The sequence below is a fragment of the Blautia sp. 2227st1_G12_2227SCRN_220401 genome (assembly GCF_039062885.1).
Lineage (GTDB): Bacteria > Bacillota > Clostridia > Lachnospirales > Lachnospiraceae > Blautia_A > Blautia_A fusiformis.
This window is the reverse complement of record NZ_JBCLNI010000031.1, coordinates 1-44,481: the sequence shown is the minus strand read 5'-3', so window position 1 is coordinate 44,481 and position 44,481 is coordinate 1. Positions and strand designations below refer to the sequence as shown.

The window sequence follows — 44,481 nt, the reverse complement described above, 5'->3', positions numbered from 1 at the left end:
CTGCTGAGAAAGGCGTTCTACCATCTCCCGGATTTCTTCTCTGGTTCCCTGTACTTCCATTTCCACACGATCATCCCAGAGATTCCGTACCCAGCCGGTCAGTCCCATGGACTGTGCAATATAATAGGAGCGGTAACGAAAGCCTACTCCCTGTACTCTTCCTGAAAAATAAAAATGTTTCCGAATCTTTTCCATCTGGCACCTCATATTTTCTGTCTTAACTATTCTGTCTCTGTATCTCCACCCGAAATTCTCCCGCATCCGCCGCAGGAATATCATAACCAGATTATATAATATTTCTTTATAAATTGTAAAGTTATATCCTTCTATCTATTGGAAACTATAATCATCTGCGTTATAATGGTTTTTATCAGAATAAAAAGAAATTTACTTTCTTTTGCAGAAAATATTTTCAACAAAATTTAACATCAGGAGGTAATGATCATGAATGAAAGCATCAAAAACCTGTTAGAGCGCAGAAGCATCCGCGCCTACAAAAAAGAGCTTGTTCCGAAAGAAACTCTGGATACGATCCTGGAAGCGGGAGAATATTCCCCCAGCGGCATGGGACAGCAGAGCACTCTTATGGTAGTGACACAAGATCCGGAGCTGGTTGCAAGGCTTTCCAAAATGAACGCAGCTGTTATGGGCAGCACCTCAGATCCGTTCTACGGCGCCCCAACTGTGATCATTGTCTTTTCCGACAGCAAAATGGGCACCTGTGTGGAAAACGGAAGTCTTGTGATGGGAAATCTCATGAATGCCGCACATGCTCTCGGCGTGGACTCCTGCTGGATTCACCGTGCAAGAGAAGTTTTTGACTCCGAGGAAGGAAAAGAGCTGAAGAAGCAGTGGGGTGTTCCAGAGGAATATATCGGCGTAGGCCACTGTGTTCTTGGATACCGTGACTGTGAGTATCCAACAGCCAAACCGCGTAAGGATGGTTTTGTGATCCGTGTGTGATCGGCTTGCAGAATAAAATTTCCACTGCCAAAAACTTTTAATGAATGTAAATAAAGATCTGACAGATTCCTGCATGATACGCATCGCTACGTATCTGAGAATACACCGAGAAACAGCCCTCCGGTATCATAAATACCAGAAGCTTTTCTCTTCTTCTCCGGCAGTGATCTGTCAGATTTTTTTCTCTTATTTCAGTGCTTTATCCTTATATCTGGAAATCTCCTCCAGATATTTTTTCCCAAGGGCACTGATGTTAACACCCTTTCTGGCAACATAACCGATTGTCATGATCTCATCGGAATCCAGCTTCACAGCACAGTAATCGGAACCATTAAGATCCTCACAGATAATACCGGAGCATAAGGTATATCCATTCAGTCCTACCATCAGGTTCAGCATAGTAGCCCTGTCATCGGCTTTGATCAGCCGTTTGTATTCATAGGTGCTCAAAACCTCCTCAGCAAAATAAAAAGAGTTATTTCCTCCCTGTTCAAAGGACAGACACGGATATTCCTTCAGTTCTTCCAGCGTGATCTTCTCACGCTTCGCCAGAGGATGCCCCTTCCACATATAAACGTAAATCCGACAGTTGAGAAGTTCGTGAAACTCCAGACCATACTCGTGAAACATTTTTGTAAGTACCTTACGGTTAAAATCATTTACGTAGAGGATCCCGATCTCACTCTTGAAATTACGGACATCCTCGATGACCTGATGCGTCTTGGTCTCGTGGACCGCAAATTCGTACTCATCCATGCCGAATTGCTTTACCAGCTCCACAAAAGCATTAACTGCAAAGGTATAATGCTGCATGGAAACACTGAATTTTTTGCGTGACTGTTCCTTGGAAATATATTTGGCTTCCATCAATTCGTACTGTTCCACCACCTGCCTTGCATACCCCAGAAATTCTTCGCCTGCAGGCGTTACGGCGATTCCTCGGTTCGTTCTTCGGAAGATCTCAACACCGGTTTCTGCTTCCAGCTCCCGGATTGCCGTGGAAAGACTGGGCTGAGAAATATAAAGGCTTTTTGCTGCCTCGTTCATAGATCCGGCTTTTGCAATTGCTATGGTATATCTGAGCTGTGCCAGAGTCATCTTTCTGCCTCCCCGTTTCTTGTTCCGGCTTTCTGTTCCTCTTCAGGCAGATCCGGCAACAAGCATCCTTTATCTTTTTATTTAAGGTAGTTCTTATCTACATATCCTTCTTTTCCAAGCTTCGGAACATATACATACCAGTAAGTACTGTCTTTCTTCTCAATGACTTCTACCGTATCTCCGTTATTCAGCTGGGCGATCTCATTGTCCTTGTCATACGCCTTTGTACTGCGCAGAGCCAGATAGCCGCTTTCCACTTTAACAGTCATGGATGGAGTTGTTGTACCTGAGCCTCCGGTAAGATAGTTCCTGTCAACATAACCGGTCTTATCCAGCTGCGGAACATATACATACCAATACTGATCGTTGCTGGTGTCCTTCACCTGAACCGTGTCACCGGTATTCAGCTGTCCGATCTCATTGCTTTCATTATAGGCTGCCTTGTTGCGAAGGGCAAGATAACCAGTTTCTACTTTAACTGTCCACAGACCACTGTTGTAAATATACCGGTTATCCACATATCCGGATTTATCAAGCCCCGGAGCATATACGTACCAGTAAGTAGAATCACTGCTGTCCTTTACAAGAACGACATCTCCGGTATTCAGACGTCCGATCTCGTTACTGTCATTGTAAGCTGCGGTACTTCGAAGAGCCAGATAGCCTTTTTTTACCTTTACTGTCCAGGAATCGTTGGAAGCTGTGGCGTTCTCTGCTATCTGGATATAGTTTTTGTCCAGATATCCGGATTTATCCAGTCTTGGCACGTATGCATACCAGTAGGTAGCGTCCTTCCGATTTGTAACTTCCACAAGATCTCCTGTATTCAGCTGTCCGATCTCATTGCCTTTGTCAAAAGCCTTCTCACTCCGGAGAGCCAGGTATCCATCTGTGACTTTGACTTTAAAAGTGGTTCCTGCTGCGGCCTTTGCCTCCCGGATCGTCGCCGGAAAAGCGGCTGCCAGTATAAGTGTCAGAAGTACCAGCCTTTTTACTGCCTTTATATTGGACAGAAGAGTTCTTTTTCTCATATTATACGCCTCCTTTTCTTTTTTGGATCTTTCTCTGATCTGCGGCTCTCTCTGTTTTTTATTTACTGAGCAGACCGCACCGGAATTTATGGTAGTATTATATCATATTTTCAGCTGATAGCTGTAAGAATCATATCTCTTATTGCAGTCCAAAATGTTCTTTTCCGTAATGCAGGTATTGACACTTTTAATTAGTAGTGTTATATTACATGTAGAACAAGATAAAAGTAATGCCCCCGGGATTTTTCCCGGGGAATTTTATACGCATACGTTCAATATATGACAGTCCGGGAGATCTGTTCTCTGAGAGGACAGATCGATCATCCGGGACGCTGCAGACTATAATATAAGGGAAGGTGAATACCATGGCAGTAAAAAGAGATTATTACGATGTTCTGGGCATTGACCGGAACGCAGATGAAAAAACAATAAAAAAAGCCTATCGTAAACTGGCCAAAAAATATCATCCGGATACAAACGCCGGTAATGCAGATGCCGCAGATAAATTTAAAGAAGTAAACGAAGCCTACGATGTCTTAAGTGATCCAAAGAAGAAAAAAATGTATGATCAGTTTGGTCATGCCGCATTTGAAGCAGGAGCTGATCCTGGAGCCGGCGCAGGTGCCGGTGGATTCGGCGGATTCCAGGGTGGCGGCAATGGCAGCTATCAGGAATTTCATTTTAACGGTGAAAATATGGACGATATTTTTGGTGATATCTTCGGAAATATGTTCCACGGCAGTCACGGCGAAAGCCGCGGTTTCGGCAGCAATGGCACATATGAGCATTTCACCGGTAACGGTGGCGGCTTTCACAGTGGATTTGGCGGAAGTGGCTTTCACAGTGGCAACGGCTTCGGCGGATTCCATCAACAGGATTTTCCACAAAAAGGCTCTGATGTGAAGGCCAGCATCAACGTTACCTTTGATGAGGCAGCTTTTGGTGCAGATAAAAGGATCTCTCTGTCCGGTCCGGACGGAAGCTCCGGTGCACCGCAGACACTTCAGATTCATATTCCGGCAGGTATTGATACCGGCAAGAGTATCCGTCTGAAAGGAAAAGGCATGCCCGGAACCGGCGGCGGTGAGCCTGGTGACCTTCTTCTGAAGGTTACCGTAGGAACACGTCCTGGCTATGAACGAAAGGGATCGGATGTTTATACCACCATTTCTATTCCTTACACAACCGCTGTTTTCGGCGGTGAAGCCACCGTTCCCACCCTTTACGGAAATGTTATCTGTAAGATCAGGGAAGGTATGCAGTCCGGTTCTAAGATCCGCCTGAGAGGAAAAGGCATTGTTTCCATGAAGAACCCTTCCGTCCGCGGTGATCAGTATGTAACCATTCAGATCCAAGTTCCTCAGAATCTGAATTATTCCGCAAAAGAGAAACTCCATGAATATGCAAAGGCCTGTGGACTGGAACGGAGTAATGCCACCGGATCACATGTAGCATAAAAGTTAAAATAAAAGAGTATCACAAAGCTCATCACTATCAATGAGTTCCTGTGATACTCTTTTTTGATTTTAAAGTAAGATCTGATATAGCTTATGACAGCGTCATATCTCCATCTTTCACCCATCCGAGCTTACGTACAAACATATTGATCAACGGGCAGAGAACTGCCGGGAGAATAAAAGAGATCAGAAAAAGTCCTGCCCAGTCCATAGCTGTAACAGCTGTCTTGGTTCCTTCTGCAATATCATTCATCCATCCTGTATACACACCGATCTGACCTACAAAACCGCAGGTACCCATTCCTGAGGATACAGCAGTTCCGTTCATCTGAAGCCTGAACAAGCAGGTTGCAATAGGTCCTGTGATAGCAGATGTTACGATCGGAGCAATCCAGATCCTTGGATTTCTGACAATATTACCCATCTGGAGCATGGAAGTTCCAATTCCCTGAGAGACAAGACCACCCCATTTGTTTTCCCTGAAGGACATGACCGCAAAACCTACCATCTGCGCACAGCAGCCCGCTACTGCAGCGCCGCCTGCCAGTCCGGTAAGTCCCAGAGCCGCGCAGATCGCAGCAGAAGAGATTGGCAACGTCAGTGCGATTCCAACAAATACAGAAACCAGGATTCCCATAAAGAATGGCTGCAGATCTGTTGCCCACATGATCACGCTTCCTACCTTCATAGCAGCTTTTCCAAGGGCCGGTGCCCACCATGCGGAAAGACCTACGCCCACACCGATGGTTACAAGAGGCGTTACAAGGATATCGATCTTTGTTTCCTTTGAAACAGCCTTACCGATCTCAGCTGCAACAATGGCAACAAACAGTACAGCCAGAGGACCGCCTGCTCCGCCAAGTGCGTTGGAGGCAAATCCAACGGTGATCAGCGAAAACAATACCAGCGGCGGGCAATGCAAGGCGTAACCGATAGCTACTGCCATGGCAGGGCCGCTCATGGCAGATGCCAGAGAACCTACTGTGTACTGGGTATCATTGACTGTGGCAACTGCCATAGTCAGAAACGGAATGTGAAACTGTGTGCCAATGGTGTTGATGATCGTACCGATCAGCAGGGAACAGAAAAGTCCCTGTGCCATAGCTCCCAGTGCATCGATACCATATCTCTTCAGAGAGATCTCGATATCCTTTCGTTTTAGAAATGCTTTGAATTTTTCCATTTTTAAACTCTCTCCTTACCCTGATCCGCTTCCTGCCGGATCAGTTCCTTTATTTGCAAAAAGCCTCGCTTACTTTCTCAAGTTCCGCGCGGATGGAAATATGCTGCGGACATACTTCCTCACACTGTCCGCATTTTACACATTCATCTGCACGCTTTCTTCCATGACTGACTACCAGCCAGTCTTCCTGATGCGCTGCGGCGGCTTTATTCCCGTACAATGTCAGATAATTCATTGCTGTAAAAGAACCGGAAATTCCGATTTCCATCGGACAGACCTTTGCACAGTAGTTACAGGTTGTACATGGGATCAGAGGAATTTTGCTCATAGCCTCTCTTGCCTTATCAAGAGTCTCCTTCTCACTGTCAGTAAGGCCATTGAAATCCTTCATAAAGGAAAGGTTATCCTCCATCTGTGCAACATTGCTCATTCCGGAAAGTACGGTGATCACGCCTTCCAGATTTGCCGCAAAACGGATCGCCCAGGATGCTGTGGATGCTTCCGGCTCTGCTTCCTTCAGAAGCTTTTCCACTGCTTCCGGCGGAGTTGCAAGCATGCCGCCTTTTACAGGTTCCATGATAATGACCGGTTTTCCATGTTTTCTGGCTACCTCGTAGCAGGCTCTTGACTGGATCACCGGATTTTCCCAGTCTGCGTAATTGATCTGCAGCTGTACAAATTCCATTTCCGGATGTGCAGTGAGAAGTGCATCCAGCTCCTCCGGTGTGGAGTGGAACGAAAATCCTGCATGTCTGATCAGACCGGCTTCCTTCTGTTCACGGATCCAGTCCCATAAACCGTACTCATCAAAATATTTTGTTCTGTGCTCTCCAAGATTGTGAAGAAGATAAAAGTCGAAATATCCTGCCTTTGTTCTCTCCAGAGATGTTTTAAACTGTGCAAGAGCTTCATCTCTTGTCTTACAGTTGATCCAGGCTGCCATCTTGGTGGCTAGCTGATATTTTTCTCTCGGATAACGCTCTACCAGCGCTTCGCGGATAGCATCTTCGCTTCCTGCATAAGCCCATGCTGTATCAAAATATGTAAATCCGGCTTCCATAAATTTGTCCACCATGACTTTGGTCTGCTCCACATCGATCACACCTTCTGATTTCTGCGGAAGTCTCATAAGGCCAAAACCAAGTTTTTTGATTTCTTCACCTAAATATGCCATATCTTTCTCCCTTCTTATTACATACCGGAAAATTCCTCATATCATCTGATATATCACCGGATAAGCAATATTTCTGACACAGATATCTCCCGGACTGTTATATTTTTGCCGCAGAAAAACTGCGTTTCTCCTATTATAACGATATTTTTCCTGGTGGTAAACCTTTTTCTTTTACAAGTGTCAAGACAATGCCTGCATTACGTCTGAATTTTTGCAGAAAACAGAAAAACAGCTGCCACACGTTTATCGCACGGCAACTGTCTTTTGTCCTATCAGTTCATCTTTGTTCTTTACACCTCAGATCAAATATTTTAAACTGATATTACTTATAATAACCATATATCGAAAGGCAGAAAACTCTCATGAAAAACAAGCAGGTCATGAACCGCCAGACTTCATCAAAAGAACTTCATCTTATTTCCTGCGGCTGGGAAAAATGTACACCGGAACAGTCCTACGGCCCTGGTGTCCGGCGATATTACACCATCCATTTTGTGCTGAGCGGACAGGGATATTTCTATATGAACAACCGGAAATATACCTTGAAAGCCGGACAGTGCTTTTTCATTCCTCCTGTGACCAGCTCTCTCTACAAAGCAGAGCCTTCTGATCCCTGGACTTATATCTGGATCTGTTTCAATGGAGAAAATGCTCCCATACTTTGTGAACACTGTCATCTTACTGAAGAAACTCCGGTCCAGCAGCTAAATTCGGTTCTTCCCTATCAGGAAACCATTCTTGAAATGATGACTCACCCGCAACTGACGCCCTCCAGTGAAGCCTATATCCAGAGTGGTCTTTACCGGATTATCGCCATGCTGGAGGAAGAATTTCATGCTTCCTACACCACCATGGAATCCAACGATAATTTTTACATCACACAGGCTGTTGATTACATCAAAAAAAGTCCGCTACAGAATATCACTGTGACAGATGTTGCTGACTATCTCCATATCAGCCGCAGCCACCTTTACGGACTTTTTAAAAAACATCTTGGAACCACACCCCAAGCATTCCTGACTTCAGCCAAGATCATCAACGCCCGGGAGCTTCTGACCATCACGGATATCCCTGTCTCCAGCGTGGCGTTCTCCTGCGGATATCAAAATCCATTTGCCTTTTCCCGTGCCTTCAAAAAAGAAACCGGCATGACGCCACGGGAATACCGGGAAAAATATCATCATGCCGAGGATCTTCTGGATTGCTGAACCACTTTTCCTGATTTACGGAACAACTACCTTGGCATTATAGTACTCCACCGTAGCATCCATGGTCGGACCTTCGTTGTCAAACCAGTCATAAGTGATAGTTTCGCCGTTTTCTCCCCATGCCTCCGGGCAGTCGATTTCTTCCCAGTCAAGCGGAACAAAATGCTCTTCCTGTTCTGATGCACGCAGCATGATCTGATGCAGCTCCTCAAATTCCTCCGGATTCAAAACTCCAGGTTTTGCGGATACAAACAGTGGTGTACCGCTCTTTGCAAGAACGTCTGCCCACTGACGATTTTTCTCCCATGGGATCATTCCGAAAATACCGACACAGTCTGCATCAATATGGTAAAACGTATTGTGCTGCGGAAGACGGAATGCCAGCGTATTTACGCCCATTCGTCTGGTACGCTCCCAGATACGTCCGCTGGTATCGTCACCGGTCCGGTTCAGATGCATCAGGCCTGCGCCGAGATGTCCGATAGTATTGCAGCCGATGATCACTGCGTTGTTGCTCCGGGAAGCATCATAAATCTCCTGATAAAGCATTTTTACGATTTCTGCGCTGGTTTTGGTCTGATCATAAAAATGCCATTTCTCCATGGAATTGTCTCTTAAATTCGCCTCAAATCCCCATTTTCCAAAGAGATCAAAGGTAGAAAAATCATGCTTGATCAGCGTGTATCCCCAATCACAGATCCTCTCGATATCTTTACGGATATATTCCAGTGCATCCGGGTGGGACGGATCGAGACAGTCATTATAGGAAATCCTCCACTCATTCGGGATATTCTCATCTTCATTAAGAAGCAGACGGACCCAGATACCCGGGCGGACACCTTTTTTCTCCAGCTTGTCTGCAAGACCTTTCATATCCGGAAATCTGGCATTGCCTTTTGTCCAGGGTCCACCGTTGTATTCATCCAGGCGGTGATGCTCCTGCCAGCAATCATCAATGACCATGAACGGAGGATTTTTTACACCTTCGGTCAGTTTCAGGATATAATCGGTATCACTTAAGATCTCCTCTTCGGAGCTGTCACCGTAAGCATAGTACCAGTTATTGCTTCCATATACCGGAAACTCTGGGAAGATCGGATCTGTACACATTTTTTCACAGAATTTATGTGCAGTTTCAAAAGTATCTGCTCCTTCTGCTTCCATGCAGACGATCTGTGCGGCACACAGCTTTCTTCCTTTCAGCTGTACTCCTGTATTTCCGCAGCGAACATCCAGAAACAAAGTAATTCCTTTGGTATCCACCTGCCAGCAGCACATAGCAGAAGGACGGACCTTTACGCCAAAGCAGAGAACCTTCTCAGAAAGCTTCGCCAGAAAATACCATGGCAGATAACGGTTTCCGCTCATTCCATGCCATTCCGCATCACCATAGGTACGTTCCCAGGCATCTCCCAGAAATCTGGCTGATTTCGGGATCTTATAGTTCCATCTCAGCTTCACACATCTCACTGCATCCTCGGATGTGACAAATATATCCTCATGTTCACCTGCGTCCTGAAATTCCACAGTAGTTGCACCGGCAGCTACTGTCGTCTGCCCTCCCTGGCACACAAGTCTCTCCTCTTCTGTTTCCACTGTTACATAATCCGGTACCCCAAGCTTAAAATCTGCATATTTTTTCTGCATTATTCTCTCCTCCTGTACTTTTTCATTTACATTTTGCTTTACCTGCATACTCATGAACACTGTCTTTCTATCGTCTGTTCAACTCAGAAGAATGTACGAAAAATTTTTTTAATACATTTTGTCTATATGCCTTATTATATTGATTTTTTTGGTTTTTTCTATGCTTTAAAGTTATTATAACATTGCAGAATGTTCAATCTGCATAAGATTTTCAGTCCTTGTCCGATTCGCTTTTTAATATAAGAACATAAGGGGCTAAAGGTGGAAATTAGTTTTTCATTTTACTTAACACAAATTCTTCACATTTTTTAGCACTCACCTCTTGACTTTGCTAGCAACAAGTGTTATATTACATATAGAACAAAGAAGGAGATAAAAAAGAACTTCCAGATGTTCAGAATAAAACCAAACGATCACCACTGCGGAATAACCCGAAGTGGTAACTATATACCGGCAACAGTTGGATTTCTTGATCCACCGGAACGGCTTTTCAATTTGAAAGGAGAAATGACTTATGATGTTCCCGAGTGTATTTGGAGAAAACTTATTTGATGACTGGATGGATGATTTTGGATTCAGAGATAATTTCTTTAGCGGAAAGAACCCTCTTTATGGCAAACATGCAAAAAATATCATGAAAACTGATGTACGTGAAACAGATAAAGGCTATGAGCTGGATGTAGATCTTCCAGGATTTAAGAAAGATGAAGTACAGGTACAGCTGAAGGATGGTTATCTTACCATCTCCGCTGCCAAGGGTCTTGACAAAGACGAGGAAGACAAGAAAGGCAATTATATCCGCCGTGAACGTTATGCCGGCAGCACAAGCAGAAGCTTCTATGTTGGTAATGGTGTAAAAAACGAAGATGTCCATGCAAAATTTGAGAACGGTGTTCTGAGACTTTCTATTCCGAAAAAAGCAGCTGAAGAGATTGAAGCTGATAAATATGTATCTATTGAAGGCTGACATTGACTCACTCTCACAGGGGGAGGATCCATAGGGATTCTCCTCCTCTTTTTTATACTCAATAATACATATGACACTCTCTTTCCAATTTACTACGTACTCACAAGTACTTTCACTCTATAGTAATGATCCTTTTGTCAAAGTTTTCATGATATTGGATATTTTTTAACAAATATGCTTGATTTTTTGAATATTTTTTATATATTTTGCATTATATTATTTCATTTTTTTGAAATTAATGGTATAATATGCACAGCTAATCGGATATTTGCAATCCGCATTCGGTTAAATAAATCTGTTTCGTAATCCTTCAGGATAATTCTCCTGAACAACCACGTAAAACATGATCACGACAGGAGGTTTTTATTATGGATCAGGACAACATCATAAAAATTTATGCACGCAATGACAACCGCATACAGCTTAAAATGATTCCGGGACACTTCGTAACATCCCAGTCCCATATCACACACTACCTGGATCTCACTACTATGAAATCCAGATGCGCTGAAGCACAGCGTATTGCATCCGCTCTCGCAGCAAATTACGAAGCATCCATTCCGGTAGACACCATCGTCTGCATGGACGGACTTGAAGTGATCGGTGCTTATCTCGCCGAAGAACTGACCAAAGCCGGCGTCCTTTCCATGAACGCACACCAGACCATCTACGTCATCACCCCTGAGTTCAACAGCACCGGGCAGATGATCTTCCGCGACAACTATGAACCAATGATCAATGGAAAAAACATCCTCATCCTAAATGGTTCCATCACCACCGGATCCACATTGAACCGAGCTATCGAAAGCGTTCTGTACTATGGCGGTAAGATCCGCGGCGTGGCAGCCATCTACAGCAGTGTAGACAGTGTAGCCACACTCCCTGTCCACTCTATCTTTCAGGCCAGAGACATCCCGGACTATCACTCCTACCGCTCTGACAACTGCCCACTGTGCAAAAACCGCCAGAAAATCGATGCTATTGTCAGCAGTTACGGATATTCTGTATTATAAGATTCAGATCAATCAACGAATCCCCCATGGATAGCAAAACCAGTGGGGGATTCTCTTTATCTTTTCTTATTATAATTGATATTCTCTGTACATGGCTTCACGCATTTCTTTATCCGTAACAACCTTCTGAATCTCATTACCACGCTCATCAAGTATAAGCCTGTTGATCAGAACACTAAGTCGTTCTTCCCCCTGGGCCATTCCCTGAGCTATTCCCTGAGCCATTCCCTGGGCCATTCCCTGAGCCATTCCCTGAGCCATTCCCTGTTCTCGCCCCAGTGCTTCAGCCTGTTCCTTAGCTTCCGCCATCAGTCTTGCCCTTTTCTCAGATTCCAGTTCCAGAACATGTCCACCCATAATCTCACCTATTCCTTTCCGGACTTTCTCCTCATTTCTGAAAATATGATCAGATATCCGAGTTATCAGTCCAATCAGATCACTGAACAGTTCAGACCTTCCAGATTCAGTGATCTCTACCTCCAGTTTACTCCGGATCACTTCATATTCATTCAGTAATTCCTGAAAAAGTTGTGGATTCTCACTCATCTCATGCCCTCTTTTTTCATATCGCATGATATAAAAAGGAAGCAGCATAAGAAGACTCTTTTCAAATATCTTATCTTTTGTATAATTCTCTACTTTAATGGCAGGCACTCTGTACAAATGACATCCCCCATCCGGAAAAACCACATCCACTTCCAGAAAATCCGGCGTATTCCTACTATTTCTCAGATACAACACACAAGAACGTGGAAACTCCATCCGATACCTCCGTCCCTGCTTTCTGGCAAACTCAACAGCAGTTGCAAAATCATACTCTATCATCCGTACAGCCATTGTCGTGTCATCCGTACTCTGGCATTCTATATGATAAATCCTGTTTCCGATCAACAGCCGCGAATCCGTAATAATCTCACCATCCACCCGCTGATACTCGTTACGCAGCTGCACAATCTCCATATCAGCCGGGTATGATGTATGAAAAACATCATTGATCAAAGGCACGACCAGAAACGTCATTTTCTCCATCATAGTACGAAAAACATCATCAAAAATCGTATTATCTCTCAAACAATACTCCTTCTGGTATATACAATTATACCATCAACCAAACACTTCAGAAACCCTGTATACAGTTTTTATAAATATTTTTGAAAAAACGCTTCAGACATTGAAGCAAAAAGAAACCAAATAAATGGATAGATCTTATAAGATATACAAATCATACCACACATCCCACCACAACACCACAAAAACCCATCTCCAAATTTCGACACCACCTTCCAGCGTCCAGCAACGCACCGACATTCACAACCTCCCTCCAAACCACAAAGAATCTCAAGCTTCCAAACTACAGGCGTCCAGCAACGCGCCGACGCTCACAACCTCCCTGACAAACACATAGAATCTCAAGCTTCCAAACTACAAGCGTCCAGCAACGCGCCGACGCTCACAACCTCCCGGCAAACACATAGAATCTCAAGCTTCCAAACTACAGGCGTCCAGCAACGCGCCGACGCTCACAACCTCCCGGCAAACACATAGAATCTCAAGCTTCCAAACTACAGGCGTCCAGCAACGCGCCGACGCTCACAACCTCCCCTCCAAACCACAAGGAAACTCAGCCTTTCCTCCCAGCCATCCAGCGCAGCGCTGATGGCTCATCCAACTCCCGTCAGACCACTCTATCCCTCCCACCATGACCGCACAGTGTGAGGTTTGCAGCAGAAGTCCGGGTGCTTTGGAGTGAGCCTTGGTCCATACTTAGCGTCTGAGGTGGTTCACGGAGAGGTACCCGGCGGCCACAAGCCGTAGGGTAAGGCCCATCTGTCTGAGCCAGGTACGCATCAGCGTACATGGCGAGTTATGGGCCGGCCGCTCCGTGAGGCACCTCAGACGCTTAGTATGACCAGGCGAAACGACGGCACCCGGACTTCTGCTGCAAATCTCACACGTCCGTCCGCGTCATCTTGCCCCCACCAAACACCTGTGCTATAATCAAACTAATTAAAAAACCGAGGTAAACCACACATGAACAAAAAAGAAATCGCAGAAATAAAAAAACAATTCACCCCTGACCGCTGCTCCATCACCCGCATCTGCGGCTGCTACGTAGACGGTGAAAAAAACAAAAAAACCGAACTCAAAGAAGCCTTCTTATCCTTATCAGAGGAAGAAACCTTCAAATACTTCGACATCTTCCGAAAAACCCTCACCGGCACCATCGGAAAAAACCTCATCAACATGGAATTTCCCCTGGATCAGGAAGCTGAAGGCGGAACCCAAAACTTCCTCATGAAACTCCGCAAAAGCAAACTCACCGACGACACCCTCACCGAAGCCTTCTACGACAGAATCATAGAAAACTACGACTACGGTGAAAACTACTACATCATCCTCATCCACGCAGTCTACGACATCCCCGGCAAATCCTCCGACGGTGCCGAAATGTTCGACGCTTCCGATGAGATCTACGATCACATCCTCTGCAGTATCTGCCCGGTCAAGCTCTCCAAAGCAGGCCTGCATTACAATGCAGAGACAAACAATATTGAAGACCGTATCCGGGACTGGCTGGTAGAAATGCCTGACTGGGGCTTCCTTTTCCCACAGTTCAACGACCGCAGTACCGATATCCACGGACTTCTCTACTACACCAAAAACGCCGAAAATCTCCGCTCCACCATGATGGAAGAAGTCTTCGGCTGCACCACACCACTATCTGCCGGAACCCAGCGTGACTCCTTCAATGCTCTGGTGGAAGAAACCCTTGGTGATGACTGTGCCTACGACACAGTCCTTGAGATCCACGAAAAGCTCAACGATCTCATCGAATCCCAGAAGGACGAACCGGAACCTGTTGTCCTCACCAAATCCGAAGTCAAACGTCTCTTCGAAGAATGCGGCGTAGAAGACGAAAAGCTCCAGAACTTCGATGAACAGTATGAGCTTGCCGCAGGAGAAAAATCAGCTCTGGTAGCATCCAACATCACCAACACCCGGAAATTCGAGATCAAAACCCCTGACGTGGTGATCCACGTAGCACCGGACCGGGCAGAACTGGTAGAAACCCGCATCATCGATGGTCGAAAATGCCTTGTGATCCCCATGGAAAGTGAAATAGAACTCAACGGCATCCGTGTCAGCACATTGAACTCTGTTGAAGATACATCAGCAGAACCGCTTCCTGTTAATGATATTACTGACATTGATAACAGTAACACCGAAGAAGAAATCCCATTTTAAAGGAGACCTTATGAACGATAAAAAAATCCTGTTCTTCGACATAGACGGCACACTGCTTACGCCTCACCCTTTCAAGGTTCCGGAGAGCACCAGCCGCGCCCTCACAAAAGCCCATGAAAACGGTCATCTTCTTTTCATCAACACCGGCCGCACCAAAGTAATGATGCCCTCTGCACTCTCAGAGCTTCATTTCGATGGCTATATATACGGCTGTGGAACCCACATTTACATGGACAACAAATTGCTTTTTTTCCGTACAGTCCCAAATCTTCTGTGCAAGGAAACCGTAGACCTTCTCCGCAAATGCAAGATCGAGGCAATTTTTGAATCCAACACTGAGATCCTGTATGATGGCGCATCTCCGGCCCAGTCCGAATTCGGAGTCAAAATGCGAAAAGAAATTCCAATGGTCGACATCACGAAATTCAATCGGGAGGATGCCTGCACTTACTCTTATGACAAATTCCTGGTACATATGCTGCCGGATTCCGATGTCGAAAAATTCCGCAGCTTCTGTAATGATCATTACACCTATTTTGATCACGGAAACGGAATCTGGGAAGTCACACAAAAGGGTACCAGCAAAGCCACAGGCATGGAATTTCTCCTGGACCGCCTTTCCATCCCCAAGGAAGACTGCTATGCATTCGGAGACAGTCCCAACGACCTTCCCATGCTGAAAGCTGCCGGAGTCAGCGTTGCTATGGGAAATGCTTACGGAGGCATCGAAGAGCACTGCACATACCAGACAGACTCAGTGGACAAGGACGGGATCCTTCACGCACTAGAGCATCTCAATCTGATCTGATGATCCGTAAAGCAGGCATGAGCATTACAAAAACGAGCCGTGTACGATAAACCCGTACACGGCTCGTTGTCTTTTCTCTTATCATTCCATTGTAAACATTGTATCTTATTTCTCAGCTTCCGGTGTAGCAGCTGCCTCAGATTCTGTACTGTCTGCAGTCTCCTCATCAGCCTTTGCAGAATCTCCCTCTGTCTCCGGTGTCTCGGTCACATCGGTCTGCTCCTCAGCTGCCGGTGTCTCAGTTGCCTCAGCCGCTGCAGAATCTGCTGTCGGTGTCTCAGTTACATCCGGGTCCGGTGTCGGAGTTGAAGTCTGGATCGTAAAGCTGTGATTATCTGTGATCTTGATCTTCTTGATCAGTTTTTTCTCTTCTTTGATATCAGCTTTCTTCTTCCAGCCATCTGTTGTATCATTATAGAAATCATCCTTCTTGGTGTTTGTCAGAGACTCTTTCTTACTCTCCGTTGCAGTTTTATCATTCTTGGAATCCAGTCTCACAACATACCATACGGAATCTGTCTTTATGATCTCCTCGTTCAGTGCACCCTCGTCCAGCTTTCTTAAAGCGGTACGAACCTCATCCGGATAAGTAGTTCCGTTGGCAGCACTGTCATCACCTTCCTCATAGGTAGGGCATGTTCCGGTTGTTGCGGTCATATCCTCGGAGATCTCATCTCCAAGAGTATTGAAATCTGCAGCCGGATCCTCTTTAACCTTGTCATAAAACTTCTGAAGATTCTCTTTATTCTTCTTGATATCATCATCGGAAAGATCATCTCCGCTGACCTTTGCACTTGCATAGCTGAAGGACATCTGCTGATATTCTTTCTCATCCAGCTTCACGTCCGCTTTGGCTTCAATGGCATCCTTCATCTTCACATCGTATGTTTCAAGCTCGAGGAAAGTCTTTACCATATCTTCATCAACCGCAAGCTCTGCAATTGTCTCATCAGAATTGGCAGCCATGAAGTTCTTGGCAGCTTCCTCAAGAGCCTTCTGCTCATCATCTGTGATTTCAACATCATACTCGGAAGCGTGTTCTTTCTCCAGACACATCTTTTCAACAGTTTCAACAGAAGTTGTTACCGCATTTTCACCGTAAGTCTCATCGGAATCATCCATTTTGGTACTCCAGATAGACATATCGCTTCCGCCGCCAAGATACATCTTGTACATTGCCTCAGCCTGTGCCTGCTGCATACGTGCTGCCAGACTTACAACGCCAAACGGGATTTCCTGCTTATTGACTGTCACTGCGATCTTTGTACCATCGAGTTTTTTATTTCCGCAGCCTGCCATCATTCCTGCCGCTGTAACGCAGACAAGAGCAGTAACTGCCGCTTTCTTTACTGAATTTCTCATTTCATCCTCCATCTATCCGTCCATAAGAATCACGGTCCGGCTCTTATTCCATAATACTTGATTATAAACGTTTTCACCTTTAAGAGCAAGGAATTTCACGAACTTACACGACATTTCACAAATTATCCACAAGTCTTTCCGGGAAAATATCCGGTATCCACAAACCGGATGTTTTTTCCCGTGGATAACCCTAAGCTTAGCTGATTCTTCCCTTTACTCCAGTGGCTCTGCCAGTTTTGCCAGCTCCCCCGCAAACTTCATCAGCTCTTCGATCAGCCTTCCCTGTGGTGTCAGGATAAATTTCGGCTCATGATCAGCCTTAAACTGCAAACCTCTCCGGTACTGCGCCATAATAGCTGGAATACCTGCGGGATCCAGCTTGGCCTTTTCATAGAGCGTGATCCGGACATCTTTTCCAAGCTGCTTGATCTCCGTCACATATCCCTGATGGGCAAGAGCCTTCAGCCTTGCAATGGCAAGAAGATTCAACACAGCTTTTGTCGGCTCACCAAAACGGTCGATCAGCTCCTCCAGCATGTCATCATACTCCTGCTGGCTTTCAATACCGGCAATACGCTTATAAATATCCAGCTTCTGGAACTCGTTGCCGATATAGGAATCCGGGATAAATGCATCAATGTTGAGATCAATGGTCGTCTCAAAATCATCCATAGTCCGGATTCCCTTTGCCTCCTTGACAGCCTCACTGAGCATCTTACAGTAAAGGTCATAACCAACTGCGTTCATATGCCCATGCTGCTGCGCACCGAGAAGATTTCCTGCTCCACGAAGCTCCAGATCCTTCATAGCTATCTTAAAACCGCTTCCAAGGTCTGAATACTCCCGCATGGCGCTGAGCCGTTTCTCCGCGGTCTCCTGGAGCATCTTGTTTTTGGTATACATCAGGAATGCATAAGCAGTCCTGTTGGAACGTCCTACACGCCCACGGAGCTGATAAAGCTGGGAAAGGCCATATCTGTCCGAATCATGGATGATCATGGTGTTTACGTTGGAAATATCCAGTCCTGTCTCAATAATAGTGGTGGAAACCAGTACATCCACATCTCCATTGATAAAATCATACATTACCTGCTCCAGTTCCCTCTGACTCATCTGTCCATGTGCAAAATCCACTCTGGCCTCCGGCACAAGTCTGGATATCCGAAGGGCTACTTCGGCAATGTCATTGACTCGATTATATACGTAATACACCTGTCCACCCCGGCGAAGCTCCCTGCGGATGGCTTCCCGAACAGTCTCCTCATCGTACTCCATAACGTATGTCTGGATCGGCACACGATCCATCGGCGGCTCTTCCAGAACGCTCATATCACGGATACCGATGAGACTCATATGAAGAGTCCTCGGAATCGGCGTTGCCGTCAGCGTCAGTACATCCACATCTTTTTTCATCTGCTTGATCTTCTCCTTGTGAGTAACACCGAAGCGCTGCTCCTCATCAATGATCAGAAGTCCAAGATTTTTAAATTCCACATCTTTTGAAAGAACTCTGTGGGTGCCGATCACAATATCTACCTGCCCCTTTTTGATCCCTTCGATGGTCTTTTTCTGCTGGGCAGATGTCCGGAAACGGCAGAGAAGCTCCACCTTCACCGGAAATTCTTTCATACGCTGTACAAAGGTATTGTAATGCTGCTGGGCAAGAATGGTAGTAGGGACCAGATAAACCACCTGCCGGCTTTCCTGTACTGCCTTAAACGCAGCTCTTAAAGCCACCTCCGTCTTTCCGTAACCAACGTCACCACACACAAGACGGTCCATGATCCTGGTGCTTTCCATATCTCTCTTGGTATCCTCAATGGCTGCCAGCTGATCCTCTGTCTCCTCATAAGGAAACATCTCCTCAAATTCCTTTTGCCATACGGTATCCGGTCCGCAGACATACCCCTCTTTCTCCTGGCGGACTGCATAAAGCTCAACCAGCTCTTTTGCGATATTTTTTACTGCACCCTTAACACGGCTCTTGGTCTTATTCCACTCCTGACCGCCAAGCTTGTTCAGCTTGGGCGTTTTTGCGTTTTCGGAGGATCCTGAATATTTCTGCAAAGCATCCAGCTGGGTTGCCAGGATATAGAGATTACTGCCGCCCCGGTATTCGATCTTGATGTAATCCTTCACAACACGATCAACCTCTACCTTTTCGATTCCACGGTAAATACCCAGTCCGTGCTTTTCATGAACAACAAGATCACCAATGGAAAGCTCTGCAAAATCCTGGATCCTGTTTCCGCTGTACTTTTTCTTTTTTTTGCGCTTTTTCTGCTCTTTGCCGAAAATATCGGTTTCCGTCATCACTGCAAATTTGATCAGCGGATACTGGAAGCCACGTCTTGCGTGACCATAGACCACCATGATCTCCCCGGGACTGATGATACGATCCATGTCCTGGCTGTAAAAAGCATTCAGTCCTTCCTCTGAAAGATCCTTTGCCAGACGCTCCGCCCTGGTCCTGGAACCGGAGAGCAATGCGATCCGGTATCCCTGACTCTTATACTGAAGGAGATCCTTTACCAGAAGTTCAAAGCTGCTGTTATAAGAATCTACAGACTTCACCGTAAGATCAAATTCCTCATTGATCTTCCATCCGGAACGTCTGGGAGAAAGTGCGGATACAGCCACACAATTCCGTCTGTTCAGCTTCTTCTGCAGTTCCTGAAAGCCACATAGCCACTGCTCCGGAAGATTTGCCTCGCCTTTTTCCTCTCTGTGCATACGACTCTGACGGTACTCTTCCTCCACACCCTCGCCGTTTTCTGCCAGGTGGTTCAGTTCATCCAGAAATACCAGTGTTTTTTCTTCCGGAAAATACTCCAGAAAGGATACCATATCTTCTCCGTCCATCTTTTCTGCGGCCGGATAAATCGTAATTTCATCTACATTTTCCAGAGATCTCTGACTTTCCGCATCAAAGCTCCGGATAGAATCCACCTCATCATCCCACAGTTCAATACGCCAGGGATTATCCTCTGTCAGCGAATAGATATCAATGATTCCTCCACGCACAGAAAACTGCCCCGGAAGCTCTACCTGACCAGTGCGTTCATACCCCAGCTCTACCAGCTCTTCCTTCAGCTGATCCAGATCGATCACACTGTCACTTTTAAAATGAAGAAGTCTGCTTCTGATCTTTTCCAGCGGCATCAGGAAATCCATACATCCGTCGATGCTGGTAACAACGGTCACTTCTTCCTGTTCCAGAAGTGCCCGGATCACACGCATCCGCTGCCGGATCAGAAGATTTCCGTGAATATCTGCCTGAAAAAACAGAAGATCCTTTGCCGGATAAAAATATACATTTTTGTCATAGAAGCGGTAATCCTCATAGATTTCCTTTGCGTTGCGCTCATCATCCGCAAGGATCAGATGATATGGAAAAAGCCCGGAAAGTCCATACATCAGATGGACCTTCTGGGACTCCATGCATCCGGAAACATTGAGAATTCCGCAGTTTGCGCCACAGCGCTTTTTTATTCCTTCAAACTCTGCAAGACCCTGCAGAGGATGCAAAAATGCTTCCATACAAACCTCAATTCTTAGGCTTTTTCCTGTTATATTTATTCATCGCCGCATCTACGCCCTCGGACAGGATCATCTCCACAGCCTCTGCCGCATCATTGATCCCTTCATCCACAAGCTTGCGGTCACTGTCCGAAAAATGACCCAGCACAAAATCTGCCAGATCCCAGTCTTTCGGTTTTGCACCGACACCAACACGGATGCGGATAAATTTTTCAGTTCCAAGGCGGCGGATAATATCCTTGATCCCGTTATGTCCGCCTGCACTGCCTTTTTTGCGGATACGAAGCTGCCCAGGCTCCAGATCGATATCATCGTAGATCACGATCAGCTCTGTCTCCGGATCGATCTTGAAATAGCCGGACATCTCCTGGATCGGACCGCCGCTTAAATTCATATAGGAAAGCGGTTTCATCAGAATAGCTTTTTCACCGCCGATGATACCTTTTCCATACATGGCATTAAATTTTACGCCGCCCTGCGGGATATTATGCTTCTCCACAAGACAGTCAACGGTGTCAAAGCCCATATTGTGGCGTGTAGCCTCATACTGCTTTCCCGGATTTCCCAAACCTGCAATTAAATACATAAAAACTCCTCAGCTGTAATCTACCTGTTTCAATGTCAGGCCTTCTTATGCCTTAAGGCATACAAATGCTCTGATTGTATCAGTTGAAATATACCATCTCATCAGCAAGTGGCTCACAAACTTCTACATGCTCTGCGTAAAGTACGATTCCCTCTCCCTGATATTCCATTCTCTTCTCAAACGCAACCTTCGCAGTAACATCCACCCACTGGCCTTCTGCGATCTTCGGAGCAAAAGCGCTCTTGCAGATGTAACCAAGGAATGTGGTATCATCTGCACAGCATGTCATGGCTGTTCTTCCGGGAACAAAGAATTTGCTTCCCATTCCACGCGGCTTCAGGGCACGTGCTTTAAAGTGAACGGTTTTTCCGACATAACGGTCCGGATGATCCATGGAATCCACAAACCAGATACCATAATCCTCCGGAAGGATATCGATCACCGGCGCATCAATATCAAATGGCATCTCATCCTCAAAAAGATCACCAAGCTCACCCTCTTCATCCTCAAAGATGATCTCCGCACGCTGGTTCACCACCTTGATGCTTCTTCTGTAAGAAGGAAGCGGATCGTTCTCCTGGCAGCGGTTAAAGATAACCATATCCGCATTGCGGACCATGTCCATAAAAAGGGACTTCATATTCGCCATATAGACCTGGAATGTACTTGCATCCACACAGGTGATATGCTGCTCCACGCCCCAGCCTTCCGGTTTTTCCATTTCTTCGAATTTACTTACCAGCCACATGCCATTATACTCAATGATCACCCGCTCCGGCTGATGCAGGATCTCCATTGCCGCAAGTCGTTCCGGTGTAAGCTCTTCCTCGCTGTCAATGCTCTCCACAACAGTATTGCACTGTTTCAGTGCTTCCTCATCATATTCTTCCTCACCCTCTTCGCAAAGGATCAGCAGTGTTTTTCCATCGATCTGAAAGTAATCCTGCTGCAGGGTAAAGCTCAGGAAAGAGGTCTTGCCGCTTTCCAGAAAACCTGTGATCAGATAAACGGGTACTCTGGTCTCTTCCATAAATCCATCCTATCAGATACTGTACGATTTAATGTACAGTATCTGTTTCCTTTCTGTAACAATCTATATCTGTATTCCGCTTTGGCTTTGCGTCAAAACGGACATTTATTTTATCATATGCTTTATGCGATCCCGAAAAGCTCCTCCAGTGCATGCTCGTCAAGCTTAGAACCGATCACGCACAGACGGCCTGTATATTCCGGTGCACCCTCACGGATCTCAGTTTCTTCCGGAACCATATCAAAATAGATCCATGTTCCGTCTTCTGCCGGAAGCATTCCCTTTGCACGGAGGATGATACCGTATTTATCAGACTCGGAAAGTGCCTCAAGGATCTTCTCAAGTCCCTCACGTGTATATTTTTTAATAGTCTCACGGCCCCAGCTTGTGAAGACCTCATCTGCATGATGATGGTGGTGGTCATGTCCACAGCCACACTCTCCGTCGTGGTGATGGTGATGCTCATGCTCTTCATGATCATGGCCGCAGCCGCACTCTCCGTCGTGGTGATGGTGATGCTCATGCTCTTCATGATCATGGCCACAGCCGCACTCTCCGTCATGGTGATGATGCTCATGCTCTTCATGATCATGGCCACAGCCGCACTCTCCGTCGTGGTGATGGTGATGCTCATGCTCTTCATGATCATGGCCGCAGCCACACTCTCCGTCGTGGTGATGATGATGCTCATGCTCCTCCTCAAGCATCTCCTGCTCCAGGGATACCGGATGCTCCATAACCTCTACCAGTTTCTTACCGTCAAGATTCTCGATCGGAGTTGTAATGATAGCAGCATCCTTATTCAGGCTGCGGAGAAGCTCCAGGGACTCCTGAACCTTTTTCTCACTTGCAATATCGGTACGGCTCATGATGATAGCACCTGCATACTGGATCTGATTATCAAAGAACTCACCGAAGTTCTTCATATACATTTTGCATTTTTTTGCATCAACAACAGTTGTATAGCTGTTCAGTTTAATGTCAACCTCGTCCTGAACACCCTGTACAGCCTTGATAACATCAGAAAGCTTACCAACTCCTGACGGCTCGATCAGGATCCTGTCCGGATCATATTTGGTAACAACCTCTTTCAGAGAGGTTCCGAAATCTCCTACCAGAGAGCAGCAGATACATCCGGAGTTCATCTCACGGATCTGGATCCCTGCCTCTTTCAGAAATCCGCCGTCAATACCGATCTCACCGAACTCGTTCTCGATCAGAACTACCTGCTCACCCTGAAATCCGTCCTTCAGAAGCTTTTTGATCAGAGTTGTTTTTCCGGCGCCAAGGAAACCGGAGATAATATCAATTTTAACCATTTTGTATACACTCCTTTTAACGTAGTTTGACCAGGAAGTATTATACCCCCTGGTTGTATCCTGTTATGCTCATGATGACAGAGAAAAAAATACCTGTTTCTGTATCTGCTGTCATTATATCCATTTTACAAAACAGACATTCCTATTCTGCTTTATATTCAGATTAATAGAGGGATGTGAAAAGCTCACATCCCTGAAAATCGTTCTTCCTATCAGCCGTTGATCATAAAGCTCATAAGCTTGTCGATATCCTCTTTCTCTGCTGCAACGATCTCAAGCTCCGGGATCTCACCAGCGGAAAAGATGTTTGCAAGAGATACATACTGGGAAAGCTTGGATTTCAGGTTCAGTCTGTCTCCCTCTCCTGTTACAAGCTCTACTCTACCCTTGCAGCTGTCAATTACCTCAAAAAATTTATCAATATCTGTAATATGTGTTACTTTCATTTTAAAAATCTCCTTTCTTATTAAAGGGCTGTTCTTAACTCTTTCCGTTAGATTATACCCCAGTGTTTTTAAAAAAGCAATCCCTGCCGGGCAAAAACACTTCACAGATATTCTCTACGGATCTATATATATTTCGTCATATTTCTTCAATTTCAACGGTACAGTCTTTTCTTCCCTTGTTCCATTTCATGAGATAAACCTTAAATCCCAGAGAATCTCTGGCAATGGTAAACGGTTCTTCCCTGAGTACTTCGGATCCCATACCCTGCTCGTTCAGCTCTGCCTGCTTTGTCCTGGCTTTTTCTGTAAGAACTCTAAGTTCTTCATCGGCTTCTTTTCCAAAAGAACGATTCCCATATCCGGATGAAGCTTCCCGCAGCTTTTCAGAAAGGCACATCGTTACCTGGATGTGTTTTGTACGGTGAAGCATTCCTGCCAGTTTCCGTGCTACCCATTTAAACGGAAGTTTCCGGTAAATTTCAAGCCACCTGACAAAGGTACGGTCTCCTGCCTGCCTTGCGATCTCTCCCATTACCTCAAATGCCTTTTCCGAGGGAATCCACGGATTTTCCCTGGGAACAATATACTTTTCCGGAACAGCAGGATAACAGCAGTAATTCAATGGCGGAAATTCCACCAGTGCAGAAAGCTTCTCCTCCAGAGCGTTGCAGCTGTCCCCGCCTATATAATCATATTTGTCGCGGAGGATCGCCAGCCGATATTCCAGCTGCCGTAAGTATTCATACCCTTCTACCCAGAAATGACCGATCCGGCTATAATCGTAGAGATATTTTTCCAGAGACAGGGTTTCAAAAAACAAAGTCACCACCGAATCATCCTGGTGGACCACAAGGATGTATTCTCTACCCTGCCGGCTTAAATCTGCCAGGATCTCGCCCTCGTAATCCGGTTTGTATACACCTGTCATACGGGCATTTCCAAAAACAAGAAAGCTTTCTACCGCATCATTCATAAGATACACAAGACGGATTTCGCCGTTTTTTACATAAGAATCCACTCTGTACATATTGTCATCGGACTTTTCCGCAATTGCTTCCGAAAAAGCACTTTCTGAAGCTGCTTTCTGATCCTGCGGATCTTTCTCATCATTCACTGCCACTAGTTCAAACTGATCTTCTCCAAGCAGCTCTGCTAGCTTCTGAAAGGTATCTGGCAGCTCTTCAAAGGCCTTCTCTGAGACATATCTCTCCGGTGCTGTTTTTCCTGCAGTATTATTTCCAGTATCCATCAATTACCTCTTTATTCAGTTTCTCCCCAATAACGATCATGATCTCCTGTCCCAGCTTTGCCGGCCGGATGCAGATCTCATGGCGGGTAGCATTCAGCTCCAGCCACTGTCCATCTTCTTTTCTGAGAAATCCTTTTACGCGAAAAACATCTCCGCAGGATGGATCATTCAGGATCCTTTCTGCAGTTTCATGAAGTTCCTCCTCGCTTTTATGAACGTTCATAAAAAACAGAGAATCAAATCCGCCGCCTTCCGCATAGGATTCCTTCACGTAATCCTCTGCCACATACCCGCAATCCAGGATCTTTTCCAGGTCTGCGTCCGTAAGATCATTCCAGTTTCCGGTGAGGATCTCACTGTCCAGACAGCGCCTGCACTGGATCTGGCCAAGTGCACGGTTGAGATGCTCTTTTGTGCTGCTGATCTCTTCCACCGTGGCTTCCTGGCTCCTGCTCAGTAATACACAGCCTGCATCTGCCACCTCGGAAGCCAGCAGATAATCCGCTTCCGCAGAAAGATCCTCTGACAGCTTCGCATCCACAATGGCGATCACATTTCCGATCTCATACCATTTATCCAACGGTTCCTCATGGAGGGCGTCAAAGAACTCATCCACATCAAAGATTCCGGATGGTTCTACGATGACACGGTCGTAACCGCACATTCCCATGGCGATCAGCTTTGTCTTAAATCGCCGTCTGTGACAGTCCGCATCACAGCCCCCGGAAACCATCTCCAGCTCACAGTTGTCTCCCATCAGATCCTGAAGCAGCATCATATCCACATTCACTGCCCCGAAATCATTTTCCAGGATCCCGATGTTCATGCCTTTTTTCAGAAGATAGGAGGCATATTTTTTTATAAATGTTGTCTTTCCGGATCCGAGAAATCCGGTTATCAGATCGATCTTTATCATATTTCTTCCTTTACCTTATCAACTCTCCGGAGCATACAGTAAAATAAATGCAAATATATGCTTTACTTATGTTCCGGTCATATTTCAATAATCTCCTGCCCAACAAATGCCGGACTGCTATCAGTATATAATCTTTTTTCCGCAAAGAAAAGAGGCGGTCCTGAAAAATCCTCTCAGAACTGCCTCTTTCCGGCTATTTTATCTTTTTATAAACATATATGAAGATTACTTTGTAAACAGATCTACCAGATCCTGACCATCATTATAGCCCTGTTTTTTCAGTTCCTGAACAAACCAGTCATCTACACCGTCTACTGCTTTCTTAAAGGAATCGATATCCATGTCCTTTTTCTCTGTGAAGGTCACACCGTTTTTGTCTGCCCAGCGTGCTTTGATCTCATCATCACTGGAACGGTTGATGTAACGCTCATACTCAACAGCTTTCTGACCACACTCGTCAACAACAGCCTGCTGCTCCGGTGTCAGCGCATCATAAATATCCTGGTTGATGCAGAAGAACAGGCAGTCATAGATTGCATCCCACATGGAGCAATATGGCTGTACCTCCTGTACACTGGCTGCATCGATGGCGGGCAACGGATTCTCCTCGCCCTCTACCGTATTCTGCTGAAGTGCTGTGTAGGTCTCGGACCAGTTCATATTTGTAGCATCTGCCCCCCATCTCTTATAACACTCCATAAGAAGATTAGAGCCGGCTACACGAACCTTCAGATTCTTCATATCATCTACAGATTTTACCTCATGCTTGCTGTTTGTCAACTCACGAAATCCGTTCTCTGCAATACCCATGCAGTGAAGTCCGTAGCCGTTAAGGATCTCCTTCAGCTTGTCTCCGGCCTCTCCGTCAAACTTCGCATCTGCATCATCATAGGAATCATAGATGAACGGCAGGGATACCACATTGAAGCGTGGATCAAATGCAGAATAGATCAGATTGGAATGCATGGAGATCTGTACCGGGTCTCCGTTCATCAATGCCTGGATTCCCTCGGACTGATTTCCGTTTGTCAGCTGATCCGCTGCGTAAATGTTAACCTTGACCTTTCCTCCGGTAGCCTTTTCCATGAGTTCACCGAACTTACGTCCTCCATCAGCCCAGGTACTTGTCTCCGTTGTGGAGCATGCAAAGTTCCAGGTTGTCTCAGGCCAGTTCAGATCACTGTAATCCTCCACGGTATCTACCGAATCCTCTGTAAACAGATCTACAAGATCCTGTGCATCGTCATAGCCTGCACTCTTAAGCTCCTTTACAAACCAGTCGTCGATTCCGTCTACTGCTTTCTTGAAGGAATCGATATCCATATCCTCTTTCTTTGTAAAGTTCACACCGTTGCTCTTCTCCCAGCGGCTCATGATCTCCTCGTCACCGGAACGGTTGATATAACGCTCATACTCAACAGCCTTCTGGCCTGCCTCATCAACAACCTGCTGCTGTTCCGGTGTCAGGCTGTCATAGATATCCTGGTTGATACAGAAGAACAGACAATCATAGATTGCATCCCACATGGAGCAGTACGGCTGTACCTCCTGTACACTGGCTGCGTCGATCGCAGGCAACGGGTTCTCCTCACCCTCTACCGTATTCTGCTGAAGTGCTGTGTAGGTCTCAGACCAGTTCATATTTGTGGCATCTGCCCCCCATCTCTTATAGCATTCCATAAGAAGGTTGGAACCGGCCACACGAACCTTCAGGTTCTTCATGTCGTCTACTGTTTTTACTTCATGCTTGCTGTTTGTCAGCTCACGGAAACCATTCTCTGCGATTCCCATACAATGAAGTCCGTACTCACCAAGGATCTCTTTCAGCTTTTCTCCGGCCTCACCGTCAAATTTTGCATCCGCGTCATCGTAGGAATCATAGATAAACGGCAGGGATACTACATTGAATCTCGGGTCAAATGCAGAATAGATCAGATTGGAATGCATGGAGATCTGTACCGGATCTCCGTTCATCAGTGCCTGGATTCCCTCGGACTGATTTCCGTTTGTCAGCTGATCTGCTGCGTAAATATTAACCTTGACTTTTCCGCCGGTTGCTTTTTCCATAAGCTCACCAAACTTACGTCCTCCATCAGCCCAGGTACTTGTTTCAGTTGTAGAGCATGCGAAGTTCCATGTCATCTCCGGCCAGTCAAGATCACTGTAATCCGCGATGGTATTAAAGGAATCACTTCCGTCTCCGGAATCCTTGGAGCTCTGGCTTTCTGTGTCAGAAGACTGGTCTCCTGTATAGGAGCCCTCTTTTGCAAGAGCCTTCGGAAGAGCTGTGGAAACAGCCGGAATATAAGTGATGATCAAAAGAACTGCAACGGATGCAGCGATCATCGGCATAACTGCTCTGGAGATCTGCTGAAGAGTAACCTCCAGACCTTTTTTGATCTTGATACTAATGGCAACGAAAAGATTTACACCTACCGGAGGTGTTACCTGTCCGATCGCAAGGTTAACTGTTGCCATAACACCGAATGCTACCACATCATAGCCCAGAGCCTTACATACCGGAAGCATGATCGGTACAAAAATGTACATTGCAGAGTTTGCATCAATGAAGCATCCTGCGATCAGGAAAATGATGTTTACGATCAGAAGGAAGGTAAACTGATTATGTGCAATGCCGGCAAGAAGCTCAGATGCCGCATTTGCAATACCAAACTTGGTACATACAAAAGAGAACAGGGAAGCACTCGCTACGATCAGCATGATTCCACCGGTTGTCTTTGCAGAATCCACAAGAATGTCAAACAGATCTTTGAGCTTAACCTCACGGTAGATCACCATACCAACAAACAGACCGTAAACAACAGATACGGCTGCAGCCTCAGTTGGTGTAAAGATACCGCCGTAAATTCCCCCGAGGATGATAACCGGCATCAGGAATCCCCAGAATGCATCTTTAAATGTATCCCAGCGCTCTTTTGCGGAAGCTTTTTCACGGGATGGCTGAATGTTATGTTTCTTTGCCTCGATCATAACGATGATCACAAGAGCAACACCCATCAGAAGTCCCGGAACGATACCAGCCATAAACATATCTGCAATAGATACCCCTGTGATAGAAGCGTATACAACGAATGCGATACTCGGCGGTATGACAATGGCGATGGAACTGGAGGTTGCCATCAATGCCGTGGAAAACGGTGCGGAGAAACCGCCCTGCTCAACCATAGCCGGGATCAGAACTGCTCCAAGTGCCGCAACCGTTGCAGGGCCGGAACCGGAGATCGCTCCGAAGAAGCAGGCTACGATAACACATACAATGGCGATACCGCCCTTTTTATGTCCTACGCAGGTATCTACGAAGTTGATCAGTCGTTTGGAAATACCGGCTTTTGCCATAATGTTTCCGGACAGAACAAAGAACGGGATAGCAAGAAGCAGGAATTTACTGATTCCGGAGTACATATTTGTAGCTACGATCGTCAGAGATGTACCGGAATAAAGGATGGCACATACAGATGACAGACCTAAGCAGATCGCAATGGGAAGTCCCAGGATCAGGAAAACAAAGAAGGAGATAAATAAGATTGCACTGATCATTTATTTGTCCTCCTTTTCATCATCTTTTTTCAGGCAGAAGTCGAGGCAGTACTCAATAAAATGAAGGATCATACAGCCTGCTCCGATCGGCACGAAGGACCAGAAGATCCACTCCGGCCAGTTCAATACGAAAGTTCTCTTGCCGTTTGCCAGCTGTGTAAGAACCTTGTCCATTCCATATTTAAATAAAATTGCGGAAAAAACAATGCTCAGGACCGTGATCAGGATCACAGATGGTTTTTCCAGTTTTTTCGGAAGACGGTCCGTAACCAGTGTCAGACTTACCAGCCCTCCTTTTTCACGGCAGGCAAGTGCTGCTGCCAGAAGTGTGATGAGAACAAACACCGCTACAACAAGCTCTTCTGTAAAAGACCATGAGCGATGGATGACCTTACGGGAAAATACATTTCCCACAGTCAGCACAAGGATCAGCAGTGTGGAAATGACCAGTACGATTTTTTCTACTGCTGCAAGTGCGTTCATGAGTTTTTTGTACACTTTCATACTCTTTCCCCTTTTGTATATTTTTCCGGTTTCAGATCCTTACCGCGTGGTTTAAAATGTTTTGGATAAAAAAAATCCGTCCCCTTTCAGGGACGGATATAAAATTCCGCAACCACCCTGTTTCTCCATTGAAACAAGCACGATTCTGCAACGTACCGGCATACGCGACTTCTGTAACGGGAAGCACCCGTGAAAACCTACTTACTTGTCTGAAACTTTCGGCTTTCCTTCTCAGGGATGATATTCAAGGCAGTTCCGACGCTGCATCACACCAGTCACAGCTCTCTGAAGACGGTTCCTCTGTCTTTACTGATTCCCTTCATGGAATTTACTTCTGTTATGTGTTAACTCTTTAATGAGTTAAACCAATTCTAACTCTGTTTGTTTTGATAGTCAAGTTTTTTTTTCAAAAACTCCTTCAGGCGTTCTTTCCTTCTCCGGCGAAGTACTCCTTCACAAGCTTTACAACCACACCGGAAAGCAGGAATACTGCGATCAGGTTAGGGATCGCCATCAGACCGTTGAAGGTCTCTGCGATACTCCAGAGAAGTCCAAGGTCAACAGTTGCGCCGATGATCGCTACCAGAGAGTACAGTACCATAAAAGGTCTGATAGCTTTTTCCTTAAAAAGGAACTCCGCACATCTGGCTCCGTAAAGTCCCCATCCAATGATAGTGGAAAATGCGAAGCAGCACATGGCAACTGCTGTAAAGATGGAAACCCAGTTTCCGTATGTACTGGTAAAACCGCTGATGGTAAGCTCCGCTCCTGCTGCTGCGCCATAACCAACCGGCACCCCGCTGCAGAGGATGACAAGCGCTGTCAGCGTACAGATCACGATCGTGTCCGTGAATACCTCAAAGATCCCGAAAAATCCCTGTTTTACAGGTTTTCTGGTGTCTGCACAGGCATGTGCGATGGAACCGGTACCAAGACCTGCCTCATTGGAAAAAATACCTCTGGAAACACCTTTTTTCATACTCATGAAAAAGCTTCCTACTACGCCGCCTGTCACAGATGCCGGATTAAATGCCCCTCTGATGATAGCGCTGAAAACACCCGGAACATTTTTCCAGTTGATGATAACTACACCGACAGCAAGAATAATATAAAACAATGCCATAAACGGTACCAGCTTTTCTGTAACCTGGCCGATCCTTTTGATTCCGCCAAGCAGGATCATTGCCACAAGGATCGCAAGGATGATCCCCATAACAAGGTTTACCGTAGAAGTATTGTCTGCAGCGATCACATTGTAATTGATCAGTGCAGAATCAATAGCTGTTGTAATGGTATTAACCTGGGTTGCATTTCCGGTTCCGAAAACAGTAAGCACACCAAAAGCGGAAAACAGATATGCCAGCCAGTGCCAGTGTTTTTTTAGACCATTCTTAATGTAATACATTGGTCCTCCAACCAGATCTCCGTTGGCATTGGTTTCGCGGAAATGTACCGCAAGTGTTACTTCTGAAAACTTTGTACACATTCCAAGAAGTGCAGAAATCCACATCCAGAATACGGCTCCCGGTCCTCCGATGGCAATAGCACCTGCCACACCTGCAATATTTCCCGTTCCCACGGTAGCAGCTAACGCCGTACAAACAGCCTGAAACGGTGTCAGACTTCCATCGGAAGCTTCTCTTTTCCGAAGCATACGTCCGATAGTGACCCTGATGGCATAGGGAAATTTCCGAATCTGGAGAAAATTTGTGCGGATACTTAAATAAAGACCTACACCAATAATACAGATCATCGCAGGAACGCCCCAGATAAAATTGTTTACAGCAGCATTCACTGATTCAATAACAGATAACATTCTATAATCCTTCCCTTATTTAATTTTGTCTTTTTGGATTGTACGTTTGTCTGTACAAAAAGACGATTCGTTAGATTATATCACATTTTTTGTCGAATGTATAAGAGAAAAGCTTTATAATTTTACTATGATAAAGAAAGAAAGTGAATAAAAGCTGCCAATCCTGTTGTTAAATATGTGATATACCTGTAGTAAAAATACTTATCTGTGATCAATATCATTTTCCGTATCGTCCAGGAATGTAAATATATATCCCCAGTATTTCTCCAGGATCTTACCTCTGCTTCCATAGATCTCATGCTTTGTTCCGATCATATGGATATAATCACAGCTTGTTTTTCCTTGGCGATTGATCTTTCCGGCAAAATTTTTCAGGGCACGGACAGACACCAGATCTTCCGTCTGGGCCTGGATGAGCAGCATTGGTGCCGTATATTTTTTCCATCCGTAGAGACGCAGATACCAGCTCATTTCCGCAGAAGCCCAGAGCCAGCCGTAGGATGGAGACCAGGTCTGGAGCTCCTTATGTTCTGCACGGAGATTTTTGTATCGCTCGTATCTTGGTTTTGATGTTGCGGAGCTTGTCTCAAAAGAACCGCTGCCATCGTAAGGCTTTCGGCCAGCTACATATTCCTCATCTTTTCCGAAAATGCATTTCTCCAGAGCTATGCCGGTGGCTGCCGGCCACGGAACATTATCTGTAAGAGGACGGATCATCGGAGAAGAAAGGATCACCTTGTGAAACCAGTCCGGCTCCCAGGCTGCAGCAATACCACCGATGGCTCCACCCATGGAATGTGCATACAAGTTAAGTGACAGATCCGGATGTGCTTTCTTTATGTAGCGGCATGCTTTCAGAAAATCGCGGATATATCTTCTCCATGTATCGATGTGGACCAGAGACGGGTCTGCGGTAAGACGATAGCTGCGGCCATGGCCGCAATGCTCCGGAATATATACATGATAGCCTTCCTTAAGAAAATAATAGGCCACTTCATCATATTTTACTGCTGATTCTGTGAATCCGTGGCTGATGACTACCACACCTTTAGGCATATCAATATCAGACAGATACTGCAGCATATGGATCTTACCTGTGATCCGTTTGCTTTCGTTACGAAACGGATAATCCGCACCCGGTACATAAAGTTCCCTTCTGTGAGACAGAAGATATGGCATTACGATATTTTTCATGGTTTCTTCGTATTCATTTTCATGTATGATCTGCATATTGGTTAAAAACCTCCCTTGCTTTTACTGTATTGCTTTTTTGCTTCTCCCAAACTCTGCTTTTCAAAACCCTTCCATGTTGTCACAGCTGTTTTCTTACAGGATAACAGAATTCACTCTTCCAGGCAATCCTTTTTAGACCATTTTGCTCTTTAATTTCCATTAAAAAATGCCCGAACATTTTGATATGTACCGGGCATTTCTTCTATTATTTAATAAAATCTCACAATATCTTCCACATCTTTACGTTTCGGTCTTGCAGGCTCTTCGGCTGCTTTTCCGATGGCGATCACTGCCATTACCGTTTCTGTTTCCGGAATGGAAAGGATCTCACGGAGCTTGTCTCCGGCACGAAGTCCCATGATCAGGGTTCCATATCCAAGCTCCTTTGCCTTCAGGATCAGATTCTCGTTCTGAAGTCCCAGATCATAGCAGCCCCAGCCGTTTCCAAGCTCATTATCCGGTGTTCCGTCTTTCTGAAATCCGGCATGGTTATGTACAAAGGTTGTAACGATCAGGGAGGCATTCTCTGCTTTTGCCTGGTTCATTTCCGGCAGACATTCTCTGCTGACCTTCTCCACCATCTCTTCGGACATTACACAATAATATCTTCCGGTCTGGGAGTTTTTCCAGCTGGGTGCTTCCTGAGCGGCCCGGATCACTGCAAGAAGATCTTCTTTTGTGATCCTGCTCTCCGGGCTGTATTTACGGATGGTCCTTCTCTCTTCGATCAGTTTCTGAAATTCCATATTTTTCCTCCTTACTGTCCGGTGCAGGATCTGCTTCCGGATCCTGCAGTTATTCCGGCATGGATTTTTATGTTCACACTTTTTATGGAGCTATTTTAACACAATGCCGTATTGAAATCAATTTCAAAACTCCGGCATCGTTACTGTTCATTCTGCGACCGTTACTGTTCACTCCGTTCTCAGCAACACGCTTCAAAAAATATTGCCTGGGAACAATAACTGCAATACCACTTATGAAGATTTTTTTTGATTTACCACATAAATTCCCACACAGACAAGAAACAGTGCGATGAGACTTCCCATATTAAATGCCTGACGTACCTCTCCCAGAACCAGTGCAGACAGGATCACACTGAACAAAGGATTTACAAAGCCAAAGATCGCTACCCTGGATACATCATTCCAGGCAAGCAGCACTGACCACAGTGTATAGGCCACTGCAGACACCATTGCCAGATAAAAGATGATCCCGATACCGGCGGCATTTACCACTCCGAAATGTCCTCCCATCCCTTTTCCGATCAGGAACAGAATGATCCCGCCCATGGTAAACTGCGTTCCGCTGAGTACCACCGGAGATACCTTTCTGGAAAAAATATTGATCAGCACCGTGGACATTCCGTAAGAAAACTGCGCGATCAGAATAAATCCTTCTCCTGTAAGCCTAAAACCTGCATCCAGAGAATTTCCCATGAGATTGATCACGACCACGCCGGCAAAACCGAGGATACAGCCGAGCATCTTTCGCCCGGTCATTTTTTCCTTGTGAAAAACAAGGCAGGACAGCAGGATCGCAATAAAATTCCCAAGACCTGTGATAATAGCGCCTTTTACACCGGAGGTATGTGCCACACCTATATAAAAGAAGAAATACTGACATACCGTCTGAGCTATACATACCGGCACCGCATATTTCAGAACAGTTCGATCCGGAAGCAGAACCTTGCGCTCACGCAAAGATGCAAAGATCAGTACAAGGATTCCTGCCAGTGCAAAACGCACACCTGCAAAAACGATCTGACTTGCCGTATCTGCAGAATCCATCTGCATCAGACGGTATCCTGTCTTGATCAGCGGGATCGCACTCCCCCAGAGAAGACAGCAGACGCAGGCAAGCGCTGCCACCACCCAGGTTTTTTTTAATATTGTTTTTGTTTGTTCCATTTGTTTATTCTCTCTTTCTCAAAACTTCTTCCATCTGACTGATCACAGCTTTTATTTCATTTATTGCGCTGATACTTACGTCCCGGAAATCAAGCTTTTTCCCCTTTCCGCATAATTCCACCTCATAAGCGCTGGCTTTCTCTTCATCTTTATCCTTGTATCTGGCTTTTCCAATCAGCCAGGCGCTGGAATCCGCACAGTCCGGATATTCCGTATTTCCCCGGATCAGAAAATCCTCTGAAGCTTCCGTCAATGCTGTTTTCAGTTTTTCTGCTTTATCCAGAAATTCTTCCGTTGTCTGCGGATAATGTTCTTTTATATAGAGGAGATTTTTATGAATACAGGTGGCACTTTTTTCCATTAGCTTCCGTTCTTCCGGATCTTTGAAATTATCATATTCCCCCGGCCGTACTTCCCATCCTCGGATGGATTTGCTTAATTCCATCAGCCAGTATACATGACGGGAAATATCGTCCGGAAACATAAAATACGTGGAAAATTCATGATCGATCATAGGTGCAAGACTTATGATCCCGCCATCTTTATCACAGAGAAATGCTACATTTTCATAATGATAATTCTGGTCTCCCTTCAGGACAGAGATCAGTACCTGCATGGCAAGCTGTTCCGCCATTTCCTGATGCTTCTGCAAAAAATCAGCTTCAAAAATGTCTCTATAATCATAAAACATCTGGCAATAGTTTACATAATTATCTATATCTACCTTTTCATCCGGATATTTCCTGAAAAACTCCAGAAGATTCAAAAGGGATTCCCCTTCTTTATAGGCCATGGGTACTGCCGTTCCGTAGTCAAGATATTTTTCATTTACTGCCTCATACCCTTCACAGATGGCCAGTTCATACCTGGGCGCAGGCATAAAATATTCATTAATGATCGTTGACCAGAACACCTCTGCATAAGCATACAGTGGCGTGGAAAATGGTTTGGATTTCGTCAATGGCTTGAAAATCATATTTCCAGGAAATATGGGGAAATGTTTTTCCCCGCTTACCACGCCTACAGCTTCAGACTTAAGATTTCCGATTCGATTTTTGTATTGATAGTGTCTGACTTTATAATACATAGCAGTCATATCGTATTGCCTTCCCCTTCAATGTATAAGACGGCTCCCGACCGGCAAGACATTCACTTTTCAGCGGACGCTTGACGATGATCTTATCCGGATTTGCCCTGATAGCTGCATCAAAAAGATCCGTTTCCCCGGAGCACGGTGGTTCCAGCTTCTGGATCAATTGAAGTTTCTTGTTGATCAGGCTGGATTTCTGTCTTGCCGGAAACATAGGATCCAGATAGATCACGTCTACAGGATCAAGAAGCTTTGACATACCTTCTACACTGTTTCCCTCGATCACCTTCATACGACCGGCAATATCTTTCAGATCCATATTTTTCTTGGCACGGCGAATGGCATCTTTAAGAAGGGCTGCGATCACCGGATTCTGCTCGTACAGCGTCACCTCATAGCCCTGGGCTGCCAGAAGAAAGGCATCCTCACCCATTCCTGCCGTAGCATCGATGGCCTTCCTTCCCTCCTTATCTGACTTCACCGCCTTCACCAGCATCTCATGCTGAAGTCTGCCTCTGGTAACTCTGTGAAGCATCGTCTCCACAAAATCCCCCTGATAGGTCAGCCCGAAACCGGACAGCGAAACGCCCCTGGAATCAAACCTCACCGTCAGAAAATCTCCCGGCTTATCCTGAAGCTGCGCTCCGGTCCTCCTGCAAAAGGCTTCCGCCATATCTCTCTGTCCGCCCTTTCCAAGACAGACTGCGATTTTATCATTCATTTCCCGATTCTCTCTTTCATGACTCTTTTTCATAAGCTCTTTCATTCTACAATTTTACAAAAGAAATTGCAATTCATCTCAAAAAAAGATGTCCGCAGACGTACCAAAATACGCTGCGGACATCCAATGTCTGATCCATAGTCAGGCGGTTACTTAATGCTTGCTGTCCTAAAACAGAAGCTGAAGTCCCATTGCAATGATCCACATATATGCACAGGTCTTTGGGATCATCAGGCTTCTCATTGTCCGCACTCTGGATCCTTTCGATCAGACCTCTGCTCTCCAGATTTTTCAGAGAAGAGGACACGTGGGATTTCGTCGACTTACGGACCTTAACGATCTCAGCCGTATATTTATTTTGAATTTCTCTTTCCTTTTCTGACTTTGATCCTGCGGATCATCCTTCGGATCAGAAATACCACAAGCACAATGATCACGATAAAGATCAGACAAATACCTGCGATCATTGCCGAAAACTTATTCGGCTGCTTCACCAGATCAATGATATTTCTGCTGTCCTCCACAACCTTACGTCCATGTGTCGTCTCATAATATTCCGGCACATTGGCAATTCCGTCGCCGTCTGTATCCTCAAAGGACTGCATATATCTTGCGATCGCATCCCAGGCCTTTAATTCCTTGTCATCCTCCATGATCGCCTGATCTTCCAGATTTTCAATAGGATTTCCATCACTGTCCTTCGGTTCAAGAGACAGCAGTCCATAGGACATTTTCATCACTGAACCAAGCATCTGGCCGGTATACAGATCTGTCACAACATGATACAGCTTGTCATCCTGGATCTCGATCCGCTCTCCGTCTGCCCTGGTGAGATAACAATCTGTCACCTTATTCAGGATCATCCGATGTGGATTGTATGCAAAATTCAATCCACTGCAATATAACCTTGCCGTTGTCATAAAATCTGATACAGAAGCATCCACCTCCGCTACCAGCCTCAGCTCCTTTCCGGTCAGGTATGCACTGATCAGCGGATATCCGGCAACACCATCCTTTCCGATTCCCAGTGAAAAGGAATTAAAAACATCCTCTACTGTGATATCGCCCTTTGTGTATGTATCCCGCACGGTTCCGCTTGGAACAACGGCTACATCAACCGGATCACCATCATAATACTCGGAATTTTCCACTGCATATATGTATGCATCGGACATGATATCACCAAGATTCAACTCTTCGTGCTTCGTGCCCATTTCTTCCAGACTGTTGAATTCAACATCATTTTCAGCAAGAACCTCTTCCCTTGTATAGCCGAAATCGGCAAGATAATTCTTATCCACCGTATCCATCAGGGCATCGATCTGTTCCTGTGTCGCCTGGTCCGGTTTTACATCCTCAGAAACAGGGATCAGCTCATAGGATGTCAGCTCCCACCGTCCGTCCTGTTTCTGTGTCATGGAAAGTGATCCCAGATTTCTTCCGTATTCGCCGCAGGATACGATATATGTGTTCCCATGCTGAATTGCCTCTTTCAGCTCTGTGTGCGTATGTCCGCTGATGATCAAGTCGATATCCGGCACCTCTTTTGCAAGGATCTCATCCTCCGATTTGTTCTCATCCTCCCAGGTTCCTCCATGGGACACACAAGCGATCATATCCACTTTTTCATTTTTTCGGATCTTTTCTACTGTCTGTTTTACGGCCTCAACCGGATCCTTGAACTTTAATTCACAGGTCGGTGCACATTCTAGGGCATCCTTACCGAACACACCGACTACTGCAGCCTTTACATCTCCCTTTTGAACTACTACATAATCCTTCACACCGTAGGCTTCAAATGCCGACCGGATCTGCTTCTGACCATCGCTTAATCCATCCTGCTCCATGCTGTCCCAGTCCACGTTGCACACTACCAGTGCCGGCACTGTCTCACCGGAAGCCTTCGCGGCCTCCAGCATATTTGCCAGTCCCTTTGAACGATAATCATATTCATGATTCCCCAGAGTCGTCACATCATACCCAAGATATCCCAGCATCCGAAGCTCTGCCGCCTCCGTATCGTATACAGTCTGGATCAGTGTTCCCATGGAAAAATCGCCGCCATCCAGCACCAGGGTGTCCGGATCTTCCTGCTTCTTTTCATCGATCAGAGTTTTGATCCTTGCAAATCCGCCAACTTCTTTTTGCTCTCCATCTACGATGGTTGAAAAGCTGTTCAAATGCGAATGTGTATCATGGCTGAACAAAACATCGATCTGTTTTGCCTCGGCTGCTTCCACCGGAACATTCCATGCAAGAGGAAGCAGCAATGCAGCAATAAGCATGATCGCCAGCAGCTTTGCTGAAATTTTCTTTCGTGTTTTCATAACACTCTCCTTTTGTATATAGTTTTCTTATGCATTCTTATGCATTTTTACAAAACCATCAATAATGTTCCCACACCGATCAAAATACATCCCATCATCGATCTTGCTGTGAATTTTTCATGCAAAAAAACAAATGCCAGTACCAGTGTGATCACGACACTCAGCTTGTCTATCGGCACAACCTTGGATGCATCGCCTATCTGCAGGGCACGATAATAGCATAACCACGAAGCACCTGTTGCCAGACCTGAAAGGGTCAGAAACAGCCAGCTTTTTTTGCTGATCGCTGCGATCCCGCCCTGGGTATTTGTGAGGAAAACCATTCCCCACGCCATAACCAGCACCACCATCGTTCGAATCGCTGTTGCAAGATTCGAATTAACACCGACAATACCTATCTTGGCCAGTATGGAGGTCAGCGCCGCAAATACAGCAGACAGCAAGGCAAACACAAACCACATAGTAACTCCCCCCTTAAATATAAGATTTTCTTAACTATCCCAATACAAGTCCATCATATCATTTCCCCTCTGATATGTCACTATTTACAATTTCCTCCGCCGTATATTCCTCTATTTCTGTCTTTGTCACCTGTTTGATATGCTTTTTTTTCAGGCGCAGATATACGAATTCCCGAAAGATAGTATAGAACACGGAAAGCAGCGGAATGAAAACAAGCATACCTACAATTCCCATAAGGTTTCCGCCGATCGTAACTGCTGCAAGAACCCAGATTGACGGAAGCCCTACGGATTCACCCACAACATGAGGATAGATCAGATTTCCCTCTATCTGCTGCAGCACCAGAAATACTATAATAAATAAAATTGCCTGTTTCGGATTTACCATAAAGATCAAAAAGCTTCCCACCGCACACCCGATGAAGGCCCCAAAAATCGGAATCAATGCGGTAAACGTAATCAAAACTCCGATCAAAAGTGCATATGGCATCCTCAAAATACTCAGTATCACAACAAACATACAGCCGAGGATCACAGCTTCCAGACACTGGCCTGCAAGAAAATTTGCAAATGTCCGATAAGTCAGAGAACAGACTTTAAGAAAAGCATCTGCCTTTTTCTTTGGGAGAAAGGCAAAAAATACTTTTCGGATCTGCACATGCAGCTTCTCCTTCTGAAAAAGGACATAGCAGGCAAATGAAAAAGCAATAAAAAAGGTTGCCAATCCACTGACTATGGAACCCACTGCTGACATTGTGGTATTCATCATATTTCCTGCACCGTTTCCAAGAAGGCCTATCCCCCACTTGATCGCCTGATCAGGATTAAACTGTACCTGATCTACCAGCTTCATGATTTCCTGGTTATTATGGGAGAATTCCCGGATCCAGCTTTGCATCTGCGGAATAAAATCAGCGATACTCATCATCAGAGTTCCCATTGTCCGCGTAAGCTGCGGGATCACACCAAACATCACCAGTACGATCACGCCAACCGCAAATACGATCGTAAGGAAAAGACTTATCGGTCTTGCCAGTTTTACACCTATCTTATTTTCTTTTTTTACCCTTCCAAAAATTTTCTTTTCCCAAAAGCTCATTGGCACGTTGGTCACAAATGCGATCGCTCCGCCAAGTACAAAAGGAAATGCGATCCCCCATATTGCTTTCAGCACATCGAGTACCACATCAAACTTCCACAGAGCGACCACAAGAAATGTTGTAAACACAATAAGCTCCCGGATTTTTTTTACAGATATTTTACTTATATCCACTATCATTCTCCTCTTTTTCTTAATTTCATGCGTATCCATTTAAGCAGCTGAATGATCGGAAGACTTGCAAACGCATACAGATATACACAGCCAAGCTGCATCAGATCCAACGTCTCTACTTTAAACAGGAGATGAAATCCTGGAACCGTCAGTACAACGGTAATGAGTACTGCCCCAAGTACAAATGCTCCCTGAAGCCATTTATTATTAAAGAAACGTTTTGTAAAGATAACCGGATGATCCGATTTGCAGTTGAATCCATGGAACAGACGTGCCAGACAAAGTGTTCCGAAGGCATAAGTACTGCCAAGCAGTGCACCATTCTGATGATATCCTGTCAAAAATCCTATCATCGTCATCATACCGATCACCAGTCCTTCCAGACCGATTTTACCAAGAAAATCCTTTGTCAGTATTGACTCGTCTGCTGATCTTGGTTTCTCATTCATCACCTCACTGCTGTGCGGCTCCACGCCTAATGCGATCGCCGGAAGGCTGTCTGTCAAAAGATTGATAAACAGCAGATGTACCGGTGCAAAGGGAACCGGAAGTCCTGCAAGGGATGCACAAAGAACTGCCAGGATCGCACCAAAGTTTCCTGACAGAAGAAACTGGATCGCATACTTGATATTCTGATATAAATTTCGTCCGTTTTCCACTGCTTTTACAATTGTTGCAAAATTATCATCTGTAAGCACCATTGCTGCGGCATCCTTTGCGACCTCGGTTCCGGTCACTCCCATTGCAACACCAATATCTGCCTGCTTCAATGCCGGAGCATCATTCACACCGTCTCCGGTCATTGCCACGATCATCCCCTTCTCCTGCCATGCACGGACAATACGGATCTTGTGCTCCGGTGACACTCTTGCATACACAGAAATATTCGGGACAAACTCCTTCAGCTGCTCATCACTCATATTTTCAATATCAGCACCTTCGCAGGCCTCTGACAGATCATGTAGGATCCCGATCCTTTTTGCGATTGCCGCTGCTGTGATCTTATGATCTCCCGTGATCATGACCGGCCGAATCCCCGCTTTTATACATTCTGCAACTGCAGCCTTTGATTCTTCCCTCGGCGGATCCATCATAGCGATCAGGCCAAGAAATACCAGATGGTTCTCATCTTCTGTCGTCAATACATGCTTCTCCGGAATTTCACGATAGGTAAATGCCAGTACCCGTAACCCTTCCATTGAAAATTCCTGATTCTGGCGCCGGATCTTTTCTTTATCTGCTTCTGTGATTTCCCGAACTCCGTCCTTTGTCCAGATCCTGTCTGTCAGCTCCAGAAGCCGGTCAACCGCACCTTTTACGATCATCCGGTTTTCATCATCAATTCTGTGAAGTGTTGACATCATCTTACGGTCACTGTCAAAGGGAAGCTCTCCTTCCCTTGGATAAAGCTTTCTTACACCAGCAGCCTCGATTCCGTACCGGCTGCCCAGATTGATCAATGCCGTTTCCGTCGGATCTCCGATCTCCACTCCATTTTCATTTGTTGAATCATTACATAAAATGCTGTAGTCCAAAAGACATCTCTGCGCCGGATCTGCTACATCAATTGCATCTGCTGTGATTCTTTTTCCATCAATATAATAATCTTCTACTGTCATTTTGTTCTGTGTGAGTGTTCCGGTCTTATCCGAACAGATAACAGATACGCTTCCAAGACCTTCCACAGCCTGAAGCTTACGAATGATCGCGTGCTCCTTTGCCATCTTCTGTGTTCCGAAAGAAAGGACGATCGTCACGATGGAGCTTAAGGCTTCCGGAATCGCTGCGACTGCAAGTGCTACTGCAAACATAAATGCACTGCTGATCTTCTCACCGCGGAATACACTGATCGCAAACAGAATTCCGCAAAATATCAGGATCAGAATGGAAAGCTTCTTTCCAAAATCATCCAGATTCGCCTGAAGTGGCGTCTGTTTTTCCGAAGTCGATTTCAGAAGTCCCGCAATCTTTCCAACCTCTGTCTGCATTCCTACATTCGTTACAACCGCTCTGCCACGCCCATATGTGACAAAGCTTCCGGAAAACAGCATATTTGTCCGATCACCAAGCGGTGCTTCCTCCAAAATAGTGTCCATACTCTTTTCAACCGCAAGACTTTCTCCGGTAAGGGCACTTTCATCGACCTTAAGGCTTGCATTTTCAATCAATCTTCCATCGGCCGGGATCATATCACCTGCTTCAAGAAGGATCACATCTCCTACAACCAGTTCTCTTGCCGGGAGCTGTACCGCCACACCATCACGTAATACCTTTGCCTCCGGTCCGGAAAGCTTCTTTAAGCTCTGCAGGGACTGCTCAGCCTTTACTGTCTGCACAGTTCCCAAAATCGCATTGATCGTAATAACGATCACGATAACTGCTGCACTTTCCACATCTCCAAGCATACCGGATATCACTGCCGATGCGATCAGGATCAGCACCAGAAAATCCTTATACTGTTCAAAGAAGATCTGCAAAATACTTTTTTTCTTTCCTTCTGCAAGCTCATTCCATCCGCACTTCTCTCTGGACCGTCTAACCTGTTCATCGGTAAGCCCTGATTCCCTGCTTTCCACACGCTCGAGAACTTCTTCTGCTGTCTGCTGATAAATTTCTTTCATTCCCTTTGCCTCCTTTTTTGCAAATATTCACCAACTGTAATTTTTTTATGCAATAAAGGATTTTTTTGATAAAAGGATATAAAAAAAGAAACCCTTATTGCACAACAAAAAATGCAATAAAAGTCTCACCATTTCCCTGCAGCGCCGGATGTTTCCACCGTACTGACGACACTGCAAACGCAGATTTCCAAACGTAGGTTACTCCCCTTTATCAGTTTTAATAGTATAACAGGATCGGTACCTCTGTCAAGATACTTTATAAATCACACCTTGCAAATATGATACTCCGGTAACAGAAAAACTCCCATTTTTTGAGTGGGAGTCTTTCCGTTACCCTGAAAGTATTATAGGCCTGCAGCCGTTTTATTACCTTTTAAGATTTATTACTCTGATCAGCCACAATATTTCCCTGTACAACTCTTCCCTGATCTTTTCCTTTTCTCAGTCCTCGAACTACCTGCACATTTCCAAGAATCAGATAATCCATTTCTCTCTTAGTGATTTTCGCAAAATTTTTCTTTGAAACAAAATAGAAGGTAACTCCCATCAACACCCACACGATCAGTGCTGCAAAGGACTGTGGAGCCATGAATGCAGGAGAACCGGGCACGATCAGGAGCAGCAATATTACAACAGAGATCACACAGCCGCCCATGGCTACTGCCGGATGGATTTTATTTGTATCTGTATCATCGCCATATTTTTTCAGAAGAATATAAGCACC

At 45.5% G+C, this 44,481-nt stretch carries 35 protein-coding genes, 1 pseudogene and 1 other annotated feature; of the genes and pseudogenes, 7 read left to right on the top strand and 29 right to left on the bottom strand.

The features are described 5' to 3' along the window. Positions 1–195 (bottom strand): acylphosphatase (locus ABCM67_RS13795; protein WP_342992926.1); only part of this gene is annotated, 195 nt, incomplete at its 3' end. A gap of 249 nt (positions 196–444) precedes the next feature. Here ABCM67_RS13795 and ABCM67_RS13790 point away from each other — a divergent pair. Continuing rightward, a complete protein-coding gene (locus ABCM67_RS13790; protein ID WP_015525528.1) occupies positions 445–963 on the top strand; it encodes a nitroreductase in 519 nt (172 codons plus the stop codon). A gap of 186 nt (positions 964–1,149) precedes the next feature. On the opposite strand, the gene ABCM67_RS13785 is transcribed toward ABCM67_RS13790, so the two are convergent. Further along, positions 1,150–2,061: a LysR family transcriptional regulator gene (locus tag ABCM67_RS13785; RefSeq protein ID WP_015525527.1), complete on the bottom strand. Its 912-nt coding sequence runs from the start codon at positions 2,059–2,061 to the stop codon at positions 1,150–1,152. 77 nt (positions 2,062–2,138) lie between these two features. Next, positions 2,139–3,092 carry a hypothetical protein gene (locus ABCM67_RS13780; protein WP_244092755.1) on the bottom strand — a complete coding sequence of 318 codons (954 nt, stop codon included), beginning with the start codon at positions 3,090–3,092 and terminating at the stop codon, positions 2,139–2,141. A 365-nt stretch (positions 3,093–3,457) separates the two neighbouring features. On the opposite strand from ABCM67_RS13780, the gene ABCM67_RS13775 reads away from it, so the two are divergent. Beyond that, the gene (locus ABCM67_RS13775; RefSeq protein WP_059086226.1) at positions 3,458–4,549 is read left to right on the top strand and encodes a J domain-containing protein; all 1,092 of its coding nucleotides are present in this window, start codon (positions 3,458–3,460) and stop codon (positions 4,547–4,549) included. Between the two features lie 91 nt (positions 4,550–4,640). On the opposite strand, the gene ABCM67_RS13770 is transcribed toward ABCM67_RS13775, so the two are convergent. Continuing rightward, complete coding sequence (locus ABCM67_RS13770) at positions 4,641–5,732, bottom strand: PTS sugar transporter subunit IIC (RefSeq protein ID WP_015525523.1); 1,092 nt, start codon at positions 5,730–5,732, stop codon at positions 4,641–4,643. 49 nt (positions 5,733–5,781) lie between these two features. After that, positions 5,782–6,906 carry an aldo/keto reductase gene (locus tag ABCM67_RS13765; RefSeq protein WP_147603193.1) on the bottom strand — a complete coding sequence of 375 codons (1,125 nt, stop codon included), beginning with the start codon at positions 6,904–6,906 and terminating at the stop codon, positions 5,782–5,784. A 362-nt stretch (positions 6,907–7,268) separates the two neighbouring features. Between ABCM67_RS13765 and ABCM67_RS13760 the strand changes: the two genes are divergently transcribed. Further along, the gene (locus ABCM67_RS13760) at positions 7,269–8,114 is read left to right on the top strand and encodes an AraC family transcriptional regulator (RefSeq protein WP_022427183.1); all 846 of its coding nucleotides are present in this window, start codon (positions 7,269–7,271) and stop codon (positions 8,112–8,114) included. 15 nt (positions 8,115–8,129) lie between these two features. On the opposite strand, the gene ABCM67_RS13755 is transcribed toward ABCM67_RS13760, so the two are convergent. Next, positions 8,130–9,761, bottom strand: a complete 1,632-nt coding sequence (locus ABCM67_RS13755) for a glycoside hydrolase family 36 protein (RefSeq protein WP_022427184.1) — start codon at positions 9,759–9,761, stop codon at positions 8,130–8,132. A gap of 514 nt (positions 9,762–10,275) precedes the next feature. On the opposite strand from ABCM67_RS13755, the gene ABCM67_RS13750 reads away from it, so the two are divergent. Both ABCM67_RS13750 and ABCM67_RS13745 read left to right on the top strand, forming a co-directional pair. Further along, complete coding sequence (locus ABCM67_RS13750) at positions 10,276–10,728, top strand: Hsp20/alpha crystallin family protein (RefSeq protein WP_015525518.1); 453 nt, start codon at positions 10,276–10,278, stop codon at positions 10,726–10,728. A 368-nt stretch (positions 10,729–11,096) separates the two neighbouring features. Beyond that, on the top strand, positions 11,097–11,741 hold the full coding sequence (locus ABCM67_RS13745) for an orotate phosphoribosyltransferase (RefSeq protein ID WP_147603191.1): 645 nt from the start codon (positions 11,097–11,099) through the stop codon (positions 11,739–11,741). 69 nt (positions 11,742–11,810) lie between these two features. On the opposite strand, the gene ABCM67_RS13740 is transcribed toward ABCM67_RS13745, so the two are convergent. Beyond that, complete coding sequence (locus ABCM67_RS13740; RefSeq protein WP_110102710.1) at positions 11,811–12,812, bottom strand: hypothetical protein; 1,002 nt, start codon at positions 12,810–12,812, stop codon at positions 11,811–11,813. 960 nt (positions 12,813–13,772) lie between these two features. Here ABCM67_RS13740 and ABCM67_RS13735 point away from each other — a divergent pair. Next, complete coding sequence (locus ABCM67_RS13735; RefSeq protein WP_092072040.1) at positions 13,773–14,987, top strand: DUF4317 domain-containing protein; 1,215 nt, start codon at positions 13,773–13,775, stop codon at positions 14,985–14,987. A 10-nt stretch (positions 14,988–14,997) separates the two neighbouring features. Continuing rightward, the gene (locus ABCM67_RS13730; RefSeq protein ID WP_242981810.1) at positions 14,998–15,795 is read left to right on the top strand and encodes an HAD family hydrolase; all 798 of its coding nucleotides are present in this window, start codon (positions 14,998–15,000) and stop codon (positions 15,793–15,795) included. A 105-nt stretch (positions 15,796–15,900) separates the two neighbouring features. Here the strand turns inward: ABCM67_RS13730 and ABCM67_RS13725 are convergent, their stop codons facing one another. From ABCM67_RS13725 to ABCM67_RS13620, 22 genes and pseudogenes are all read right to left on the bottom strand, one after another. Beyond that, positions 15,901–17,157, bottom strand: coding sequence for an FKBP-type peptidylprolyl isomerase (locus tag ABCM67_RS13725; protein WP_110102708.1), 1,257 nt, complete (start codon positions 17,155–17,157; stop codon positions 15,901–15,903). 213 nt (positions 17,158–17,370) lie between these two features. Beyond that, on the bottom strand, positions 17,371–20,697 hold the full coding sequence (gene mfd, locus ABCM67_RS13720; protein WP_021651299.1) for a transcription-repair coupling factor: 3,327 nt from the start codon (positions 20,695–20,697) through the stop codon (positions 17,371–17,373). 7 nt (positions 20,698–20,704) lie between these two features. Next, positions 20,705–21,283: an aminoacyl-tRNA hydrolase gene (pth, locus tag ABCM67_RS13715; RefSeq protein WP_015525511.1), complete on the bottom strand. Its 579-nt coding sequence runs from the start codon at positions 21,281–21,283 to the stop codon at positions 20,705–20,707. A gap of 79 nt (positions 21,284–21,362) precedes the next feature. After that, entirely contained in the window at positions 21,363–22,313 is a 951-nt protein-coding gene (locus tag ABCM67_RS13710) for a GTP-binding protein (RefSeq protein ID WP_021651300.1), read from the bottom strand. A 122-nt stretch (positions 22,314–22,435) separates the two neighbouring features. Continuing rightward, positions 22,436–23,632: a CobW family GTP-binding protein gene (locus tag ABCM67_RS13705; RefSeq protein ID WP_114001534.1), complete on the bottom strand. Its 1,197-nt coding sequence runs from the start codon at positions 23,630–23,632 to the stop codon at positions 22,436–22,438. Positions 23,633–23,844: 212 nt separating this feature from the next. Then, on the bottom strand, positions 23,845–24,078 hold the full coding sequence (locus tag ABCM67_RS13700) for a hypothetical protein (protein ID WP_044962326.1): 234 nt from the start codon (positions 24,076–24,078) through the stop codon (positions 23,845–23,847). Positions 24,079–24,214: 136 nt separating this feature from the next. Continuing rightward, a complete protein-coding gene (locus ABCM67_RS13695; protein WP_147603190.1) occupies positions 24,215–25,327 on the bottom strand; it encodes a DUF3878 family protein in 1,113 nt (370 codons plus the stop codon). After that, a complete protein-coding gene (locus ABCM67_RS13690) occupies positions 25,311–26,243 on the bottom strand; it encodes a GTP-binding protein (protein WP_173745616.1) in 933 nt (310 codons plus the stop codon). Before ABCM67_RS13690 ends, ABCM67_RS13695 begins: the two co-directional genes overlap by 17 nt. Positions 26,244–26,468: 225 nt before the next feature. Next, positions 26,469–29,801: a TRAP transporter large permease subunit gene (locus ABCM67_RS13685; protein ID WP_342992925.1), complete on the bottom strand. Its 3,333-nt coding sequence runs from the start codon at positions 29,799–29,801 to the stop codon at positions 26,469–26,471. After that, positions 29,802–30,305, bottom strand: coding sequence for a TRAP transporter small permease (locus ABCM67_RS13680; RefSeq protein ID WP_015525504.1), 504 nt, complete (start codon positions 30,303–30,305; stop codon positions 29,802–29,804). Between the two features lie 85 nt (positions 30,306–30,390). Further along, positions 30,391–30,637 (bottom strand) — a binding site (T-box leader). A gap of 86 nt (positions 30,638–30,723) precedes the next feature. Then, positions 30,724–32,121: a sodium:alanine symporter family protein gene (locus tag ABCM67_RS13675; RefSeq protein WP_015525503.1), complete on the bottom strand. Its 1,398-nt coding sequence runs from the start codon at positions 32,119–32,121 to the stop codon at positions 30,724–30,726. 201 nt (positions 32,122–32,322) lie between these two features. After that, positions 32,323–33,351, bottom strand: coding sequence for an alpha/beta hydrolase (locus ABCM67_RS13670; RefSeq protein WP_021652865.1), 1,029 nt, complete (start codon positions 33,349–33,351; stop codon positions 32,323–32,325). A gap of 212 nt (positions 33,352–33,563) precedes the next feature. After that, positions 33,564–34,100 carry a nitroreductase family protein gene (locus tag ABCM67_RS13665; RefSeq protein ID WP_015525501.1) on the bottom strand — a complete coding sequence of 179 codons (537 nt, stop codon included), beginning with the start codon at positions 34,098–34,100 and terminating at the stop codon, positions 33,564–33,566. A gap of 231 nt (positions 34,101–34,331) precedes the next feature. Continuing rightward, a complete protein-coding gene (locus ABCM67_RS13660; RefSeq protein WP_110102703.1) occupies positions 34,332–35,264 on the bottom strand; it encodes a DMT family transporter in 933 nt (310 codons plus the stop codon). 4 nt (positions 35,265–35,268) lie between these two features. Continuing rightward, positions 35,269–36,360 (bottom strand): hypothetical protein, encoded by a 1,092-nt coding sequence (locus ABCM67_RS13655; RefSeq protein WP_288245476.1) that lies wholly within the window; start codon positions 36,358–36,360, stop codon positions 35,269–35,271. Continuing rightward, positions 36,341–37,075 carry a class I SAM-dependent methyltransferase gene (locus ABCM67_RS13650; protein WP_178744468.1) on the bottom strand — a complete coding sequence of 245 codons (735 nt, stop codon included), beginning with the start codon at positions 37,073–37,075 and terminating at the stop codon, positions 36,341–36,343. Before ABCM67_RS13650 ends, ABCM67_RS13655 begins: the two co-directional genes overlap by 20 nt. 235 nt (positions 37,076–37,310) lie before the next feature. Then, positions 37,311–37,421: pseudogene (locus tag ABCM67_RS13645) on the bottom strand (helix-turn-helix domain-containing protein); the annotation flags it as partial. 7 nt (positions 37,422–37,428) lie between these two features. Then, the gene (locus ABCM67_RS13640; protein WP_288245475.1) at positions 37,429–39,402 is read right to left on the bottom strand and encodes a bifunctional UDP-sugar hydrolase/5'-nucleotidase; all 1,974 of its coding nucleotides are present in this window, start codon (positions 39,400–39,402) and stop codon (positions 37,429–37,431) included. A gap of 47 nt (positions 39,403–39,449) precedes the next feature. Further along, a complete protein-coding gene (locus tag ABCM67_RS13635; protein WP_288245474.1) occupies positions 39,450–39,863 on the bottom strand; it encodes an EamA family transporter in 414 nt (137 codons plus the stop codon). Positions 39,864–39,921: 58 nt separating this feature from the next. After that, positions 39,922–41,136, bottom strand: coding sequence for an AI-2E family transporter (locus ABCM67_RS13630; RefSeq protein WP_288245473.1), 1,215 nt, complete (start codon positions 41,134–41,136; stop codon positions 39,922–39,924). A 2-nt stretch (positions 41,137–41,138) separates the two neighbouring features. Next, positions 41,139–43,757: a cation-translocating P-type ATPase gene (locus ABCM67_RS13625; RefSeq protein ID WP_250789791.1), complete on the bottom strand. Its 2,619-nt coding sequence runs from the start codon at positions 43,755–43,757 to the stop codon at positions 41,139–41,141. 373 nt (positions 43,758–44,130) lie between these two features. Next, positions 44,131–44,481, bottom strand: a 351-nt coding sequence (locus tag ABCM67_RS13620; RefSeq protein ID WP_342992924.1) for a hypothetical protein, incomplete at its 5' end; no start/stop codon positions are given.

Excerpts from the sequence above, each read along its gene's own strand:
- ABCM67_RS13730 (WP_242981810.1), top strand. The coding sequence starts at position 14,998 with ATGAACGATAAAAAAATCCTGTTCTTCGACATAGACGGCACACTGCTT.
- ABCM67_RS13635 (WP_288245474.1), bottom strand. The coding sequence starts at position 39,863 with ATGTGGTTTGTGTTTGCCTTGCTGTCTGCTGTATTTGCGGCGCTGACC.
- ABCM67_RS13665 (WP_015525501.1), bottom strand. The coding sequence starts at position 34,100 with ATGGAATTTCAGAAACTGATCGAAGAGAGAAGGACCATCCGTAAATAC.
- ABCM67_RS13765 (WP_147603193.1), bottom strand. The coding sequence starts at position 6,906 with ATGGCATATTTAGGTGAAGAAATCAAAAAACTTGGTTTTGGCCTTATG.
- ABCM67_RS13725 (WP_110102708.1), bottom strand. The coding sequence starts at position 17,157 with ATGAGAAATTCAGTAAAGAAAGCGGCAGTTACTGCTCTTGTCTGCGTT.
- ABCM67_RS13785 (WP_015525527.1), bottom strand. The coding sequence starts at position 2,061 with ATGACTCTGGCACAGCTCAGATATACCATAGCAATTGCAAAAGCCGGA.
- ABCM67_RS13775 (WP_059086226.1), top strand. The coding sequence starts at position 3,458 with ATGGCAGTAAAAAGAGATTATTACGATGTTCTGGGCATTGACCGGAAC.
- ABCM67_RS13735 (WP_092072040.1), top strand. The coding sequence starts at position 13,773 with ATGAACAAAAAAGAAATCGCAGAAATAAAAAAACAATTCACCCCTGAC.
- pth (WP_015525511.1), bottom strand. The coding sequence starts at position 21,283 with ATGTATTTAATTGCAGGTTTGGGAAATCCGGGAAAGCAGTATGAGGCT.
- ABCM67_RS13650 (WP_178744468.1), bottom strand. The coding sequence starts at position 37,075 with ATGAATGATAAAATCGCAGTCTGTCTTGGAAAGGGCGGACAGAGAGAT.
- ABCM67_RS13625 (WP_250789791.1), bottom strand. The coding sequence starts at position 43,757 with ATGAAAGAAATTTATCAGCAGACAGCAGAAGAAGTTCTCGAGCGTGTG.
- ABCM67_RS13755 (WP_022427184.1), bottom strand. The coding sequence starts at position 9,761 with ATGCAGAAAAAATATGCAGATTTTAAGCTTGGGGTACCGGATTATGTA.
- ABCM67_RS13640 (WP_288245475.1), bottom strand. The coding sequence starts at position 39,402 with ATGAAAACACGAAAGAAAATTTCAGCAAAGCTGCTGGCGATCATGCTT.
- ABCM67_RS13770 (WP_015525523.1), bottom strand. The coding sequence starts at position 5,732 with ATGGAAAAATTCAAAGCATTTCTAAAACGAAAGGATATCGAGATCTCT.
- ABCM67_RS13675 (WP_015525503.1), bottom strand. The coding sequence starts at position 32,121 with ATGTTATCTGTTATTGAATCAGTGAATGCTGCTGTAAACAATTTTATC.
- ABCM67_RS13685 (WP_342992925.1), bottom strand. The coding sequence starts at position 29,801 with ATGATCAGTGCAATCTTATTTATCTCCTTCTTTGTTTTCCTGATCCTG.
- ABCM67_RS13680 (WP_015525504.1), bottom strand. The coding sequence starts at position 30,305 with ATGAAAGTGTACAAAAAACTCATGAACGCACTTGCAGCAGTAGAAAAA.
- ABCM67_RS13705 (WP_114001534.1), bottom strand. The coding sequence starts at position 23,632 with ATGGTTAAAATTGATATTATCTCCGGTTTCCTTGGCGCCGGAAAAACA.
- ABCM67_RS13690 (WP_173745616.1), bottom strand. The coding sequence starts at position 26,243 with ATGATAAAGATCGATCTGATAACCGGATTTCTCGGATCCGGAAAGACA.
- ABCM67_RS13710 (WP_021651300.1), bottom strand. The coding sequence starts at position 22,313 with ATGGAAGAGACCAGAGTACCCGTTTATCTGATCACAGGTTTTCTGGAA.
- ABCM67_RS13655 (WP_288245476.1), bottom strand. The coding sequence starts at position 36,360 with ATGACTGCTATGTATTATAAAGTCAGACACTATCAATACAAAAATCGA.
- ABCM67_RS13660 (WP_110102703.1), bottom strand. The coding sequence starts at position 35,264 with ATGGAACAAACAAAAACAATATTAAAAAAAACCTGGGTGGTGGCAGCG.
- ABCM67_RS13745 (WP_147603191.1), top strand. The coding sequence starts at position 11,097 with ATGGATCAGGACAACATCATAAAAATTTATGCACGCAATGACAACCGC.
- ABCM67_RS13750 (WP_015525518.1), top strand. The coding sequence starts at position 10,276 with ATGATGTTCCCGAGTGTATTTGGAGAAAACTTATTTGATGACTGGATG.
- ABCM67_RS13670 (WP_021652865.1), bottom strand. The coding sequence starts at position 33,351 with ATGCAGATCATACATGAAAATGAATACGAAGAAACCATGAAAAATATC.
- ABCM67_RS13780 (WP_244092755.1), bottom strand. The coding sequence starts at position 3,092 with ATGAGAAAAAGAACTCTTCTGTCCAATATAAAGGCAGTAAAAAGGCTG.
- ABCM67_RS13695 (WP_147603190.1), bottom strand. The coding sequence starts at position 25,327 with ATGGATACTGGAAATAATACTGCAGGAAAAACAGCACCGGAGAGATAT.
- ABCM67_RS13760 (WP_022427183.1), top strand. The coding sequence starts at position 7,269 with ATGAAAAACAAGCAGGTCATGAACCGCCAGACTTCATCAAAAGAACTT.
- mfd (WP_021651299.1), bottom strand. The coding sequence starts at position 20,697 with ATGGAAGCATTTTTGCATCCTCTGCAGGGTCTTGCAGAGTTTGAAGGA.
- ABCM67_RS13790 (WP_015525528.1), top strand. The coding sequence starts at position 445 with ATGAATGAAAGCATCAAAAACCTGTTAGAGCGCAGAAGCATCCGCGCC.
- ABCM67_RS13700 (WP_044962326.1), bottom strand. The coding sequence starts at position 24,078 with ATGAAAGTAACACATATTACAGATATTGATAAATTTTTTGAGGTAATT.